The sequence below is a fragment of the Sphingomonas sp. genome (assembly GCF_050725575.1).
In the GTDB taxonomy this organism is placed as follows: domain Bacteria; phylum Pseudomonadota; class Alphaproteobacteria; order Sphingomonadales; family Sphingomonadaceae; genus Sphingomonas.
Genome location: NZ_JBOHHW010000034.1, coordinates 1 through 56,398, shown reverse-complemented (window position 1 = coordinate 56,398; position 56,398 = coordinate 1). Strand labels below are relative to the sequence as shown.

55 protein-coding genes, 1 tRNA gene and 1 pseudogene (1 of these 57 cut by a window edge) are annotated in these 56,398 nt (G+C 60.4%); 25 read left to right on the top strand and 32 right to left on the bottom strand.

Translation table 11 applies throughout. From position 1 onward, the window contains the following. The 4 genes and pseudogenes from cas1 to ACRECS_RS19440 all read right to left on the bottom strand — a co-directional run. On the bottom strand, positions 1–524 hold the 5' portion of the coding sequence (gene cas1, locus ACRECS_RS19455) for a type II CRISPR-associated endonuclease Cas1 (RefSeq protein WP_431584599.1). 379 nt of this gene lie to the left of the window's left edge; the window shows 524 of its 903 coding nt (coding positions 1–524); the start codon lies at positions 522–524; its stop codon lies off the left edge, out of view. After that, on the bottom strand, positions 482–3,622 hold the full coding sequence (gene cas9 / locus ACRECS_RS19450) for a type II CRISPR RNA-guided endonuclease Cas9 (RefSeq protein WP_431584598.1): 3,141 nt from the start codon (positions 3,620–3,622) through the stop codon (positions 482–484). The genes cas1 and cas9 overlap by 43 nt, the downstream gene beginning before the upstream one ends. A 45-nt stretch (positions 3,623–3,667) precedes the next feature. Then, positions 3,668–3,976 carry a hypothetical protein gene (locus ACRECS_RS19445; protein WP_431584597.1) on the bottom strand — a complete coding sequence of 103 codons (309 nt, stop codon included), beginning with the start codon at positions 3,974–3,976 and terminating at the stop codon, positions 3,668–3,670. A 17-nt stretch (positions 3,977–3,993) separates the two neighbouring features. Next, a pseudogene (locus ACRECS_RS19440) lies at positions 3,994–4,465 on the bottom strand (transposase). Between the two features lie 865 nt (positions 4,466–5,330). Here ACRECS_RS19440 and ACRECS_RS19435 point away from each other — a divergent pair. Further along, positions 5,331–5,648, top strand: a complete 318-nt coding sequence (locus tag ACRECS_RS19435) for a hypothetical protein (RefSeq protein ID WP_431584596.1) — start codon at positions 5,331–5,333, stop codon at positions 5,646–5,648. A gap of 297 nt (positions 5,649–5,945) precedes the next feature. Here the strand turns inward: ACRECS_RS19435 and ACRECS_RS19430 are convergent, their stop codons facing one another. Continuing rightward, the gene (locus ACRECS_RS19430; protein ID WP_431584595.1) at positions 5,946–6,218 is read right to left on the bottom strand and encodes a hypothetical protein; all 273 of its coding nucleotides are present in this window, start codon (positions 6,216–6,218) and stop codon (positions 5,946–5,948) included. Between the two features lie 130 nt (positions 6,219–6,348). Here ACRECS_RS19430 and ACRECS_RS19425 point away from each other — a divergent pair, with 130 nt between their 5' ends. Beyond that, complete coding sequence (locus tag ACRECS_RS19425) at positions 6,349–6,537, top strand: hypothetical protein (protein WP_431584594.1); 189 nt, start codon at positions 6,349–6,351, stop codon at positions 6,535–6,537. Here the strand turns inward: ACRECS_RS19425 and ACRECS_RS19420 are convergent. Continuing rightward, entirely contained in the window at positions 6,534–8,921 is a 2,388-nt protein-coding gene (locus ACRECS_RS19420) for a CHAT domain-containing protein (protein ID WP_431584602.1), read from the bottom strand. The two genes, ACRECS_RS19425 and ACRECS_RS19420, sit on opposite strands and share 4 nt — an antisense overlap. Positions 8,922–8,975: 54 nt before the next feature. On the opposite strand from ACRECS_RS19420, the gene ACRECS_RS19415 reads away from it, so the two are divergent. From ACRECS_RS19415 to ACRECS_RS19405, 3 genes are all read left to right on the top strand, one after another. Further along, complete coding sequence (locus tag ACRECS_RS19415; protein WP_431584593.1) at positions 8,976–9,689, top strand: HNH endonuclease; 714 nt, start codon at positions 8,976–8,978, stop codon at positions 9,687–9,689. A 135-nt stretch (positions 9,690–9,824) separates the two neighbouring features. Further along, a complete protein-coding gene (locus ACRECS_RS19410) occupies positions 9,825–10,061 on the top strand; it encodes an ECs_2282 family putative zinc-binding protein (protein ID WP_431584592.1) in 237 nt (78 codons plus the stop codon). Then, a complete protein-coding gene (locus ACRECS_RS19405) occupies positions 10,058–10,537 on the top strand; it encodes a hypothetical protein (protein ID WP_431584591.1) in 480 nt (159 codons plus the stop codon). Before ACRECS_RS19410 ends, ACRECS_RS19405 begins: the two co-directional genes overlap by 4 nt. A gap of 39 nt (positions 10,538–10,576) precedes the next feature. Here the strand turns inward: ACRECS_RS19405 and ACRECS_RS19400 are convergent, their stop codons facing one another. Further along, the gene (locus tag ACRECS_RS19400; protein ID WP_431584590.1) at positions 10,577–11,380 is read right to left on the bottom strand and encodes a competence protein CoiA; all 804 of its coding nucleotides are present in this window, start codon (positions 11,378–11,380) and stop codon (positions 10,577–10,579) included. Positions 11,381–11,872: 492 nt separating this feature from the next. On the opposite strand from ACRECS_RS19400, the gene ACRECS_RS19395 reads away from it, so the two are divergent. The 9 genes from ACRECS_RS19395 (at position 11,873) to ACRECS_RS19355 (ending at position 19,798) form a co-directional block, all read left to right on the top strand. Then, on the top strand, positions 11,873–12,088 hold the full coding sequence (locus tag ACRECS_RS19395) for a helix-turn-helix domain-containing protein (RefSeq protein ID WP_431584589.1): 216 nt from the start codon (positions 11,873–11,875) through the stop codon (positions 12,086–12,088). A 497-nt stretch (positions 12,089–12,585) separates the two neighbouring features. After that, complete coding sequence (locus tag ACRECS_RS19390; RefSeq protein ID WP_431584588.1) at positions 12,586–12,726, top strand: hypothetical protein; 141 nt, start codon at positions 12,586–12,588, stop codon at positions 12,724–12,726. Between the two features lie 53 nt (positions 12,727–12,779). Next, a complete protein-coding gene (locus ACRECS_RS19385) occupies positions 12,780–13,610 on the top strand; it encodes a HEAT repeat domain-containing protein (RefSeq protein ID WP_431584587.1) in 831 nt (276 codons plus the stop codon). 12 nt (positions 13,611–13,622) lie between these two features. Next, positions 13,623–14,525, top strand: a complete 903-nt coding sequence (locus ACRECS_RS19380) for a hypothetical protein (protein WP_431584586.1) — start codon at positions 13,623–13,625, stop codon at positions 14,523–14,525. A gap of 317 nt (positions 14,526–14,842) precedes the next feature. Beyond that, the gene (locus ACRECS_RS19375) at positions 14,843–15,574 is read left to right on the top strand and encodes a hypothetical protein (protein WP_431584585.1); all 732 of its coding nucleotides are present in this window, start codon (positions 14,843–14,845) and stop codon (positions 15,572–15,574) included. A gap of 169 nt (positions 15,575–15,743) precedes the next feature. After that, on the top strand, positions 15,744–16,766 hold the full coding sequence (locus ACRECS_RS19370) for an efflux RND transporter periplasmic adaptor subunit (protein WP_431584584.1): 1,023 nt from the start codon (positions 15,744–15,746) through the stop codon (positions 16,764–16,766). A gap of 14 nt (positions 16,767–16,780) precedes the next feature. Continuing rightward, entirely contained in the window at positions 16,781–17,473 is a 693-nt protein-coding gene (locus ACRECS_RS19365; RefSeq protein WP_431584583.1) for an ABC transporter ATP-binding protein, read from the top strand. Next, positions 17,466–18,614, top strand: coding sequence for an ABC transporter permease (locus tag ACRECS_RS19360; RefSeq protein WP_431584582.1), 1,149 nt, complete (start codon positions 17,466–17,468; stop codon positions 18,612–18,614). The genes ACRECS_RS19365 and ACRECS_RS19360 overlap by 8 nt, the downstream gene beginning before the upstream one ends. Before the next feature lie 2 nt (positions 18,615–18,616). Next, positions 18,617–19,798, top strand: coding sequence for an ABC transporter permease (locus ACRECS_RS19355; RefSeq protein WP_431584581.1), 1,182 nt, complete (start codon positions 18,617–18,619; stop codon positions 19,796–19,798). A 147-nt stretch (positions 19,799–19,945) separates the two neighbouring features. Here the strand turns inward: ACRECS_RS19355 and ACRECS_RS19350 are convergent. The 6 genes from ACRECS_RS19350 to ACRECS_RS19325 form a co-directional block, all read right to left on the bottom strand. After that, positions 19,946–20,888 (bottom strand): IS630 family transposase gene (locus ACRECS_RS19350; protein ID WP_431584580.1). Its coding sequence is split into 2 segments (ribosomal slippage): positions 19,946–20,552 and positions 20,551–20,888, totalling 945 coding nucleotides; the frame shifts between segments, so codons are not numbered across the junction. A gap of 392 nt (positions 20,889–21,280) precedes the next feature. Then, positions 21,281–21,357: transfer RNA gene (locus tag ACRECS_RS19345), tRNA-Arg, on the bottom strand. A gap of 85 nt (positions 21,358–21,442) precedes the next feature. Next, on the bottom strand, positions 21,443–22,768 hold the full coding sequence (locus tag ACRECS_RS19340) for an efflux RND transporter periplasmic adaptor subunit (RefSeq protein WP_431584579.1): 1,326 nt from the start codon (positions 22,766–22,768) through the stop codon (positions 21,443–21,445). After that, complete coding sequence (locus ACRECS_RS19335; RefSeq protein WP_431584578.1) at positions 22,744–24,156, bottom strand: TolC family protein; 1,413 nt, start codon at positions 24,154–24,156, stop codon at positions 22,744–22,746. Before ACRECS_RS19335 ends, ACRECS_RS19340 begins: the two co-directional genes overlap by 25 nt. A 220-nt stretch (positions 24,157–24,376) precedes the next feature. Further along, entirely contained in the window at positions 24,377–25,579 is a 1,203-nt protein-coding gene (locus ACRECS_RS19330; RefSeq protein ID WP_431584577.1) for an ABC transporter permease, read from the bottom strand. Continuing rightward, positions 25,579–26,283 carry an ABC transporter ATP-binding protein gene (locus tag ACRECS_RS19325; RefSeq protein ID WP_431584576.1) on the bottom strand — a complete coding sequence of 235 codons (705 nt, stop codon included), beginning with the start codon at positions 26,281–26,283 and terminating at the stop codon, positions 25,579–25,581. Before ACRECS_RS19325 ends, ACRECS_RS19330 begins: the two co-directional genes overlap by 1 nt. A gap of 111 nt (positions 26,284–26,394) precedes the next feature. Here ACRECS_RS19325 and ACRECS_RS19320 point away from each other — a divergent pair, with 111 nt between their 5' ends. After that, a complete protein-coding gene (locus ACRECS_RS19320; protein WP_431584575.1) occupies positions 26,395–26,682 on the top strand; it encodes a hypothetical protein in 288 nt (95 codons plus the stop codon). A 352-nt stretch (positions 26,683–27,034) separates the two neighbouring features. Here ACRECS_RS19320 and ACRECS_RS19315 read toward each other — a convergent pair whose 3' ends face one another. The 8 genes from ACRECS_RS19315 to ACRECS_RS19280 form a co-directional block, all read right to left on the bottom strand. Next, positions 27,035–27,505: a hypothetical protein gene (locus ACRECS_RS19315; protein WP_431584574.1), complete on the bottom strand. Its 471-nt coding sequence runs from the start codon at positions 27,503–27,505 to the stop codon at positions 27,035–27,037. Between the two features lie 38 nt (positions 27,506–27,543). Then, positions 27,544–28,047: a hypothetical protein gene (locus tag ACRECS_RS19310; protein WP_431584573.1), complete on the bottom strand. Its 504-nt coding sequence runs from the start codon at positions 28,045–28,047 to the stop codon at positions 27,544–27,546. A gap of 177 nt (positions 28,048–28,224) precedes the next feature. After that, positions 28,225–28,731 (bottom strand): hypothetical protein, encoded by a 507-nt coding sequence (locus tag ACRECS_RS19305; RefSeq protein ID WP_431584572.1) that lies wholly within the window; start codon positions 28,729–28,731, stop codon positions 28,225–28,227. 133 nt (positions 28,732–28,864) lie between these two features. Then, positions 28,865–29,410: a hypothetical protein gene (locus tag ACRECS_RS19300; protein ID WP_431584571.1), complete on the bottom strand. Its 546-nt coding sequence runs from the start codon at positions 29,408–29,410 to the stop codon at positions 28,865–28,867. 288 nt (positions 29,411–29,698) lie between these two features. Next, entirely contained in the window at positions 29,699–32,968 is a 3,270-nt protein-coding gene (locus tag ACRECS_RS19295) for a TonB-dependent receptor domain-containing protein (protein ID WP_431584570.1), read from the bottom strand. Positions 32,969–33,157: 189 nt separating this feature from the next. Further along, the gene (locus tag ACRECS_RS19290) at positions 33,158–33,673 is read right to left on the bottom strand and encodes a hypothetical protein (protein ID WP_431584569.1); all 516 of its coding nucleotides are present in this window, start codon (positions 33,671–33,673) and stop codon (positions 33,158–33,160) included. A gap of 73 nt (positions 33,674–33,746) precedes the next feature. Beyond that, the gene (locus ACRECS_RS19285; protein WP_431584568.1) at positions 33,747–34,781 is read right to left on the bottom strand and encodes a FecR family protein; all 1,035 of its coding nucleotides are present in this window, start codon (positions 34,779–34,781) and stop codon (positions 33,747–33,749) included. After that, positions 34,778–35,317 carry an RNA polymerase sigma factor gene (locus tag ACRECS_RS19280; RefSeq protein WP_431584567.1) on the bottom strand — a complete coding sequence of 180 codons (540 nt, stop codon included), beginning with the start codon at positions 35,315–35,317 and terminating at the stop codon, positions 34,778–34,780. The genes ACRECS_RS19285 and ACRECS_RS19280 overlap by 4 nt, the downstream gene beginning before the upstream one ends. A gap of 280 nt (positions 35,318–35,597) precedes the next feature. Here ACRECS_RS19280 and ACRECS_RS19275 point away from each other — a divergent pair, with 280 nt between their 5' ends. The 5 genes from ACRECS_RS19275 (at position 35,598) to ACRECS_RS19255 (ending at position 43,907) form a co-directional block, all read left to right on the top strand. Continuing rightward, positions 35,598–37,265 carry an amidohydrolase gene (locus tag ACRECS_RS19275; protein WP_431584566.1) on the top strand — a complete coding sequence of 556 codons (1,668 nt, stop codon included), beginning with the start codon at positions 35,598–35,600 and terminating at the stop codon, positions 37,263–37,265. Between the two features lie 74 nt (positions 37,266–37,339). Next, positions 37,340–39,529, top strand: a complete 2,190-nt coding sequence (locus tag ACRECS_RS19270) for a TonB-dependent receptor (protein WP_431584565.1) — start codon at positions 37,340–37,342, stop codon at positions 39,527–39,529. 57 nt (positions 39,530–39,586) lie between these two features. Beyond that, positions 39,587–41,773 (top strand): prolyl oligopeptidase family serine peptidase, encoded by a 2,187-nt coding sequence (locus ACRECS_RS19265; protein WP_431584564.1) that lies wholly within the window; start codon positions 39,587–39,589, stop codon positions 41,771–41,773. Then, positions 41,749–42,366 (top strand): FMN-binding negative transcriptional regulator, encoded by a 618-nt coding sequence (locus ACRECS_RS19260; RefSeq protein ID WP_431584563.1) that lies wholly within the window; start codon positions 41,749–41,751, stop codon positions 42,364–42,366. The genes ACRECS_RS19265 and ACRECS_RS19260 overlap by 25 nt, the downstream gene beginning before the upstream one ends. A gap of 77 nt (positions 42,367–42,443) precedes the next feature. After that, positions 42,444–43,907 carry a PLP-dependent aminotransferase family protein gene (locus ACRECS_RS19255; protein WP_431584562.1) on the top strand — a complete coding sequence of 488 codons (1,464 nt, stop codon included), beginning with the start codon at positions 42,444–42,446 and terminating at the stop codon, positions 43,905–43,907. On the opposite strand, the gene ACRECS_RS19250 is transcribed toward ACRECS_RS19255, so the two are convergent. The 8 genes from ACRECS_RS19250 to ACRECS_RS19215 form a co-directional block, all read right to left on the bottom strand. Next, positions 43,908–44,288, bottom strand: coding sequence for a hypothetical protein (locus ACRECS_RS19250; protein WP_431584561.1), 381 nt, complete (start codon positions 44,286–44,288; stop codon positions 43,908–43,910). Positions 44,289–44,290: 2 nt separating this feature from the next. After that, positions 44,291–44,953: an endonuclease III gene (gene nth / locus ACRECS_RS19245; RefSeq protein WP_431584560.1), complete on the bottom strand. Its 663-nt coding sequence runs from the start codon at positions 44,951–44,953 to the stop codon at positions 44,291–44,293. Continuing rightward, complete coding sequence (locus tag ACRECS_RS19240) at positions 44,950–45,348, bottom strand: hypothetical protein (RefSeq protein ID WP_431584559.1); 399 nt, start codon at positions 45,346–45,348, stop codon at positions 44,950–44,952. Before ACRECS_RS19240 ends, nth begins: the two co-directional genes overlap by 4 nt. A gap of 1 nt (position 45,349) precedes the next feature. Next, positions 45,350–46,078 carry a 4-hydroxy-tetrahydrodipicolinate reductase gene (gene dapB / locus ACRECS_RS19235; RefSeq protein WP_431584558.1) on the bottom strand — a complete coding sequence of 243 codons (729 nt, stop codon included), beginning with the start codon at positions 46,076–46,078 and terminating at the stop codon, positions 45,350–45,352. 105 nt (positions 46,079–46,183) lie between these two features. Next, complete coding sequence (locus ACRECS_RS19230; RefSeq protein ID WP_431584557.1) at positions 46,184–47,233, bottom strand: potassium channel family protein; 1,050 nt, start codon at positions 47,231–47,233, stop codon at positions 46,184–46,186. A 376-nt stretch (positions 47,234–47,609) separates the two neighbouring features. Continuing rightward, positions 47,610–48,161 carry a hypothetical protein gene (locus ACRECS_RS19225; RefSeq protein ID WP_431584556.1) on the bottom strand — a complete coding sequence of 184 codons (552 nt, stop codon included), beginning with the start codon at positions 48,159–48,161 and terminating at the stop codon, positions 47,610–47,612. 434 nt (positions 48,162–48,595) lie between these two features. Beyond that, complete coding sequence (locus ACRECS_RS19220) at positions 48,596–49,318, bottom strand: LytR/AlgR family response regulator transcription factor (RefSeq protein ID WP_431584601.1); 723 nt, start codon at positions 49,316–49,318, stop codon at positions 48,596–48,598. Between the two features lie 71 nt (positions 49,319–49,389). Continuing rightward, entirely contained in the window at positions 49,390–50,496 is a 1,107-nt protein-coding gene (locus tag ACRECS_RS19215) for a sensor histidine kinase (protein ID WP_431584555.1), read from the bottom strand. A gap of 178 nt (positions 50,497–50,674) precedes the next feature. Here ACRECS_RS19215 and ACRECS_RS19210 point away from each other — a divergent pair, with 178 nt between their 5' ends. From ACRECS_RS19210 to ACRECS_RS19195, 4 genes are all read left to right on the top strand, one after another. Continuing rightward, positions 50,675–51,595: a DUF4189 domain-containing protein gene (locus ACRECS_RS19210; RefSeq protein ID WP_431584554.1), complete on the top strand. Its 921-nt coding sequence runs from the start codon at positions 50,675–50,677 to the stop codon at positions 51,593–51,595. A 182-nt stretch (positions 51,596–51,777) separates the two neighbouring features. Continuing rightward, the gene (locus tag ACRECS_RS19205) at positions 51,778–52,239 is read left to right on the top strand and encodes a hypothetical protein (RefSeq protein WP_431584553.1); all 462 of its coding nucleotides are present in this window, start codon (positions 51,778–51,780) and stop codon (positions 52,237–52,239) included. Between the two features lie 319 nt (positions 52,240–52,558). Continuing rightward, positions 52,559–53,110 carry a DUF3885 domain-containing protein gene (locus ACRECS_RS19200; protein ID WP_431584552.1) on the top strand — a complete coding sequence of 184 codons (552 nt, stop codon included), beginning with the start codon at positions 52,559–52,561 and terminating at the stop codon, positions 53,108–53,110. Positions 53,111–53,281: 171 nt separating this feature from the next. Next, positions 53,282–53,494, top strand: a complete 213-nt coding sequence (locus ACRECS_RS19195; protein WP_431584551.1) for a DUF4287 domain-containing protein — start codon at positions 53,282–53,284, stop codon at positions 53,492–53,494. A 19-nt stretch (positions 53,495–53,513) separates the two neighbouring features. On the opposite strand, the gene ACRECS_RS19190 is transcribed toward ACRECS_RS19195, so the two are convergent. Both ACRECS_RS19190 and ACRECS_RS19185 read right to left on the bottom strand, forming a co-directional pair. Next, positions 53,514–54,095, bottom strand: coding sequence for a hypothetical protein (locus ACRECS_RS19190; RefSeq protein WP_431584550.1), 582 nt, complete (start codon positions 54,093–54,095; stop codon positions 53,514–53,516). Between the two features lie 131 nt (positions 54,096–54,226). Next, complete coding sequence (locus ACRECS_RS19185) at positions 54,227–54,574, bottom strand: ArsR/SmtB family transcription factor (protein WP_431584549.1); 348 nt, start codon at positions 54,572–54,574, stop codon at positions 54,227–54,229. A gap of 120 nt (positions 54,575–54,694) precedes the next feature. Here ACRECS_RS19185 and ACRECS_RS19180 point away from each other — a divergent pair, with 120 nt between their 5' ends. Continuing rightward, positions 54,695–55,441 (top strand): glucose 1-dehydrogenase, encoded by a 747-nt coding sequence (locus tag ACRECS_RS19180; RefSeq protein WP_431584548.1) that lies wholly within the window; start codon positions 54,695–54,697, stop codon positions 55,439–55,441. A gap of 78 nt (positions 55,442–55,519) precedes the next feature. On the opposite strand, the gene plsY is transcribed toward ACRECS_RS19180, so the two are convergent. Next, positions 55,520–56,167 (bottom strand): glycerol-3-phosphate 1-O-acyltransferase PlsY, encoded by a 648-nt coding sequence (gene plsY, locus ACRECS_RS19175; RefSeq protein WP_431584547.1) that lies wholly within the window; start codon positions 56,165–56,167, stop codon positions 55,520–55,522. Positions 56,168–56,398: the final 231 nt, after the last annotated feature.

The following is a 56,398-nucleotide window of genomic DNA, read 5'->3' as shown; positions in this document are numbered from 1 at the left end:
AGGCCATTGCGTCGGTCCTCATCATGGCGCCGAAAGCCTTCAAACAATCGTTGCCAATAGGCGCGGGCCGCTTGGGCTTCCAGATTGTCTGGGTCGCCCGAGCTTACCCGACCCGCCATGGCCGAAAGAGCGGTAGCATAGTCGCTGCCGACGCTGCGAAGAACGGCGGCCTGGTTCTCGATCTTCGCACAAACGAGCTTCTGCCAAAGCCGCTTCTTCAACGGCTGGCTCATGCCGATCTGAGAATGGGCAATGGCCGACTGTGCATGATGCTGGTGAAACGACATGAGCATTCCTGCCGGATGGTGCTTTGCATCCGGCACCACCATCGCGACGCCATTTTCAGCGAGAGCGCTGAGCAGCGATCCGCTGACGGACACTTGCGGCGTGTCGAGAATGATCCAAGCAATATCCTCGACCGGAAAAGTCAGTGCCTCGCCGTCATTTTCAGGATCGACGACAATCTGGCGACTGCGGTGGGTCAGCCGGGCTGGATTAGAGATGTGTAGACCACGCCATGCCATGTGCGGACCTCAGATTTCACCTCGGAACGTGCGCCGAAGCGGTCCACGTTGTACTTCTTCATGGTTAATAAGGTCTTTGCGCCAAGGCCTCTGAATGAATTCTTTGTGTTGTTGTGCGCAAGAAGGGTTACTGCCCCTGTGCTACGATCCATTCCACCGAAATACCCTTCAAACACCTCGCCGGTGGATTTGACCACCTCAACAAAATTTCGAGGGTAGAGGCTAAACCTGAACGCAAAGCTGCCATCAATTAGCGTCCACTCCTCCTCATCTTTATAAGCAACCACGGCGCGCATTGGCGGTCCCGGCCATTCGCGCTTGTTCATGACATGATGGGGATAAATCGGAACAAGAAAGAATTCGTTCTTGCCGCGCTTGTTGGGCTTGGCGAACACATCGACCCGGACGATTTCGCCGCGATCGGCAGAGCCACCGCGCACCTGAACCGCTGGTTTACCTTTTGCGCGCAGCCTAACCTTGCGGATTTCGTCGCCAGCTGGTGAGCGCGGCAATCTGTCAACAGGCCGCCCATCCGCGATCCATTGTCGGATGGCTTGGATCACGCTGTGGTTGCGTTCGGGGTCCTTGATGTCCTCCAGCCGTTTCTCCGAAATGTCACCAATTGCCTTGCGCTCATAGACAACCAGCGCGCCATCGCGCTCTTTTACCTGCCGGATCGTAGCGGCGTGGCCTTCGCCGCGCGCGCGCCTGCGCTCCGGGCGCGCTACGAAAATATTATCGTAAGCCTGCTGAACTTCCCGACGAAAGCTAGCCGGATCGCCCCAAGGCGGATCGACCTGCCGCAATGGCCGGGCAAGGCCTTGCTGTTCCCATTCTTGATAGGAGCGAGTGAGGCGTTGCACCTCCCATTCGCTGATCGCGGCCACGACCAGTGCATCGAGTGCGTGATGGCGGGCATCTTCGACGCGCTTGCCATCGATCTTTTTCAGCGACTCCACACCCCAAGCATGACGTAACGCGGCCGTGAGCCCACCGGGGCGTGTGAACACGCGGCGGCTGCCGCCCTTTTCCTGCCGCTCGCCTTCTGGGTAGAATAGCTTCACAGCCTCAGCGAGAAGCCGCGCTGCATATCGGGTGTCGTTGAGATTACGAGCACGAAAGCGCTCTTCTGCTTCCTTGACATTCTTGAGGACATAGTTTCGCTTCTTGGCACCGCGAAACGCAGAGTTGCCCTCAATCCTGGCTACGAACGTAGCCCAACCATTTTCGCCTTGTGATGCGATGATCCATTCGCAGGGAGTCTGCCCCTTTTTGCGTTGGTTCGCTTCTGCCGTGCAGAAAACCTTGTTCGAATAGCTGTCATCACCAAACCGCGACCACGGCAGGATATGATCGACCTGATGGCTGTTGTCGGTTGCGATGATCGCGGTCGGAGGAATCGCTTTATCGGTATATGGACAACGTCCTGCCTGCTCTTTCCAAAGCCGATAGCGCAACAGGGTGTCCCCGTTGATGTCCTCAATGTTGAGCAGTTCGCGCACTTCGCTGCGCTGACGTTCGCGCTCTGCCGTGTTCTTGTCGATCCCGCGCTTGATCTCGTTGCGCTTCTCAAGGCTGTTTCCGACATCGCGCGCCATCTCAATATGCACAGCGTCGGGCAGGCCCCATCGGTTGCGCATGGCCCATAGCTGTTTCAGCCCTTCGGTGAGTGACTTACGGGCGACGGGGTTGGCGATCTCCTTACCCATGTCTTCCACCAGGCGGTTGAACGCCTGCTTGTCCGCCACCTGCTCGCGCCTTGACCAGCGCGAGGCAGCATGATCATAACCCACCGCCTCGCAGGCCTGATCGTAACGCAAGCCGCCTTCCAAATGCGGTATCAGTAAACGCGCCGCCAACGCCGAGATATGCCCCGCCCCTTTGAAGCGGGAAAACGCGCCCAAATCCGCCAGCAGCGCATCGACCGCTCCATTGGGCAGATCCAGCTTGCGCAACTCGGCACCGATCGTGTCGGCGGTCTCGAAGAAGCTGATGATGTGGGCGATCCGGTCCAATTGTTCGGGCTGTCCTTGCAGTTCAGCCCACAATGTGTCGCCCAAGGCGTCGCGCAGTTTCTTGGAGCCATGCATGGCCTCGCCGGTACGGGCGGCAATGTCCTGCGCTTCATCCTCGGGTTTGATTGACGTGAAGCGCAGGTCCTCGGGCAGGCCGATCCGCTTGCGGACGACCTTGACGGTCAGCTTTGCCGTTGCGCCAAGATCGGCTGTGGCCAGAGCGATTTCCGCAGGCGTTAGAGGACGCTCGCCTTCAGGCGTGGTGATGCGCAGATGCACCAACTTACTTAACAGCCGAAATTTTTCAAAAGAGGGCGCAAATTTAGCGGCGCGCTTCTCCTTCGGCTCGAACTGGCAACTGCCGACCAGTTTCTCGCTGTCTTGCATCTCCAACTGGCGGAAGGCGACGGCTGCGAAAGCATCTTCCAGTTCAGCTGTGGCTGCATCGTTGCCCAGGCGGCGCTGTGCCTTGAAAAGTTCGCTCACTTCATGGGTCAGGTCGCCGCGACTTTGGGTGCGATCGAAAAGTCCGTCTCGATTTCGCTTGCGACCGCCGAAATCTGGATCCCGCCCGAACGTCTCCCCAACGGTGCGATAGCGCCCGAGTCGCTCGCGCGTTGCCTCAAGCGCCTTAAGCATCTTCTGGTCATCACCGGCCGTATTAGCTTCCTTGCCCTTTTTGGCCGACTTGAAGCCGCGCCGTTTGGCGATGTGGCCCAAGGCGACAGCGAATTCGGTAGGTGACAGCAGTTTGTCGAGTCCTCGCGCGCGCAGTTCCCATGGATCAAGACCTGCCCGCTTCAGCGCATCGGGCTCCTGTCCGGCCAACAAGCTGTGGTTATGGAAAAGTCGGCGCACTTCGGCCATGCGCTGAGCGCGGCGGCGGATCACGCGACGCAGCAGGCGGTTGCTGCGTCGAATCTGGTTGGTCGGTGTGCGCTCCTTGTCGGTTTCTGGAACATCGAACATCCAGGAACCCATCGCCAGGATTTCACCGGTTGGATCGTTCGGCGTTGGATGCCGCAGCACAGCCCAACCACAGGACGCGATGCCTTGGTCGATGCCGAAAACGAGACCGCTCATTACTTTCCCCCCTTCTTCCGAAAGAAGCGCCTTGACCGCGCAAGGTCAATCGGCAATCGTAAATTTGGCAAATCGGTAGGGAAGCCACGGTAACAGAGCTTCACTGTGAAGGATCATCCCTCGCGGGAAATTCCTTATTGAAGCATTGTTACAGAGGTTTCTCTGTAACAAGACCCCTGTCGGGAAACCGGCGGGGGTTTTGGTTTTATGTAGTTGTAGCGCCCGGCAGGATGTCGAGGCCCGGGAACCCCAGACGATCTTCATCGTTTCCAAGCTTACCGTGATCATGCGTTGGAACAGGAGAAGCGGATAGGCCGGGTCACGGTACAGCCGCAGCAGCTTCTTGTGGTTCATGACCAGCCCCTCGCGCGCTAGCATGTCCCCAACCGCCGGTAGCCGAACCGGCGACGCTCAAGCGCGATCTCCCGAAGACGCGACCGCAGGTCGTCATCATCACCACGCCGATGCGCATAGCGCATCGACGATCGATCCACGCCAAGGATGGCACAGGCCCGACGCTCGCTGATGCCGAAGGTCTGTCGAACATCCTCGACAGCCCTTCGGCGAGCGGCAGGCCTCACCAGTTTTTTTGAGGCAACCTCCTTCAGCACCGCATTGTCGAGCATCGCATCGGCCAGCAGACGCTTCGGCCGCGCGTTCTCGTCCTCCAGCACCTTCAGCTTGCGCGCCTGTGACACATCCATGCCGCCATAGGTCGCCTTCCACTTGTAGAACGTCGCACTGCTCACCGTGCTTGCGACACACGTCCGCCGTCGATGATTCAGCTTCCTGCTCACGCAGGATCGCTATGACCTGCTCCTCGGTAAACCTGCTGCGCTTCATCGTCGTCCTCCTCAATGAAGGACTCTAGCTCAAACTGGAGGAGTTTCAGGGGAGCACGTCACCGGAAACGATGGAGATCACGACCCGATGACTGCTAGATATCTCATCATTACCGCGTGCATGTTTGTGCAACTCGCGCGTTCCCTCGCATCATCTGGGCGTTTAGGTGCTCGCCGACCAGCAAGCACTTCAACTGTCCCGATTCCCAAGTTCAGGCGGTCCAAGCCGCACTGCAGGTTCTGGGTCGCGAGCGGCGGCTTTTGAATCACTGAAACTGGGCGCATAGCTGCCGTAACGGCGGGCTGAACGAATGGCAGTAAAAGTTAGCTCCACAATCCAAAGCAGCCGTTCCGCTTTCCACCAATGTCGTTCACCCCGTTCTGGACAAACGGCGGCTTTCGGGATCAGCTTTGGAGCGCCCCAATGGCCGGAATTAGGGCGCATAGCCGTCACAAGTCGTGCCGCATCGCTCCAGAAAATCTCACGTGTAGTGTGGGGAAAAATGTGGGGTAGAGGATAGCGGTCTTAGCAATTTATTTGTTAGATCAAATAGTTAGAGTAGAATCTGGCATTCCTCCCGCTTCGCCACTTCTCCTTGAAATCATCGATCGTGTGGACCTGTTGAATTACCGAGGATGCTGCGGAAGTGCGCCGATTCCCGGAAGCTCGGCAAATGCATTGGCAAAGGCCATCTCGTCCACTTCGATCTAAATCGAAATAAACGCTCATTCGCCTGTCGGGTGATTATGTGGCATATTTGTTCTGCCGAAAGACGATGATAAAAGTCACGAATATCTTCAGAAACGTTGAGCGAGACTGGAGTCTGTCGGGGGGGCTTTGAATTGATAGAGAAGGAAGAGGTTCCATGAAGGATTTGACCGAGCATCACCTGTATCTGGAGATTTCGCGTGATGAAGGGGATGGTTATCGCCATGTGGCGCCGATTTTAGTTGGCGTTGGACTAGCAGTTGTCATGGTAATAATACAGGGTCTTGGCCTTCAAGGACCAGACATGTTCAATGGGTTCATAATCGGAGAGCTGCTACTGTGTGCGGCACTGGTTGCCTTGTATCTACGGACTCGAAGGAGGATGAACGAAATCGACCGCAGCTATGCCATCCGCCATTTGTGTGTTGTAGGCCGGAAGCCCGCGAAGCCGCTCAAGAGACGAATCCTCAAATAGGCCTGACTGCGGACAGCGATCAGCCCGGCTGAACTCAAGGCGCTAATAGCTGCCGCATGACCCGGCAATTCTTCGCTGTCATTGCCGTGAAGCAATTCCGCGACCGGCGACTTTTGAACACGCGGGAATCCATCGCCGCAGATCTGAACGTATCTGGACGCTGCTGCATGTGAGCAATGCAGGATCGAGTGACGTGATCGACGCGGCAGTATCGCGCTGACAGCACTTATTGTCGCTTTACCGCCAAACACAGGAAGTTGCCCACGTGGTTCGACGGCGTTTGCCCTAAGGCAACTGCTATTCCAGATCGTTTTCACTGATGATGATCATGGCCGGGTCGCTGTTGCGTGCCAGCGCGACCAGACCGGCTTCGGCGATCGCGTCGCTGAAGCGATTGAACATATCGACCGCATCGTCTTCGGGAGCATCGCCGCTCAGCGCTTCAAGCACGGCATATTGGACGCCGAACTCATAGTCGTCGCCATCTACTTCAGCGCTGAACTCGACCAGTTCCTCATGAACATTGTCGAGCACGGTGGACATGTCGACATCCATTTTGTCGGCGGCCATTTGGCAATTCCTCCCCTGGCGCCAATCGCGCGTTGCCTATGCGCATTGAATAACAACCGAGATAGGTCAAGTCGGGTGCGGTCCTCGATAACGGATTGTTGTTCGCTCGCGCAGTCTGTTACGGGGGCTCATGACAGTGATCGAGACCTATCGTGCCAATGCGGCAGCCCAGCGCGACGCGGCGGAAAAGACCAATCTGCCCAATCGTCGTGCGATGCACGAGCGTTCGGCAATGACATGGGAAACGATGGCAATCAGTGCCGAGGCCACAGCCGGCCGGGCATTGGTCAATCAGGCAGCGAAGGTCGAGCGCTGCTAAGCGGGTAGCCTGGCTGACCCGGGCGGGAAGAACTGGCCTGCAATACCACCATCGTCGATGGTGATCGCTTCGGGAGATCCGAGCTGAATGTACCGGATCGCTTCGCTTCGGGCCATGATCGCGCGCGCTTTGCGACGAACAACGCCTTCCTCCAACGCCGTCACCTCCTGCACATTGGTTAGCAATTTGGCGTACCAGTCCGGATCGCCGCTATTGATGTCCATATTGGCCCGACGCTTGATCTCGGCAGACGCGGCCGGGTCAGCGACGATCCCATCCGTCGTTTCGGAGGCAAGCACCATCCGCAGCATCCCCGCCACGACCTCGCACCAATCGACCGATCGCAGGCGCGCACTCATGAACGCGGGCAGGAACACCGCTAGACGATAAAGCAGCCGCGCGATGAACACGGCGCCGTCCACGCCTCCGACCGGCAGCATCGTCGCGAGCACCGTCACTGCCCCGGCGGCGATGAAGCCGTTGCCGACCGTCGCATGGTTAGGGGCGTCGAGCCCCTGTGTGTCGCAGGCGCTCAGGATCACGATCGGCGGAATCCTTGCCTCACCGCGCAGTTCCCACACATTGACCTGTTCCTTGCCGACAATGATGCCGCCAATGCCGTCATTGCCGCCGGCGACGCCGTGCCCATCGAAGATCAGGATCGTCGCCTCGGAGGCATTCAGCGCCGCGACCAGCTCGCCTCGGCTGCGCGCACGGATGAAAACATGCTCCACCCGTCCGACCAGATCCGGAGCGATCGTCTCCAGTGCGCGCGCCATCAGGTTGCGTAATCTGTCATTCTCGGCAAACCCGCTGATCACCAGCACTTTGCACAGCTCGGCGGGCGACAGCGTGGCTGACATGCGCCCGACCAGCTCGCCCATCATGAGGTTGCCTGGCGTCGCATTGATACGCGATGTGTCATGGCGCATTGCCAGTGGCAGGTCGCCAATCGGTAGCAGTTCGATCGGTGCGTCGGCAACGATCTTGATTGCGCCGCGATAGCCCATGATCAACTCGATGCGCGCTGCACCGACCGCCGCCGCCAGTTCGCGCTGCAGATCGTCGAACAGGCGCGGCGTCTTGAGCCGCGCGACCTGTCCCCTTGGCTCACCGACGGCCCGGATGTTGCGCGCGTAGCGCGATAGGGTTGGAAAGACGTGATTGACCGCTGGACGCAGCCGCATTACCGCCGAGCAGGTCTGCGCCGCCATCAGGCCAACGCCGTAGGTCTGGATGGCCAGTTCCTCCTGCCGCGCGCCGAGCAGCATCCCTGCCTTGGGATCCTCCATAAGCGCCGTGATCTGCGCACTCTCGATCGTGTTCCAGAGGCCCTTTTGTTGTTGCAGCCGTCGCAGCGTATCAAGCATCGGCTTGGTGGTGATTTCCCTGTCGCCGCGCGTCCGGGCATACGCGGGCCTGTAAAATGCTGGCTCGGTTAGGATGAGCCCCGGCCGCGGGAGATATAGCCGATTGAAATCCCGGAAGCCGATCTCGTCGCGCAGGTCGAGCACCGCCTGGACGCTCTCCACGACGAACTCGTCATATTCTTCTTCAGATGACCCGACAAACCGCTCCTCCGTCTCGATCAGCCGGTCGGCGCGTTCAAAGACCATCTCATTCGGGGTCGACAGATTATGATAACCAAACGATACCGCCAATGGAACACGCTCGCGCCTCATCCATTGTTCGAGGCCCACCATCGCCGCCGCGCGTCGGGGCTCGGAAAGTTCCGCGCCATGCGCTTCGAGGACCGCCGAAATATGTTCGCGCAGCGCGATATCGCAAAAGGCAATCGCCGCATCCTCATCGGCGATCTCGCCATGGCGCACGTGCAACACCGGTCGCGGTTGGGCCGCGCACCAGGCATCGACGCGCTTTGCAATCGCGTCGGACCCGCTGAGCACGACGGTCACGAATCCTAGCTCGTCGAGCGCCAGCTGCTCGAGCGCGCTCACCATCAGCGGTAGCCAAGCGAGGCTGTTCGCCCCTCCCATGCGTTGCGCAATGAGCCCGTCCAGCGGCCATGAACGCTCCAGGATCGATGCCGGCGCGACTGCCAGAAGCCGTAGAGCCCACAGCGTCGAACCCCAGCTTCGGCCAAACCCCTGAAAAGGCGACATGTCGTCGAGCCGATCTTCGCCCTGCGCGATGATATAGGTGATTTTCAGCGGGTCGGGATTGCGCACATTGGGCTCCAGGACGATTGGCCTGCCTCCGTTGTCCGACACTCGGCTCAAAGAGATGATATTGGCCGAGCGTGAGCGCAAGTTTGGCCAGACGCCGTTGAGTATGCGCTCTGATGTCACTTCATCCGATCTTCGCGAGTCTTCCAAGGCACCGGGCGCATAGTGCCTAGAGCGCGGGCCGCAGGCAACGCCCATCTGGCCCAATTTACTTTCGTATCTAATCCGACCTCCTGTTACTCTTCGCCTGATATGAGCAAAAGATTCAAGGGCAAGACGTGCGTCTATTGTGGGATACCGGGCACTGCACAAACCGGCGATCACGTATTTGCGCGGGAATTCTTCTCCAAAGATCGCCGCGCCGACTTGCCCAAGGTTCCCGCCTGTGAACCGTGCAATCGACAAAAATCCGAACTGGAGCACTACCTGACGACCGTGCTGCCATTCGCAAGCCAGCATTCCGAGGCGAGCGAATTGTTTGTCAGCAAAACCCCGGAGCGGTTGGCGCGCAACGTCAAACTCCACCGCGAACTGGCTGCGGGTCAGGGCCGGGTTATGATACGCGAGCGCGGTGCGAGCAGCTCGCGCATGACCATTCCGTTCGAGGGCGAGAGATTGGCTGCACTGTTTCGGATGGTGTTGCGTGGCCTTGTCGCTCACCACTGGAATGTCCTGGTTCCTCAGGATCATTTTGTGGGAGCTGGCTTTCTGGCGAAGACCGGCGATACGTTTATGCGCCATCTATTCCTTATGAACACCAATCAGCAGATTAGGCGCACGCTCGGCGATGGGCTTGTCCTCTATGAGGGCGTCCAGGCAATAGACGATCCCGCTTTCACGATATGGCGATTTCAATTGTATGGCGGCACCTTAGTCGTGGGCGACCCTGACGTGCCAGAGGCTGTTTCCGACATTTGGGCCATGAGCGCAGGCACGCCGGTGCCCGGCCTCTTTGATGCTAAATAATTGAATGCAGTCGTGGCAATGCGGTACCAGTATTTGTCGCAACGTAAGGATTTACGGGCTTCCATGTTCGATGTATGTTCTGCGTAGCAGAGGAAATGATTCATTGACGCCGACAAATATGCGCGATCGATCGCAATGATCTGCCCAACTTGCGGGCATAAAGATTTTGAGCATGGCGATGACGGCGGACCGTTGCGTTGCGTGTCCTGCGACCGCACCTTCACCCGTGACGAGCTAATCCGCGAAAATGGCGAGGTCATCGAGGCGGAGGTTGCTGAGGTGAAAGCCGAGATGCTGAAGGACGTTAAAAGCGAGTTGCAGGGTATGCTTCGCAATGCCTTCAAAGGCTCGAAGCATATCAAATTCAAATGACGGGATTTACGGTAACAGCATCGGATGTGGCAGCGTTCCTCGCGCTGGTGGTCGCCATCTGGTCAGCTTTTCAGACGGGCCGCTTCAACCGGCGGCAAAATGATTTTGCTGAAACGGCTGAGCGCCTGAACCAATTGCTGATCGCCAAAGAGGCGGCAGAGACCGAGCAGCAGCGTCAAGCTGATCTAGGCGCGAATTTCGTAAAGCTCGGAAAGAGCAATTACCGACTCAAGGTATTCAACCGAGGCGCAGGCGCTGCCCGCAATGTGCGGCTCGAAATGCTGGTAGGCTCCGAATTGATCGCGGGGCGCGAGTTGGCCGAGAAATTCCCCGTCCCGCTTTTAGAACGACAGCAAGGCACGGAGTTGATCTGCTTTATTTCGATGTCAGCACCCCGTCGCGCCCATATCAAACTGACATGGGATGATGACATAGCGATAGATCGCAGTAAGGAGCTGTGGGCTGACGTTTTCTAGGCAAGCATGGGGGCACGTCCAGTTACCAAGATTGTCTGATCAGATCGGGTAAAACCTCGCCGCAATATCGCGAGCCTTTGTTTCGATCATCGCATCGTGAAGGAATTTTTTCTTTGCTACGCGGTAGACACATTCAAGCTTGTTGATCCCATATCTTTGGAGTTGCAGAAGCCATTCATCGCCGAAATCAATATAAACTGGACACTCCGCATCAAGCCACGTCTTGCGTGATCTTACCCAGCTATACTGCTGATGCCCGCGATATGTTGCGATGAGATGCTGGACCCTATGCTGGCCGTATACCTGAACCATGCCGCCAATTCCGTGATCCGGATTTTCGGAAAGCCGCCAGAAAACCCCACCGTTCGCTCCATCCGTCCCACGAGCAGTCTTGTACCAGACAAGATCCTTGGCTTCCTCATTGTCTGGGTCGGGCAAAAGATGGTGCAGATCAAATTGATTCTTAAAGCTCCTGCCATCCACGATCCAAACAAGATTCTGATAGAATGCTTCACGCGATTGGCGTTCCGCGTCGGTCATAGCCGAGTGCTGGACCTCGATAACGATGCCAGTCGGAGTGATAATGTCAGCGCGGTGAATTTCGCCATCAGATGCAATTCGCGTTTGCTCTCGGCACTCTTCGGGAAATAGGTTTTTCCAATCCCGATGCCATTGAGTTTCGTTTTCCCACCAGGGATCGCAGTCGCGGCGGGACGCGTGAGCCCAATGGTGCATGATGCGTGGACCGCATTTTGCAACCATCGCCGATCCGCAGGTGGAGCATGTGCCTGCTACACCGGCTAGCGCCACGCACCGCTGATTATCAACCAGCGCGTATTGCATGGTTTATCCGTGTCATATCATTAGCAGGGGTGTGGCATTTGAGATCGGTCCAGCATTTTACCTCCGCTGCAATTTCTGCTGCGATTCTTACTTTTGAAGATTTCTCGATCTGCCGAAAATGTGACGCATTGGTTGACTCCAGCTCTTACGGTATCGTTTTTCGATAAAATTGTTGACTCTGGTTGGATTGCTGCTGATTGAATATCGATAAGTGAGGAAACATGCTGCAGCAAAGGACATCTGTCACAGAATGCAGCAAAGATAGCCCGCGTCGGTCGCGTAGCGAGCGAGCTATTCTTTGGCATCGCCATGTCGGGCTTGCCAGCACATGGGCGTTTCCAGGCATTTATCCCGATCCGCCAGTCAGGGTCGACCTGGCGGCAGACCGGGATACGCGGGCGGATAGCCCGCTAGCCTGATGGTGTTTGTGCTCCCCCGCGCCACCGCTGTCGGATCGGTCGTGAGTGACTATCTGTCGGTCGCCGTCTGACGATGCCGATCACGGTTCATCTGGATGACATGCTGGCGCTGCGACGCATGTCCCTCACCGACCTTTCGCACGCGGTCGACATCACGTTGGCCAACCTGTCGAACCTGAAGACAGGTAAGGCGAAGGCTGTCCGTTTCTCCACCCTCGAAGCAATCTGCGCGGTGCTGGACTGTCAACCCGGCGACATACTCTCCTTCAAGCCTAAAAATACGACCTGACTCGCGCCTTCTTACCCCGCTGATAGCTGGCCTCGGTCTGATCGCTTGGATAAGTCGCATGATGATCGCTGCATTGGCGGTGGCACACGAGAGAGGCGGGGCAGCCGATCTCCTTGATCGCTGACTAGCGCGAGATGACGTCTCGTTGGCCCAGCTGGTGATCCACTTCCGCGTTCGAGGCACGCTCGGTCAGCGCCTGCTCAAAGTGCTGCGCTGGCGGCTGCCCTTGCCAGCAATTGGCCCAAGCTGGTTCGGTATCGCAGTTTCTTTGGGTCGGGACGTACTGGATTTCCTCTCTACCCATCATGCCCACCCGCGAACAGTTCCGAAGACCCCAACAAGTAGTGACCAATAGAGCCATAGCCGCATCTCTTAAAACATCCGAATTGGTTCAATCAATCTTCGCCGCCGATAGGGAAGTCGCTTTGACTCACGCTATACCTATGCCATCTTTCTCGCCGTCGGCACATTTGTCGACAACAGTGAGGAGACAAGAGATGAATTGGACGAAGTCGACCACGGCGAGCAACGGCCTCACTGCCTTTGCTGAACTCGAAACACCCGTCGGCAAATCTGGTGCGAACGAATCCGCTCTCCTGATCGCCATTTTGTGGGCTATTGCGATCGCGGCCAGCTAATGGCGGGGCGGTAGATTTCGGTCTACCGCCCTTTTTTGGGAGTCAACTGTGCAATGCATAGCAGTTTCGATGCAGCAGCAGCGGAGTTCGATGATCGCATCAAAAAGAAGGATATCGATCCCGATTCGTTCTTTTCCGCAGAACCCATCTTTCAACAAATTATAGATCAACGCCTCTACGTTGATCGGATGAACGCGGTTCTGCGATCTGTGTTTGATCGAGCAACGCGAACAAACGCGCTTCTGACCGCCGGTACTTTCATGACTCTTCATAGTTCTGAATATAGCACCTGGGTGATAATGGAGCACAAGCGCAAGTCTCAATTCCTCTACATGACTCCCGTTCATTCATTCCAATCACCAATATCTGGATCTGGTTATGCAATTGATCGCTACTCCTTGATCGGTGAAACCCTCACCAATCAAATAAGCAGTAATACGAAGGTTGAGCTCGCCCAGCGGGAGCAAGTTAAAACAAACTCGGTTTTTAAAAAATCAGCTGTTGGAGAGATCGTCGATACAATAGTCGAAGATTTAGAGGTTAGGTCACTTTCATTGAGGGTCAGTTCCAAACCTTTAAGTGATTTCCAAATAAATTTTGATAGGGAAAATTTGAGTGTATTTGGAATAACGCCCGTCAACCCAATGTTAAGTAATTTAACGACTATTTTTGACTTGCTGGCTGATGTAGCGGATGCGCCGTCTGCTGATTACCTTGAGCCATTTATTAATCATGAACAACATTTCATCAGATGGCATGCCATGAAGTCGATTTACGCGATCGATAAGGAGGCAGGACTCAAGTTGATAGATCGAGCCCGCGACGACCCTCACGATCACGTGCGCGCAGCAGCCCTCGAAACGCTGTCTCGCGTTTCTGCCTAGTGGAGCTTTTCTATGCTGTTAATCTCTGATTTGGACGAAACACGCTCCATCGATCCCGAGGAATGCCTTGCGTTGGCCAACGAGTATATCCGTGAGAATAGCGTTGATGCGATATGGGAAAATTCTTGGATACTTCGGGCGCTGGCTAATAATCGAACGTTCCTTTTAGAACGATACCATGAACGGCTCAAATCATATTGGTCCGGTGATGAGAAGGATAAGTTTCAACCGCAATCATTGGAACTGGCGCGTGGTAATCAATTTTACATTAGATCGAATATCTGGATGCCGCTTGACGCAGCGTCAAGAACCCTGGAGTTCGAGCAAAAGCTTTTTGCTTATAATATTCCTCACGATCACAATTTCCAACTTCTGACCGTTGGCTATTACGGGCCTGGCTATCCAACCGAAATCTACGAGTATGATTCAGATTGCGTCACTGGGGAAATTGGCGAAAAGGTAGATTTGTCTGATAAGGTTGATACCATACTTACGCCTGGCCGTATGATTTTCTACAGGCAAAATAAGGATATTCATATCCAACACACACCCCCGGAAATGTCTGTCTCATTAAACCTGAGTGTTGCTGACACCAATACCGATCTCCTGCCGCAGTATATATTCGACGTGGACGAACACGCAATCGTGGGCGGAGCCGGGGATTTGCATTCAAATCGCCTCTTTTTGCTGGATCTTTTTCGTACAATTAATGATGCCAACACGGTCGAAATTTTGTCGGACTTCGTGCGGCACTTTGACTGCACGCGCACGCGCGTTACAGCGTTCCAAGTCCTCCAAGACATTGAACCTGACGCTTGCATTCCATTGCTTGCGAAAACCGACATTGGAAGCATACCGTATTTGAGTAAGCAATTGGCGCGCGGCAATACGGCGAGGGAGTATTCAAGATTTTAGGAGATAGTAAGATTTTGCAGAAAACCATGGATCATGGCCTGCCCTTTAAATTTAGGACCTGGCATTTTCTAATAGCGGTCTTTGGAACGTTGTGGGCCTTTCGTACCTATGGCCTACGGCTTCCGCGAAACTGCGTAGACGTGGCCTTGTTGGGCACTTGGATTTTGATATCATCTGTGCTGTTTGCTAGAGCAACTTTGAGGATTTCCGCCTTTCCAAGGACTCACTTATTTACGAGATCGTCGACTGGATCGGCATTACTCATTGTCATTTCTAGCGGAATGTTAACGTCAGCAGGAACTGCCGCCAGATACTCGATGATATTCACTGTCGGACTTAGCTTTATCTCTTTAATGATTTCTGGCCTGCATTTTATTTTAAAAAACCAGTCTGCAGCTATTAAGCCTAGAATATCTTGGTCTCTATATCAATATTTAGACGTTTTTTTGCCTATTGGCTTCGGTGCAATTGTCTTGCGGGAATTGCGCATAATCATGTATGCATTTCGGCCAGGGCGCGATAATGCGCAGCAGCTTAAAATGGCCACTTCGGTTTTTTCTAACCATTTTGTGGCGCGTCCGGTTCTTATATCTCTATTTTGCTTAGCACTCGTTGAACTAGTGATAGGGAATTTGCTGGTTCGTCTGCTTCCGCCTTGGGTGGCTGTGCTGCATGCTGGTATTGGATTATTTTTTCTCATTTACGTTATGGGCCTCATTCGCTCATTCACCAGCCTTCCGACGATGATCGTGGGAGGGGCGCTCCACATGCGAATGACCGTATTATTCGATGCTGTTACTCCCGTTGGCAATGTACGAGCCGTCTCGTTGATTCATTCAATGCCAGTTGCTCCGAATATTGCAAACGGAGCTATTATCGTAGCTCCGAATGTCTTGGTGGAGTTTCACTACCCAATATCGGTAAATCGCATGTTTAAGCCTCAGAGTTTCGCTGAGGCGATTGCGATATATGTCGATAAGCCTGCTACTTTTATGGCAACGCTAAAACCGCTTGTGTCGAGTGAGGTTGAATCGCCTCTGTCAATTTAGCTGTTTGGCATTGGCTTCCCGAGACAATCTCAGTCGCTCATTGCTGCGGTCATCCAAGCAGCCGAATGAACAGCGGATACCAAATTCAATCTGCGTGAGAAGCCGTGGAAATTCAGAGTGTGAGATGCAAGAACTGACTTTCGCACATCGCTGCAATCCGGGAGTGCTAATGGGCGACGAGTCGAACACGCGGATAGAGTTGCTGCGGTCGCTTGCGATCAAGCGCGATAACGGGCCGCAGGTACGACGGAACTGGCGTAGTGTCGCCTTCGTGGCGCTCGCTGGCGGCCTGTTGGCCGCCGCTGTCGTGACAGTCGGCCGGGGCGGCCGGATACCTGCCGCGCCCACACCTGTCAGCAGCAAAGTAGCTGCGCCCGCGTCGGATAGCGCTGTGCAAGGTTCACAGAACCCTGGCTTAGTTGCGTCGGGCTACGTCGTCGCTCGCCGTCAGGCCACGGTCGCCGCCGAAATCACCGGTCGGATCATTGATCTGCCGATTGAAGAGGGACAGCACGTCGCAAAGGGTCAGGTACTTGCCGTACTAGACAGAACGGTTGTCGCCGCCGATCAGGCCGCAGCCGTGGCGCAGATCCGGGCGGCGGAGGCGGCGGCAGATGCGTTGCGCGCTGAATTGAAGGACGCGCGGCTCATCGCTAACCGCAGCGCAGAACTCGGCGGTCGGGGGTTTGCCACCAATGCCGATCTGACGCGTAATCGCGCCCGCGTCGAAACGTTAGAAGCGCAACTGGAACGCGCCCGAGCCGACATTATGGTCGCCCGCGCAGCGCGCGAGCGGGTTAATCAACAGGCCGAGCGTTTTTGGATTCGCGCGCCATTTGCCGGTATTGTGATCGACAAGAACGCGCAGACGGGCGAAATCATCTCGCCCGTCTCGGCCGGCGGTGGCTTCACTCGCACCGGCATCTGCACGCTGGTTGACATGAGCAGCCTTGAAATCGAGGTGGACGTAAGCGAGCAGTTCATCGCTCGCGTACATGAGGGGCAGGATGTGGTCGCAGTGATGGACGCGTATACAAGCGACAAACTGCCAGCATATGTCATCGCAATAATTCCTGCGGTCGATCGAGGCCGCTCGACCGTAAGAATACGGATCGGCTTACGCAAACTAGACTCACGCTTACTACCGAACATGGCCGTGAAGGTCAGGTTGATCGACTCTGATTTACGCTGAACAGGGAGGAGATGATGGAGCATGATTTCGAGCTGCGCGACATAACAAAGAGCTATACACGAGGCAAAGAGCGTCTACCCATCTTTACCGATTTATGTCTCGATGTCTCAAATGGTGATTTTATCGCATTGATGGGGCCATCGGGCTCTGGCAAGACGACGTTGCTGAACATGCTTGGGGGAATCGACCGACCGAGCGCGGGTACGATCCGCTTTCGCGATCAGCGGCTGGACGGTTGCTCCGAGGCGCAGCTCACCCGCTGGCGTGCGAAGAATGTCGGCTTCGTCTTTCAGTTCTACAATCTGATGCCGATGCTGAATGCAGCGCAGAACGTCGAGTTGCCGTTGCTGCTCACCAGGCTTGATGCTCGCACCCGGCAACGCAACGTCGCAACGACGTTGGAGATCGTCGGCCTGGCGGATCGGAGCCTCCACTATCCTCGCGAACTGTCGGGCGGCCAGCAGCAACGCGTGGCTATTGCTCGGGCGATGGTTGCCGATCCGGCTGTACTACTCTGCGACGAGCCGACCGGCGATCTTGACCGCGAAACCGCCGACGAGATCATGACCATGTTGCAAATGCTGAATAAGGAGTTGGGAAAAACAATTATCATGGTTACCCATGACGCTGCTGCGGCGCGCTATGCCATGCGCACGCTGCATCTTGATAAGGGCCGCTTCTTCGAGCGGACACTGGCTGATGCGTGAGCTGACGCTGGTCATCCGAAACCTCGCGCACCGCAAACTGCGGGCCGGGTTGCTGCTCGGATCAATCGTGATCGCCTTTCTGCTATATGGATTGTTGATTAGCTTCCATCTGAGCGCAACCGGGTCAACCGGAGTCGGTGCCGACCGCCTCATTGTAGCCAACAAGATTAACTTCACCCAATCACTCCCAGTCAGCTATGTTGACCGTATCCGCACCATTCCCGGCGTTCGCGCTACTACCTTCAGCAGCTGGTTCGGCGGTTACTATCGAGAACCCCGCAACTTCGTTGTATCGCTGGCAGTCGACTTCGATACATATTTCGCCGTCTTTCCAGAAATAGCCATGCCGCAGGAGCAGGTTCGCGCCTGCCAGCAAAACCGAAACGGGCTTGCGGTCGGCAAGCCGATTGCCGACATGTATGGATGGAAGCTTGGCCAAACGCTTGGACTCCAGAGCAGCGTTTTTCAGCGCGCCGATGGCGCACGCACCTGGGAATTCGTGGTTTGCGGTATCTTCACCGACGCCGCGCAGCGTGGCGGCGACAACGGCGTTTATCTCGGCTGGAAATATCTCAACGAAACCCGCTCCTTCGATCGCGACACAGTAGGGTTGGTTTCGGTAATGGTCAAAGGATCGCAGGAAAGCGCCGGCGTTAGCGAGGCAATCGATCACCAGTTCACCAACTCTGCTGCCGAGACGGAAACCGTTACCGAGCAACAGTTCGCTGCCGCCCTGGCTCGTCAGTTCGGTGACATTAAGTTGATCGTGACTCTTGTTGTGGGCTCAGCCTTCGTTACTATCCTCCTAATCGTGGGCACGACGATGGCGACGGCGGTACGCGAACGGTCGCGCGACATCGGCGTGCTCAAGGTTCTCGGCTTCTCAAAAGGGCGCGTGCTTCGGCTTGTGATTAGCGAAACAATGCTGCTCGCAACCTTTGGTAGCATCGTCGGCCTCGCGCTTGCGCATCTGCTCCTCCTCCTCGCCGCTCGCTATCCAAGCTTAGGCGGACTCCACATGGGGATGGAAGTTTGGGCGACTGGCCTGCTTTGGGCAGCCCTACTGGGCTTGCTAACCTCGCTTGTACCGGCTTTGCAGGCGCTACACCTCAACATTGTCGCCGCATTGGGGAGGAGATGATCATGACGCCGGTGCTGCGCCAGATATTGGCCGTCTCCAAGATCAACCTGCTCTCACTGCCGCAGCGGCTGTGGACGTCGCTGTCGGCGATGATTTCGGTAGCTCTTGTCGTCTTCGTCCTGCTCGGCGCGCTCGCTCTCAACAACGGCTTTCAGAATACGCTGAATAGCAGCGGGGCGGAAACGGTTGCAATCGTGCTGCGCGACGGCGCAGGCACCGAGATCAACAGCGCACTGACTCAGGATCAACAGAACCTCTTGGAAGAGGCACCTGGCATCGCCCGGCGTGACGGCCAGCCTCTCGTTTCTCGGGAAATGTTGGTGGTCGTCGATGGGCGCAAGAAGTCTACCGGCACGCGAGTAAATCTCCCGCTTCGCGGACTCGACCCCGCAGGCCTCAAAGTACGCGAGGGTTTCCGAATCACCGAGGGGCGAATGTTCGCGCCGGGATCAGGCGAGATCGTTGTCGGACGAGCAGCACTTGGCACCTTCGACGGCTTGGCGCTGGGACGAGAAGCACGCATGGGCGCGAACAGCTGGAAAATTGTTGGCATTTTTGAAAGCGGCGGCAGCGTTTTCGAGTCGGAGTTGTGGGCAGATCGACGAGTGGTACAGAGCCTGTTTTCGCGCGGCAGCACGGTCCAGAGCCTGCGCGTACGTCTCACAGGGCCTGGCGCGCTGGCTTCCCTGCAGCGATACAATGCCGCCGATCCCAGACTGAAGACGGACATCCGAACTGAGCGCTCCTATTTCGCGGCGCAAAGCCGACGGACTAGCGACCTGATCACCCACATCGGCAAGCCGATTACGCTGTTAATGGCGCTTGGTGCGCTCGGCGGCGCTATCAATGCGATGTACGCGTCAGTAGCCAACCGTGCAGGAGAGATCGCAACGTTGCGCACACTCGGCTTTGGCCGACTCGCGACCTTCATTGGCACAATGGTCGAGGCGCTACTGCTCGCGATGAGCGGCGGCGTGATCGGAATGGCCGCCGCCTTCTTGATATTCAACGGCCTCTCTGTTTCCACAATTGGCGCCAATTTCGCGCAAACGGTTTTTGAGTTGCAACTATCGACAGGACAAGTGCTGGAAGGCACGTTCTGGGCGGCAACGCTCGGGCTGCTTGGCGGGTTCTTGCCAGCTTGGCGGGCAGCGCGCCGGCCGATCACGCAATTACTCGATTAAGCCTAGAGATTGTGAGGATTCAAGGTATTCTCTGAATTTCAGGGGGCATCCACCCCATCAGTTCAGACCTTGTCCTGGGGGCTCGGTTGGCCGATCTCGCTGAAGCTGGAATATTGGAATGGCGGGGAGATCTAGAGTCGTTTTCAGTTAGGCTGAAGCGTATCCGGAGTTTCTGAGATAGTTGGCGCACTCATGAGGTGGGAAGGCGTCGAGGAGTGATCCGATGCGGCGCCAAGTGGCATCGACGGATCGCTCGGCGGCTTTTCGGAGCAGCAGCTTGAGCTTTGCGAAGACCTGCTCGATCGGGTTCAGATCTGGCGAGTAGGGCGGCAGGAACAGCAGCTTTGCGCCTGCGGCCCGGATCGCTTTCCTGACGGCGGCACCCTTGTGGCTGCCGAGATTGTCCATGATGACGACATCGCCCGGCGAGAGTGTCGGCACGAGGAACTGCTCGACCCAGGCCGTGAAGCTTTCACCGTTGATCGGTCCATCAAGGACGCAGGGCGCGTCGATCCGGTCATGGCGGAGCGCTGCGAGGAAGGTCAGCGTGCGCCATTTGCCGAACGGCGCACGAGCGACCAGCTTTGCCCCTCGCGGCGCCCAGCCGCGGATCGGCGTCATGTTCGTCTTCGCCCAGGTTTCATCGATGAAGACGAGGCGCCGGGGATCAAGTCGTCCCTGATACTTCTTCCACTGCGCCCGCCGCCTTGCGATCAGCGGCCGTTCCTGCTCGATGGCGAACAGCGTTTTTTTTGAAGCGCAGCCCTTCCGAGCGCACCAGCCGCCACACCGACACCGGGCTGGTCGCGATACCTTGCTCGGCCAACTCCGCGACCAGTACCTTAAGCGTAATGTCAGGCGCCGCTTTCAGACGCCCGATGATCAGCGCACTGTGCGGCTCGAGCAACCGCTTGCGGTGGCCGCCCATCGGCCGCGACGCCGCCGTCCCCGTCGCCCGGCGGCGCTGCGACCATTTGACCACGCTGGCAACGCTCACCTCGAATAACGACGCGACCTCACGACAGCTGCGACCCGACAAAACCGCCGCTGCCACGCGCTCGCGTAAATCGTTCGAATAGGGTCTCGCCATACCTGCTGGCCTCCATCTCCAGCCCGCAGGTTGAATCAGAAACAACTAACCTTGGGAATCCCCAAAACGATTCAATCAATCTGAAAACCACTCTAGGACATATGGCGGGCTGCGAAATGCGGCTACCTGCATGAGGACGGGCAAGCCTAACAAGAGCTCCAGTTCCAAGGCAGCAGTTCGTCGATCCTAGTGATGGGATGCCCTTTGCCAATCCTGTCGAGTAACGCTTAGCGTCCGAAGTGGGGCGCAAAGCGGGCGAATCAGATTCGTCGAGCTGTTGAATGATCCTGAAAATGGCTATTTGGCTCGCCATTCAACCCACACCGTCCAAGAATGTTTTCCGTACGTTTTCCGTACGGAGCTCGATGATCCTAGGTAAGTCATTGAAAAGCTGGCGCACCCGAGAGGATTCGAACCTCTGGCCTCTGCCTTCGGAGGGCAGCGCTCTATCCAGCTGAGCTACGGGTGCCTGGAATGTCGAGCGACTAGCAAAGCCTGTGGCGGTGCGCCAGCCGTTTCGACAGACTCCATCCGAAAGGCGCCGAGTGCCGGGATCAGGGCGTTACCGGGGCAGGAGGCGCTGCCACCGACCACACGACCTCCTCGCCGGGTTTCAGGCCTGAGAGAATTTCAGCGCCAGTGGGCGAGACAAGGCCGAGCCCCACCGTTCTCGGGGTCGTCTTTCCTGTCTTGGAATCTCGCACCATGATCGTCGCCGTGGGTGCCGCACCCTGCACGGCTTCGGGGGGAACGACGATCGCATTCGGATTGCTGTAAGCGATCACGATCACCATCGCGGTCATCCCGATCTTCACACGCCGGGCCTGTTCAGGGGTAAGTGCATTGAGGCGGGCTGTCGCGGTGAAGCTGGCTTTCCCGGTGCCCGTCGCCGAATCCTTTCCGGCCTCACCGGCAACGCTGGAAATTTGTCCGGCAAGCGAAAGGTCGTTGAAGCCGGGCCCGGTGACCGTCACCGCCATGCCGGTCTTGATCCGGTTGATATCGGCCTCGTCCAGCCGGAAAGACACGCCGAGCCCACCGGCCCGTGCGATCGTGCCGATCAGCTGGCCCTTGGATACCCTGGACCCGACATGCAGGGGATCGTTGCTTGCGCTCTCGCCCTGGCCGGCGGGCGGGCGCACGACAATCCCGTCATCGGGCGCGCGCAGGATCGCGCCCCCGAACTGTCCCGCCAGTTTGCCCAGGCGTATTTGACTATTCTTCAGGTCGAGTTCGGCCATGCGGCGGTTCGGCCCCTGGCCGCGGCGCGCGGCCGTGTCCATATCTTCCTGGGCGGCCTCAAGCGAGGCCTTCCGCGATCGCTCCTGCTGAACCATGGTTTCATATTCGGACCGTGGAACAAGGCCGCGATCGAGCAGCGCCTTGGTCTCGCGCAGCTTGTTTTCGGCATCTTTCAAATCGTATATCGCCGCGGTCACGGCACGCCGGGCGCGAGACATTTCGGGGCCGCTGCTCCAGGACATCATATCTTCGGATGCCTGCGCCGCTTTCAGATAAGCACTTTCCGCCTCATTGCGGCTCTGCTCCAGTTCGGAAAGGTCGAGTTCGGCCAGCGCCTGGCCCTGGGTGACCAGATCGCCATAGGCGAAGCGGATCGACTTGATAGTGCCGTCGAACGGCGCAGTGATGTCGATACCGTTGCCAGGTCCGATCGTTCCCATCACGTTGATGGTCGAGCTGAAGGGCTCGCGTTTCACTACCTGGCTTTTCTCGATCAGCGCGCCGGCAGCAGGCGTGCCGGGGCTCGACCGGAACCACCAGATTGCCAGAACGCCGCACAGCAGCACCAGCGCCACGGCAATCCTGCCGCGGCGCGTTTTCGGAATGAACCGCGTCAGTCGTTGAGGTCGATCTTCCATGTATCGAGCGTACTTCCGATTTGCTGGTCGAGTGTGGTCAATTGATTGAGATAGTTGATCCGGGCCGACAATTCCTGTGCGTCGGCGGCGCGCAGGTCGGCCTCGAACGACAATACCTCAAAGTTGGAGGCGCGTCCGAATTTGAGTTTCTCGCGCTGCAGGTCCAGCGCGCGCGCTGCCAATGCCCGGGCGCGGCGCGCAGCCTCGAGCTGGAGCCAACTCGCCTCGACACTTTGCACCGCGTCGCGGATCTGCGATTCAGCCGCCTGGCTGGTGTCCTGATAATTGAGCTCAGCCTGTCGCAGCCCGATTGTCGCGCCGATCTCGGCCTGCTTTGCGCCGTAATCTCCCCAGATCGGAATACTGAGCGACAGCCCGACCTGGCTGTTGATCTTGCCGTCCAAAGGCGATTGCAGTGCGCTGTTGCCCTGGAAGCGCGACACGTTGCCCTTTACCGACAGGTCCCACAGGCGATTATTTTTTGCTTCGCTCAGCGAAATCCGGCTCTGCTCCACCGCCAGTTCGGACGACAGCACATCCATTCGCGCCGCCCGGCCGAGTTCGAGCGCCTTGTCGAGGTCGATCGCAACATGATCGGTATCGATGCCATCGCCGGCGACGATGTTCGTACGAGGATCGAGCGCCAGCAACTGGAGCAGTGCCAGCTGGGCCGAGGCTTTTGCCTGAATCGCCTGCAGGACAGTCACTTCCTGATTCGCGACCCCGGATTCGGTCTGCACGATGTCGGCGGCCGCCATGCGCCCGGCCTCGATCATGGCGCGGTTGGTCGCGAGCAGATCCTTGGTGCGTTGCAGCGCCAGTTCGGCCAAGCGAATCTGCTCCTGTGCCTGGATCAGTGCGCGATAAGCAAAGACAATGCTGCTCACGACATTGGAGACGGTATTCTGCAGACCAAGCTGGTTGATCCGCTCCTGCAGGCGCGCGCGCCTGATCGGGGCGAGGTTGATCGCACCCGCGCCCCGCAACAGGGGTTGGGTAAGGGTGAGTGTGCCGGTCTCCCCGATATAGCGCTTGCCACCCTGAAAACGGTCGTTCCGTGTCCAGGAAAAGCTCCCGAACGCGCCAGTCGGCGCGAGTATTGACACTTCCGGGCTGACGTTCGAGTTCGTGCTGAACGCGCCGCCGGCGCGCCCTGTGGTGACATCGGCGGCAATGCTGATGCGTGGCCGGAAGCGGGTACCGGCGACGAACAGATCGAATTTCTGGGTGATACGCGAGAGATAGGCCGATTTGATCGTGCGATTGTCGCGCAAGCCGAGTGCCACCGCTTCGGTCAGGCCGATGGTGATGGGCGTGCCGCCCGGCACCGGTTGCGATGGCGGCGGCGGGATTGGCGAGGAATAGGGGGAAGGCAGAGGCTGCACCATTTGCGCCCCGACCGGCACGGCGTTACCCAAGGCCAGAACACAGCTCGCCGTAATGGTGCGCTTCAGGAGCCGATGGACATGATCAAAACCGGTGTGGTCGCCGCCGCGTTTCTGGTGTTGCTTGCCGGATGCGCCACGCCGAAAATACTCGAGCGCCCGGCAGCCCAGCCCACCCTGGCCGAGCCGGTCCCGGTGCCCGATATAAAGCCCTATCAGGCGCCTACTCCGCACGCAGCGCCTCGATCGGATCGACCCGCGACGCCGTGATCGCCGGATACAGGCCGAATATCATGCCGACGATGCCGGCGACGCCAGGGCCCAGCGGCAGCACATAAAGGGCAACCGCGAAGCTCCAGCTCATCGCCCGCGCCATGAAATAGGAAGCGCCGATGCCCAGCGCCACGCCGACAATGCCCCCCACCAGGGCGAGCAAGGCGGCTTCGATCAGGAACATGAGCTGCAGGTCGCGCGGTGTCGCGCCAATTGCCGCGCGCAGGCCGATTTCGCGCCGGCGCTCCATCACGCTCATCAGCATGACGTTCATGACGCCGATTCCGCCGACGAGCAGCGAAATGCCACCGATCGCCGCCAGCAGGCGAGTATAGACCCCCATCTGTGCCTTCATCATCGTCACCAGCGCGCGCGCATCGACGATGGTCAGCATGGTGCCAGCAGTGGTGAGGCGTGCCTTCACCCGTTCGCCGACCGCCACTGAATCGGTGTCGGGCTTGAGCTGGATCAGCGCCGTATTGGGGTCACCGCCGGGCATGACGCGGCGGCTGCACCCGAACGGAATGAACACCGCATCATTATAGTCGGCGGGATTCATCGCTTCAGCTGGCGTCGGTGCCAATATGCCGATCACCGTATAGGCGTAACTGCCGACTGCGATCTTCGCGCCGGGCAGAAGCGCAGCGCCGGGCCCGGATAATTTCGTTGTCGCGCCGTCGCCTACCACAGCCACCAGCCCGCATTCGTCGGCTCCGCTGATCAGGCGTCCGGTGCGCAGCGGCAATTTCGCGAGCGTCGCAAAGCCCGGCGACATGGTGATCGTCGCCAAGTCTGCGGTCTTTCCGCCGGCTGCGACAGTTTGGCGACCAATCGACAAGGGCATCGCCGACACGATGTCCGGATCGCTGCCCGGCAACGTATCGACCAGGCGCCGATCGAAGCCGGCCGCGCTGCTGCTGCCGTTCGGCGCGGCGCGGATCTGCAGCATATCGACCCCCATATTCTTGAAGCTCTTGAGCGCTTCGATCTGTCCCATATTGCCGATGCTGAGCATGGCAATGATCGATGCCGTGCCGATCGTGATGCCCAGCAATGCCAGCACCGAGCGAATGCCCTGGCTGTATAGATTAGCAAAAGCTTCGGCGAATATCTCCCCGGCCGGTGCGCCTGATGCGATGACGGCGACGGCCATCACGCGTCTACCGGGCGCGGTGTTGCGGGCGATACGCGGTCGGCAATGATCCGGCCGTCGAGGAACTCGATCTGACGATCGCATTGCGCCGCCAGGTCGCGGTCGTGCGTCACCATCAGGATGGTGACATCCAGGCTTCGGTTCAGGTGCCGCAATAAAGCCATGACCTCGACCGCGGTGACGCTGTCGAGGCTGCCGGTCGGCTCGTCGGCGAGAATCAGGCTCGGCTCCCCAATCAGCGCCCGGGCCAGCGCCACGCGCTGCCGCTGCCCGCCGGAAAGCTCGGTCGGACGGTGGTGGCTGCGATCGGCAAGCCCGACGCGCTCCAGCATGCTCAGCGCTGCCGTCTTGCGCTGTTCGCGCGGAACGCCGCGATAGAGCAGCGGCAGCGCGACATTCTGCCAGGCGGGTAGCCGCGGCAGCAACTGGAAGGACTGAAACACGAAGCCGAGCATGGCATTGCGAAGTCGCGCTGCCTCATAAGCGGACCCATAGTCCACCGCGATGCCGTCAAGCACGACCTGGCCGCTATCGGGCTTGTCGAGCAGGCCGACGATATTAAGCAACGTGCTCTTGCCCGAACCCGAAGGACCAAGGACCGCGCAGAATGCGCCGCGCGGAATCGAAAACGAGACATCCTTCAGCACCGGGATGGGTTGTGTCGGCGGCCCATAGGCTTTTCCGACATTGGTCACTTCCAGCATCTATTTTTCCCACGTGCCGGAAGAGAAGAGCCCCGAATATGCATGACTGTCAATATCGGGTTCGTACTGCCTGATCATGTCGAAACCCGCGCCCCTAAGGGCCGACAATGAATGAGCCGCACGCTTCGATCCAGAACTATCTGCGCCAACGAGGCGCTATCCGGCAATTCCGAGATTCCAGATGGATCAGGTGGATGGCTGGAACCCGTCGACGATTGGGTTCAGAAAATTTCCAGCGAACTGGGCGCCGTCAACTGCCCGTTGATTGTGCAGCCCCCCGGCAGAGTCGCATTGAGAGTCAGTATTTTGGAGGAATTGTTCCATGCTCCGGTGACCGTACCGCTGCATGATCCGATGACGACGCCGCTCATGGATATTGTTGCATTTGCGACGTTATAAGTGACGGCGTAGGGGGTGCTGGTAAAGGTAAAGTTAGGACAGAATATAGCGCCCGGCTGGAGCTGCGGGACCGCGGACCCCGTGCTTGAGGGAGTCGCTGCCACGGTGAGCGTGACGTTCAATGTGCAGGGCATGTTAATACCGCCCTTGGACACTGTAACCGGACCGGTGATCAAATAGGTTCCTGCTGGCGTGAAGGTTTGTGCGATGGCGGAATGAGTGCCGAATAATATTGTGATTAGGCTCAGTGAAATAAACTTATTCATCATCACACTCCCATAAATTTCTGATTTTTCTTCATAATGCGACGGAGATTATTATCATATCTCGGGAAGATACAAGTCGTGATCAATCAGGGAATGATGCTGATGGCGCCCGAGATCAGATTGAGCGTCGCGCGGACGTTGCAGACGATTGCCCCGCCGCCAAGTGACTGAGTCACGGTGAGCGTCTTGGCGATATCGTCCCAGATACCGCCGATATCACCGGAGCAGTTTCCTGCGACCGTGTTGAGCGTGACGCCAGTGATCGAAAGATTGCCGCCGTTATAGCTCACTGCATAAGGGGCGCCGACGAAGGTGGCCGAAGCGCAAAGGGAGCTGCTCGGCGGGCCCAGGACCGGAACCGCAGTCGCGCTATGGCCGTGCGAGGCGCTGCCATGAACATCGGGCGCCGCATCGGGCACGGTAATGGTGACGGTCAGCGTGCACAGCCCCGTCCCTTGCAGCACGAAGGTTCCGGCGGGCGTGTAGGTCGTCGCGTCAGCAGGCCGCATGCCGACAAGCGTCAACGCCATGGCGGAAATGGCGGTGATGATCTTCATCTCACTCTCCTGGATGCGATTGGCGAGACGCCCACCAATCAGGGATTGGCAATGCTGAGCGGCGCGCCTGAAATCTGGGTGAGGGTGCCCACGATCGTGCAGGAGGGTGGTGTTGAGCCGGCCAGCGACGCGTTTACCGAGATTGTCCGAGGGGTAGCCGTGTTGCCGCCCCAGGCGCCGGTGATCGACCCGCTGCAGCTGCCCGGGCTGAAGAAGGTCATGAGAACATTCTGGAGCGATATGTTTGTTCCGTCGAACGTCACGGGATATGGTGTGCCGTTGAAAACCGTTGCGAGGCATACGCCGCCCAATACCGGGGTCGCGGTGGCAACATGGCCATGTGATGCCGTGCCATGGGCGTCCGGTGCTGCGTTGGGAACGACAATCGTGATTTTGAGCGGGCACGTAATGGGCGGGCCTTTGGTCAAGACCGTTGTCCCCTGGAACACGAAGGTGCCCGCCGGGGTATAAGTGGTTGCCTGCGCGGTGCTTGTCGTCGCCAATGCCAGTGTGGAGGCGCAGAGTGCCGAAATCAGTTTCATCTCAATTCTCCTGTTTCGGACTGCGATTTGTTCCCGTTGACCTTTAGCGGCTGAGAACAATGAGTAATTCACTTCGGAGGAGCTCGGGCGGGCCATGTCTCGCCTCCCGGGGATTTGCTAAGGGCCCGGGCGCGTCATCGCACCCGGGTAGAGGCGTGTTAATATTCCACCGTCCGATCAGGGATTGGTGATGCTGATCGTGCCCGAGACCAGGCTGAGAACCCCGACAATCGTGCAGGGCGGGGGGCCGCTGCTGGGTATAGACGCGTTGAGGGTCAGCTTTTTGGTCATGTTGTTCCAGACACCGCTGAGGGGGCCGGCGCAGCCGGTGCCCGAGAATGTGGTGTTCACTATAACGCCGGAAAGAGTCAGGTTGGTTCCGTCATAGCTGACTGGATAGGGGGTGGAAGAGAAGGTCACCGTGGGGCAAAAGGGACTTGCGGGGGTGAGCATCTGAGGGACCGCGGACGCGCTATGACCATGGGACGCGGCACCATGAGCATCGGGCGCGGCTTCTGGCACGGTGAAGGTGATCTTGAACGTGCAATTCAGGGTGATGCCCTTGCTGAAGACCACCGGTCCTTGCAGAACGAACGTCCCCGCGGGAGTATAAGTTGTCGCGTTGGCGGTGCCTGTGCCGGCCAGTGCCAGCGTTGATGCGCAGATTGCCGAAATCAGTTTCATCTCAACTCTCCTGTTGTCGCATTCGCGATTCAAAACTGGTGATCTGAGTGCCGTATCGGAAAAAAATGCCTGGGCGCGGAGGAGCGCGCCCAGGCAAGTCGGGAGAAATCTCCGTCAGCCGTTCTCCGGCTAATCAGGGATAATAGGTGATGTTCAGCGGTGCCGGGCCGGAAACCTGGCTGAGGGTACCGTTGATCTCGCAAGGAGCCGAGGTCCCGCCACCGGGCAAGGTGGTGTTCACGGCGATGGTCCGTGGCGTGGTGCCGCCGCCCCACACCGCGCTGATCGAGCCTGAGCAGCCGCCGGGGGTGATGGTGTTCACGACAACGCCGGTGAGCGTCAGGTTCGTGCCATTGTAGGTTGCCGGATACGGCGTGCTGGAGAAGGTCACCGTGGGGCACAGGATGTTGGACGGAGCCGACAACTGCGGGGTCACCGTTGCGGTGTGGCCATGCGAAGCGGGGCCTGCTGGAACCGGCGGGGTATGAGTGTCCGGCATCGCTTCCGGGATGACGACGGTGAGCTTGAGCGTGCAGTTCAGGGTCAAGCCCTTCTTCACGACCACCGGCCCCTGGAACACATAGGTCCCCGCTGGCGCGTAGATCGTCGTTGCAGCATTGGCAGTACCTGCGCCGGCCAACGCCAGTGCAGATGCGCAAATCGCGGAAAACACTTTCATCTCTACTCTCCTGGTTTTCGACTCGTGTTTCGCACTCATTGAACTGGGTGCCTTTTTATAATCATCAGTTTCGACATTGATGTCAATGTTACTGTGAATTTAATGTTCCAATTTGGATATATAATAATAACAACAAATGATCACCAATCCAGTAATAAAAAATTACTGGTTATCCCGTTATAATTACTATGAATTAAACTATTATGCTATCCAATATTCATCATTAATTGCAAATCTCCGCAAAAAATGTTGCGAGGAACAGTGGTATTTAGTGCCGTTTTGGCTCATCTAGAACTTTTTGCTAACGCTGAAGCCATAGATGCGCGGATCGAGCGTGAAGACATTGGTGGACAGGCCAGTGTCATCGCTGTTGGTGAAGAAGTCGGAGATCGGTGCATTGTTGAAGACGTTCTTCACATAAAGCTGGAAAGTCAGGTCCGATTCAGGCCGGGCGAAAGTAACCGCCAAATTGGTGTTGTCCCAGGGTTTCAGCCGATCATATGCAGTGTTGTAGACCCGGCCCCAGCTCGCCGACTGGCGATAATAATCGCCACGGAAGGTCAGGTCCCAATCGTCGATGAAGAAGGTGTATTGCGCACCGACGTTGAAGGTCAGGCGCGGCGCGTTGGGCAGCTCGTTGCCCTCCAGATCGGCATAGAAGCCACGGCCGCCATTGGGGGCTTCGGTCAGTGGATTGTAGGTGAAGCCAAGGAACTGGTCGAAATGCAAATTCGTCGCAACGTCGGGGTTGAAGCTCCCGAACGCGCTTGAGCCGTTGCACAGTGCCGCCAGCATGAAAAGGTCTAGGCCAGTGCCGACAAAGCCCGATTGAAGAATGGTTTCGACGTGCTTCCGCGGTGCGATGCAATTCGACGGTACCTGAATCCAGGGACGAAGCACGACCCAGTCCAAATTACCCTGGGTACGATTCATCACGTCGATCGATTGCGCGCCCTTTTTGAGCCGCGTCCTGAGATAGCCGAGATTGGCATCGACCCGAAACGCGCGCGAGGGGCGCCATGCGGCTTCAAGCTCCAGACCCCAGCTTTGCGCGTCGAAATTCTCGTTGAGCGAGATGCGATCGACGATCTGTGAAACCTGATAATCCTTATAGTCATAGAAAAAAGCCGTTGCGTTCAGACTCAGCTTGCCGCCGGCGAAGCTGTTTTTGGTGCCGATTTCGAGCGCGTTGACATATTCGGGTTTGAAGGTCGTTGCGAGCGGCTGATACTGGACCACGCGCGTGTTGAGATCTGCGCGCGGCGGGTTGGCGCCACCGCCCTTGTAGCCGTGCGAGACTGAGGCGTAGATCAGCGTGTCGTCAGTGAAAGCCAGGTCGGGTTTCCAGTCAACCACCAGCCGTCCGGTGAACTTGCCCCATTTCTGGTTGATGTCGGGAAGCGGCGGATAGCCACTGTTGACGAAGCCGCCGCTGTTGCCCAGATCGCCGCCGCCGCCGAGCAGCAACTGGCTGGGAACCGGCGTCGCTGTCTTGCGATCATTGGTGTAGCGAAGGCCGGCGGTGATCTTCAAATTGTCGGTGGCATTCCAATAGCTTTCCCCGAAAATCGCCCAGGACTTGGTCTTGACGATGTTGCGGCTGAGAAAATAATTGTGCCCGAGATCGTTCAGTGAGCCAATTGGATTGGGGTCGATGTAGATACATTCCCTGTTCGTCGTTCCGGGCGGGCAGGGGACATGAGCGCCCTGGCCTGGGTCGTTGGCGTTATTATAAAAATTCTCGGCCGCATAAGTGAACAGGTTGTTGAAGACGTAATAATCGTCCTGAGATTTGAAATGAAGGTAATTGGCGCCGAAGCTGAAATTGAACGGCCCGGTGAAGGATGATTGCAGGCGAAGTTCCTGCGTCCACTGGTCGTTGCGCGAACGGCTCAAATCCGCTGACAGGATGCGATTGGACGCGCCCAATTGCGGATCGACATAGATACCGCCCGGGGTAGCTCCCGGGCCGGGAAGCGGATTGCCGAAATAATCGAGCAATCCCGACGTGTCGGGAAAGATCGGTTTGGAAACGAAGCGATTATAATCCTGCGAGGAATAATAGCGATCACGGGCATAGGCGGTCTGCGAAACCAGCTTGAGTGAATCGCTGAACTTGAATTCCAGGTTGAGCTGAAAAACATCGTTCCTGGCGCGAAAGATCGGGTCATAGCTGGTTGCGACCTCGCGCAGATTGCGCGATTGCACCACGCCCGCATAGGGATCGCCGGGCAGGATGCCAGGGACCACGCCAAAAGTCTGCGGATCCACACCTGCAGCAATGACATAGGTGGGAAGAACGACATAGCCGAGGCTGCTGCCGTTGGGCGCGCCGAACGAACTGTCGTCATAGAGTGATACGGCTTTACAGCCCTGGCTCAGGCGCGCGCGCAGCGCTTCCGGCACCACAACCCATTGACTTTCCGGTATGGTGGGGTCCGGGTTCTTGAGCTTTTCCGGCCCGGGATCGCGTGCGCAAAGCTGTTTGCCGGTACGCGAGCGATTATCCTTTTCTTCGAAATGCTGCCAGATGGCATTCACCTTGAACCAGTCGCTCGGTTCCCATTGCGCTGAGGCGCGGGTCGACCAGAGGTCGCGGTCGTTGACGCGCTTTTGCGTGAAGGTGTTGTAGTCGAACCCGTCGCGCTGAGTCATCGACCCGGCGACGCGAACACCGAGCGTGTCGGTGAGCGGCACGTTGAGCATGCCGCTCAGTCGCCGCGTGGAATAGTTGCCGACTTCTGCTTTTGCATCGCCTTCGAATTTATCGCTCGGCAGTGCGGGAATGATGTTGACCACACCGCCGGTAGCGTTGCGGCCATAGAGCGTACCCTGCGGCCCGCGCAGCACCTCGACGCGCTGTAGATCGAAGAATTCTGATTCGAACAGGCGATTGCGGATCAGCGGCGTGTTGTTAAAACTGACTGCCACCGCCGGATCGCTCGATGCCGAAATCGCCTTGGTCCCGATCCCGCGGATCGAGAAGTTATACATGCTGAAATTGCCCTTGGAGAAGTTCACATTGGGCACGGCGCGCAGCAATTCAGATCCGCTTTCGATCTTGTGATCGTCGAGCGATTGTTTGGAAAAGGCGGTGATGGCGATCGGCACATCCTTTAGCGATTCTTCCTTCTTCTGTGCCGTCACGATGATATCGCTGGTGTCTTCCTGCACGGCTGCGGCGGCGCCGACTGCGTTATCGCCCGATGCGGGACGCGTTTGAATCGGTTCGACCGCTGATACCGCGGGCCGGACGATCAGGACGCCGGAGCGCCCGGTCTGAACCGTCAGGCCTGAATTGGCGAGCAGGCGCGACAGCGCCTCATCCTTGCTGAAGCTGCCGACCAGTGCCGGGCTGGTCTTGCCGTTCACTGCGGCGGCATCGAAGATGATCTGCTGCCGCGAGGTTTCGCCGAATGCCTTTAACGCGTTACCCAAAGCCTGCGCCGGAATATTGAACCGGTATGTCTGAGTGCGCGCGGCGGCCACCGAGGGCTGCGCCATGATCGCGATCACTGCGGTTGCAGAGTAAAGATAACCGCGCAAGGAATCCCGCATTTCGTAACACCTCCCCTATGTCGCCGCCGCTCGTTTATGAACGGTCGATCAGGGGGTAATACGCACATCGATGTCCATCACTCACTTGCCTCGAGGCTTTTTTTACGCCGTGGCAGCGGCAAAAAAATGCCCGGAACGCAAACCGATGCGCTCCGGGCAGGCGGGGACCTCGTCGGATCGCTCGGCGGATCAGGGGTTGGTGATGCTGAGTGCCGTACCTGAAACCTGATTGAGGTTACCTATGAATCGACATGGTGCCGTACCGCCGTCGCCCGGCAGGCTGGTGTTGAATGTGATGGTCCTGGGTGTGGCGATGTTGCCGTTCCATTGGCCGCTGAGTGTCCCGGTGCAGTCGCCTGGACCGAAGGCTCGGTAGCCGACGCCATTGAGCGATATGGTGGCTCCGTCGAACGACACGGGATACGGCGCGCCACTGAACATCTGCACGGGACATAGGGCATTGCCCGCGCTCAGGATCGGGGTCGCGGTGGCGTTGTGGCCGTGGGATGCCGTGCCATCGGCATCCGGTGCGCTCTCGGGAACAGTGATGGTGACGGTGAGGATACAGGTGAGTGTGAAACCCTTGACCGTATTCACCAAGCCCTGGAACACGTAGGTGCCCGCGGGCGTATAGGTGGTGGCGCTTGCCGCCTGTATATTGGCCATTGCCAACGCTGTGGCGCAAATGGCGGGCAATAGTTTCATCTCTTCTCTCTCCCAGTTCTGACCTGCGCACCATCGATTTCGGCGCTTGAAGCGATGAATCGTTTGTCGTTCTTCAGACCGCCCGATAGGATAGGATGATCCGCCCGTCCTCACGCCTGGCCTGCACCGGGTGCAGTGCGCACACACCCTCGACAAAGGCATCGGCGTCGGCACCCAGAAAGACGCCGTTGACGACATAAGTCCCGATGCGCGGATCGGCGATGACCAGCTTTTCGCGGGCGTCGCGGTTCATCCGGTCGACCGCGACGGCGAGTGGTTCGCCGTCAAAGGTGAGCTGGCCGCTTTCCCAGGACAGTGACCGCGAGACGTCGGTCGGCGCAATGCTGGTCGTGGCGGCGCTGGTCGAGGCGATCAGTTCGGTGCCCGGCACGAGCGTCGGTCCCGGCTGGCCCGCCACGGGCAGAATGGTGTGCCGCGTGCCGTCCTTCGCCTGAGCCATCACTTCGACCCGGCCTTCATACAGCACGACACGCATCTGTTCGGCGAGCAACTCAACGCTGAACGACGTGCCCGTCGCCAGGGTCAGCCGGTTGCGCGCCAGCACGCTGAGCGGCCGCATCGCGTCATGCGCGACATCAAATTTGGCGCGGCCCGAGACCAGTTCGAGACGCCGGCTGTTGCGGTCCATCCGGACATTGACCCGCGTCGCTGCGTCAAGCGTCACGCGCGTGCCGTCGTCCAGCATGACGACCCGGCGCTCACCTGTCCCGGTCGAGTAGGATGTCATCGGATCGTGCAGCAGATAGACCATCGCAACCAGCAGCACCGCGGCGAAGGCTGCAGCGGTTCTGCCCCATCCGCCCATCGCCCAATGCGTCCGCGCCCAGCGGCGTGCATTGGCACGACGCAGCGATTCTACAGCCTCAGCGCGGTAGCGGATCATCTCGGGCGTGTCGGCGACGTCCTCCACCCCGTGCCAGATCGCGACCGCTTCCTCGAACGCCATGGCATGCGCGTCGTCGGTGGCGATCCATGCGTCGAACTCGTAACGCTCATCGGCGTTGAGGCGCCCTTCGCTGAGGCGCAGGCACCACAAGGCCGCCTGTTCGTCGATCTGGCTATGATCCTGATGTACGGGAGCGGTCATGTTGAAATTTCCCGGGCTCGCGCCATCAGATGCATGGTGGCGCGCGCCACATGTTTTTCGACCGCGCTCGGCGAAATGCCGAAGCTTTCCGCAATGACGCGCTTGTCGATGGTTTCGATGCGATAAAGGATGAAGATCGTCCGAGTCCGTTCGGGCAGGTCGCGGAGCGAGCGCATGATCTGCGCGACGAGGCTGCGACCGGCGGCGATCTTCTCCGGATCGATCCAGTCGACGCCCTGGCCGTAGAGCAGGCACACCGTATCATATTGCTCGGTCCGCACGCGCGAGCGGCGCGAGCGGTCGCGCAGCAGATTGGCCGCGACCTTGAAGATATAGCCGGCATGGAGGCCGGTTTCAGCGCCCGACCCACCGAATACCCGGGCGAAGGTTTCCTGAGTCAGATCCTCTGCCTCGGCGTGATTGTGCACGCGCTTGAGGAAGAACGACATCAGCGCCGGCCGCCAGTGGCGGATATGGGCGGCCATGTCGGATTGCTGATCAGTTAACAGCGCATTTTCCTCGGAATCCGGGGTCATCGACAGCTAATACGCACCACATCGCAAACACCACAGTATTTTACTGTCATACCTTAAGATGCCGATGCGATGATTTCGGGGGGATTTTTGGCAGGCGATGGCCGCAGGTCTCTCTTCTGACGCGTCTTGGAACATGGATTTCCGTACCTTGCCTGGTTGCCGGCAATGCGTGAGGTCGGCATTGGACCCGTCCACTATACGAAAATTGGATGTTTCGTGATCCGCGATGTCTGCTCTCTATAACAAATATGATGCAAACCCTCATTCCTGGATGCCAGCCATGATCGATCGCCGCCAGTTCATCGGCGCCAGCGCCGCGATGATACTTGCGTCGCCGTTGCTGGCGGCGGCGCCCGGTCTGGACATTGCGCTGGTCAATGCCCGGGTGTGGACGGGGCGGCGCGAGCGCGCAGCGGTCACCGCGGTCGGGATTATCGGCGAACGCATCGCGGCGGTCGGTGCCGGCCCGGTTCGCGCTGCAACGACCAAAGCGACGCGGGTGATCGATCTGGACGGCGCGTTTCTGTCGCCCGCCTTTATCGACAACCATACGCATTTCCTGCGCGGCGCGGCGATGCTGCGCCAGCCGAGCCTGCGCGATGCGAAGACGCCGGCGGCATTTGCCGAACGTGTCGGCGCCGCCGCACGGCTGCTCAAGCCCGGCCAATGGGTCGAGGGCGGCTATTGGGACGAACAGCTCTGGGGCGGCGAATTGCCGACCCGGGCCTGGATCGATGCGGTTACGCCGGATCATCCGGTGGCGGTGTCGCGGCTCGATCTGCACATGATTCTGCTCAATTCGGCTGCGCTGAAGATCGCGGGGATCGATCGCAACACGGTTGCGCCGGAAGGCGGGGTGATCGTGCGCGATGCGGCGGGCGAGCCGACCGGGATCCTCAAGGACAATGCCGCCTGGCTTGCCGAACGCGCGATCCCTAAGCTCGATGATACGGGGATCGAGGACATATTGCGCGGCGGCATTGCCGAGGGTCTGTCCAAGGGTATCGCCCAGGCTCATTCGCCCGAAATCGACTGGTCGATGTACGAGGCGCTGCGGCGGCTCGGCGCCAAGGGGCGGCCCGATATGCGCTTCTATTCCTTCGTGCCGATCGCCGATTGGGAGAAGATGGCGGCGATCGTCGTGGCCGAAGGCAGGGGCGACGACTGGATCCGCTGGGGCGGGGTCAAGGGCCTGATGGACGGATCGCTCGGATCGCGCACGGCGCTGTTCCGCGATCCTTACAGCGATGCGCCGGACACGCGCGGCGTGCGGGTGACGCCGCGCGCCGATATCGCCAAATGGGTTGCCGCGGCCGATGCGCACCGCATGCCGGTCACCGTCCATGCGATCGGCGATGAAGCGAATGACGAACTGCTCGACATCTATGCCGATGTCGCACGCGTCAACGGCAAGCGCGACCGGCGTTTCCGCATCGAACATGCCCAGCATCTCAGCCCGGCGGCGATCCCGCGCTTTGCCAAGCAGGAGGTGATCGCTTCGGTTCAGCCCTATCACGCAATCGACGATGGCCGCTGGGCAGTGAAGCGGATCGGCGAGGCGCGGCTGCACGGCACCTATGCGTTCAAGTCGCTGCTCGACGCCGGCGCTCGCGTGACCTTCGGCTCGGACTGGCCCGTCGCTCCGTTTGATCCGATCACCGGCATTCATGCCGCAGTGACTCGCGCAACGATCGACGGGCTCAATCCGAATGGCTGGCTGCCCGACCAGAAGATCACGGTCGAACAGGCGCTGACCGCCTATACCAGCGCCAATGCCTTTGCCGGGTTCCAGGACGACCGGCTCGGGCTGATCGCGCCCGGCTATCTCGCCGATCTCACCATCCTCGATGCCGATCCGCGCAGCGTGGCCGCGGCGGACATCGCCCGCATCAAGGTGCTGCGCACCTTTGTCGGCGGGACGCAGCGTTTCGGGCCGCACAGCGGCTGACCGGAAAAGGCTCAACGAAGCCAGCACGGGCAAGCGGCAATGGTCGCTGCCCGCATCATCAAAGGGGACCGACCATGACTCGAACCATATCGCGCTATCTGCCCGCCGTGTCGGCGATCGCCCTGCTGGTTGCCGGCGCCGCGCCCGCCTGGGCCCAGGCCAATGATCAGGCCGAGCCGGTTACCCAGGATGCTGCGGCAAGCGGCGGCGACATCATCGTCACCGCCAGTAAGCGTGCCGAGCGATTGAGCGATGTGGCCGGCGGTGTCTCCGCCGTGACCGGCGCGCAACTCGAAGCAATCGGCGCGCAGGACTTCAAGGACTATCTCACCCGCACCTCTGGCGTTGCGTTCAATGAGGGGCCGTCGAACAATTCCGCCGCGGTGATCCGTGGTATCGGCACCACGGCGGGACTCGATCAGGGTCAGGGCAGCACCGGCTATTTCATCAACGACATCCCGATGAATGAGCCCGGCTACACCATCGTCATTCCCGATATCGATGCGTTCGACGTATCGCGGGTCGAGGTGCTGCGCGGGCCGCAGGGGACATTGTTCGGCTCGGCGTCGCTCGGCGGGGCGATCAACTTCATCTCCAACCTCGCCGATCCGAGCGGCTTCCATGCTGCGGCCGAAGGATCGATCGGCACCACGCGCTTTTCGGCCGGCGAAGTGAATTACCGCGCCAAGGGCATGATCAACGTGCCGATCGTTGCCGACAAGCTGGCGGTGCGGCTGGTCGCGACGCAGCGGGTGGATGCGGGCTATATCGACAATATCGGCACTGGCGTCGACGGATCGAACGACGTCCACACCTTGGGTGTACGCGGATCGATTGTCTTCATGCCCGATGTCGATACCAAGATCAGCTATCTCGGCCTGTATCAGAAGACCAGGACCGACGACCCCAGTGTCAGCAATCTCGGGCTTGGTCTGCTCCAGCGTTCGAGCAATTTCGAAGTGCCGATGATCTTCAAGACGCAGCTGCACAGCTTGCGGCTCGATCATGATTTCGGCTTTGCCACCGCAACGGTGATCGGCACCTACAATCGCAAGACGGGCGATATTTTCGACGATTTCACGCCATTTTACGGCGCGCTCAACCCGGGCAATCATTATTTCCTGCAGGCCGGACAGAGCGACACCTTCTCCTACGAAGTCCGCTTCGCCTCGCCCAAGGGCGAGCGGTTCGACTGGCTGATCGGCGCGACGCATATCGACACGACCAAGGGTTTTCAGGAACATCTGTCGTCGCCCGGCTATGCCTCGGCGCATCCGGCCGAGGTCGCGGCGGGGCTGACGCGCGGCGACGAATATTATTACGGCGCATCCCACACCAAGGGTGACGAGAATGCCCTGTTCGGTGAGGCCAACTTTCATTTCGGCGCGGTCACCATCACTGGCGGCGGTCGCCTGTTCCGCACGCAGACCGACACCTATACTGATCAGTTCGGCATTTTCGCTGGCGGCACGGTGATCAACCCGCCCTACCGGGTCGAGGATTCGGGCTTCGCACCCAAGGCATCGATCAAGGTCCAGCCGAGCCCCGACCTGATGTTCTACGCACTGGCATCGAAGGGTTATCGCTTTGGATCGCCCAACACCTTGCCGCCGCTCGCCGGATCGCCGATCCCTGCCGGTACGACGTCGGACAGTTTGTGGAATTACGAAGTCGGCACGCGCTTCAGCCTGATCGACCGCAAGCTCTTCGTCAGCGTCACCGGTTTTTATATCGACTGGACCAATTTGCAGGTCCGGCTGCGTCGGATGGGCGATGGCCTGACCTATGGCGCGAATGCCGGGGCGGCCGAAATCTATGGTGCCGAGGCATCCACCACGCTCAATCTGGGCGGCCTGTCGCTGGTGTCCAACCTGACCTATCTCGATGCCAAACTGACCGAGGATATTCCGACCGCGGTGCCGCCTTTGGCATCGGGCAAGCGGCTGCCCTCGGCGGCGAAGTGGCGCATTTCCAATACCGCCTCCTATAATTTCGGCGGTGCAGGGGAGCCCACGGTGACCCTGCTGCACCGCTATGTGTCGCGCTCGCCGGGGTTCCTCAATGAAAACACGACCTTCGCGCCCTATCATATCTTCGATGCGCGAGTGTCGGCGAAGGTCGGCGATTTCACCATCGCCGCGTTTGCCGAGAATATCGGCGACAAGCGCGCCATCACCTTCGGCTATCAGGACTTCGGATCGGGCGCGAGCCGGTTCATCGTCAAGCCGCGCACCTTTGGCGTGCAGGCCAACTGGGCGATGTGATCCGCCGGCGGGGCGGCCGGCGAACCGGCTGCCCCGCGCCATCTGGATGGGAATGACATGATCGACCGGCGACATCTTTGCGTATCGATGCTGGCCCTGGCTGCCGGTGCCGCCGCCCGTCCGGGCCTGGCGCTGGCGGCCAGGCCGCGCTGGCCGGTGCCGCCGCAACCCGCGCGCGTGCCGACGATCGTGGGCAAGTTCGGCCATCAACGTAACGACGATTATGCCTGGATGCGGCCCAAGGATTGGCATGCGGTATTGCGCGATCCCGCCACGCTCGATGCGCCGATCGCCGCCGCGGTGAAGGCGGAGAACGATTATACCGATGCAATGCTCGCGCCCTCGAAACCGCTGCAAGCAGCGTTGCTCGCGCGCACTCATGCGGTCGAGGCGGGCGCGGCCGCACCGATCGAGGTCGAGGATGGCGGCTTTCTCTATTATCAGCGTCAGCCGGCCGGCAGCCAGTATCCGGTCTTCGCACGCCGCCCGGTCGGCGGCGGGGTGGAGCAGGTGCTGCTTGATGTCGGGGCGGAAGCGGCGGGCAAGCCGTTCTTCGCGCTGCACTGGGGCGGCACCTTCCACAGCCCCGACCAGAAGCTGTTCGGCTGGTCGCAGGACCTGACCGGCTCGGGCATTTTCGGCATCCGCGTGCGCGACATTGCGACCGGCAGGATGGTCGTGACCGACATCAATGAAAGCCATGGCAGCTTCGCATTCGACGCCGGCGGCCGCTATCTCTTCTGGGTCGGCCGCGACAGCAATGGCCATCCCAACTCGGTATGGCGGCGCGATATGCAAAGCGGCAAGGATGTGCAGATCCATGCCGAAAGCGACCCGGCCTTCTTCATCGAGCTGAAGACCACCGCCTCGGGCGGCTTCGTCGTGATCCGCATGGCCAACAGCGCCCAGACCGAAGCGTGGCTGGTTCCGGCGAGCGACCCGACGGCGAAACCTGTCCTGGTCGAGAAGCGCGCGCCCGGCCTGCGCTATGACGTCGATCACTGGAACGACCGGCTGGTGATCCTGACCGATGTCGACGGTGCGATCGACATGAAGATCATGACCGCGCCGGTCGCCACGCCGGACCGCGCGCACTGGCAGGAGTGGGTGCCGCACGAGGCGGGGCGCTTCATTGCCGCTATCCACCCGTTCAGGGATGTGATGGTGCGCGAGGAATGGCGCGACGCGCTGCCCCGGCTGGTGCTGATGGGCAAGGACGGCACCGAGCGTCAGGTCGCGTTCGACGAGCCGGCCTATGCCCTGTCGGTGCCGCACGGCCAGGGCTGGGCGGCCTCGGCATTGTCCTTTACGTATCAGTCGCCGCGCCTGGCGCCGCGCCCCTATCGCCTGACCCTGAAGGACGGCACATCGGCCCCGGCAGCACCGGCGGCTGTCAACCCGGCCTATGATCCGGCCAATTATGATCTCGAGCGGATCGAGGCGCAGACCGATGACGGCGTGCGCGTGCCGATCACCATCCTGCGTCGCAAGGGTATGCCCAAGGACGGCAAGGCGCCCTTGTTCCTCTACGGCTATGGCTCGTACGGCGCGACGGTCGATGCCGCGTTCGAGGCGGGCAAGATCGCCTTGGTCGACCAGGGCTGGACCTATGCCATCGCGCATGTTCGCGGCGGGGCGGAGCGCGGCAATGACTGGTGGCGGTCGGTGCTCAAGACCGGCAAGAAGAAGAGCTTCACTGACTTCATTGCCTGTGCCGAGCATCTGATTGCCGGGGGCTATGCCGCAAAGGGCCGGATCGTGGCGCATGGCTATTCGGCCGGCGGATTGCTGATGGGTGCGGTCTATACCATGCGGGCAGATCTCTGGGCTGGCGTGATCGCGCAGGTGCCGTTCGTCGATCCGCTCAACACGATGGACTATTTCGAGAGCCATCCGCTTGGCCTGACCGCGCTGCCGATCTGGGGCGATCCGCGCGTGCCGGTGGAATATGCCTATATCGCCAGCTACTCGCCCTATGACCAATTGAAGCCGGCGGCCTACCCCGCCTTGCTCGCGACCGGCAGCGTGGCCGATGAACGCGTCGCCTTCTACGAGCCGCTCAAATTCGCGGTGCGGGCACGGGCGCTGACCATCGCGGGCAATCCGGTGATGGCGCGCATCGCCACCACGGGCGGGCATATGGGCGCATCGGGCGCATCGGCGGCGCTGGCGCAGGAGGCGCTGTTCCACGCCTTTGCGATCTGGGCAGCGGACCGCAAATGGGGCGTCGTGCCGCAGCGATGACGGGCACATTCTCACCCGGTTCGCCGGCCGATGTGGCTGCGTTCGTGCGCGCGCAGATGCTGGCGCTGGTCGTGTCGCATGGCCCGGGCGGCTATGCGACGACGCCGTTGCCGCTGCTGCCCGAAACCGATGACGCGGGCGAAGTGATCGAGTTCTTCGGCCATTTCGCCCGCGCCAATCCGCAAGTGGCGATGGTGCGCGATCGGCCGCGTGCGCTGATCCTGTTCCAGGGACCGCAGGCCTATATCCCGCCCGCCTGGGTTTCGACGCCGGGTTGGGCGCCGACCTGGAACTATGCAGTCGCGCAGTTCGAGGTCGATATCCAGTTGCGGCCGCAGGAGAATGATCGCGCGATCGCCGAGCTGGTGAACGTGCTGGAAGGCCGGGAGCCGGATGGCTGGACGATAGAGGCGATGGGAGATCGTTATGCCAGGATGCTCCCGCATATCGTCGCGTTCCGCGCGACGGTGGTTCGTGCCCAGGCCAAGTTCAAGCTGGGCCAGGACGAGTCAGACACAGCGTTCGATGAGATCGTCACCGCGCTCGGCGATACCCCGCTGTCGCAGATGATGCGCGCGGCGCGGCAGCCGTGAAGCGTTGAGCCGACACTTGCCGCCCGGGGTGTGCCGGCCCATGAAGTGGCCTGAATTGGAGAGGTGATCGGGGTCCAATGCTGCGACCATGGAAGGTGATGCTGTCCGAGCGGATCAGCGCCGCGCGGTCGATGCCGCTCTACCTCCAGATCGTCCATGCGCTGATCCACGAGATCCAGCGCGGCCGCCTCACGCCGGGCACCTATCTGCCGAGCAGCCGCGAGCTTGCCGCGACGCTTGAGGTCAACCGCAAGACGATCGTGCTCGCCTATGACGATCTGACCGCGCAGGGCTGGCTCGAATCCAGGGGAACGCGCGGCACGATGGTTGCCGCCAATTTGCCCGAACAGCCGCTCGAGCCACACGGCGTGAGCGCACCGTCCGATACCGCCGAATTCCCCTTCGCGATGACCGAGAGCGCGCCGTTCGTGCTGTCGGGCAGCGACTGGCTGACCTTTGACGAAGGTACGCCCGATTGCCGGCTGTTCCCGACCGAGTTGCTCGCTCGCGCCTATCGCGACGCGATCGGCCGGGCGCGGCGCGGCAACCGGTTGCGCTATGGCGATCCGCGCGGCTCGGCGGTGCTGCGCCGGTGCATTGCCGACATGCTCAATGCGCAGCGCGGGCTGGTGGCGGGGATCGACAATATCTGCATCACGCGCGGCAGCCAGATGGGCGTGTCGCTGGCGGCGCGGATCCTGCTTGCGCCGGGCGACACGGTGCTGATGGAATCGCTGAGCTATGCACCCGCCGCGACGGCGTTCCAGGCAATGGGCGCTACCGTGGTCGGGGTGCCGCTCGACCGCGACGGGATCGATGTCGAGACGGTCGAGCGGATGTGCCGGTTGCACCGCGTCCGCGCGATTTTCCTGACGCCGCATCATCAATTTCCCACCACTGTCGCGCTGCGCCCCGAGCGGCGCTTGCGGTTGCTCGAACTCGCGCGGCAATTCGCCTTTGCGATCATCGAGGATGATTACGACCATGAGTTTCATTTTGAATCGCAGCCGCTGCTGCCGCTTGCCAGCTACGCGCCGGGGCGGATCATCTATATCGGTTCGTTGTCGAAGCTGACGCTGCCGAGCCTGCGCATCGGCTATATCGTCGCGCCGACGCGCGTGATCGACGCGATCGCGCACCAGGTCATGTCGCTTGACCGCCAGGGCAACACGCTGACTGAGGATGCGGTCGCCGAGCTGATCGATGCCGGCGAACTTCGCCGTCATGCGCGGAAAATGAACCTGATCTACGCTGCGCGGCGCGATGCCTTCGCCACGGCGCTCGACCACCATCTTGGCGGGCTGGCCGAATTCGACGTGCCGGATGGCGGACTGGCCTTCTGGCTGCGCTTCAACGACCCCGCGCTGCTCGACCGGATCGACCGCAACGGCGCGGCGGTCGGGTTGCGCTTTGCGCCCTCCACCTCCTATGCGACCGCACCGTCGGTCGAGCGCGGCCTGCGGCTCGGTTTTGCCAGCCTTGACGAGGCGGAAGCGAATGGCGCGTTGCGCCGCCTGCGCGGGGCAGCGGATCTCAGCTGATCACCGCTTCGCCTTTTTCGCCAGGGTCACCGGCTGGAACTGGCCCAGGCCGCAGCTGGCGCCGCGGATCGTCGGCGGCGATTGCAGCACGGTGATGATGTCGACCGAACAAAGCTGGCTGAGCGAGGTCTTGTAGCTGAAGCTCTCCTCGAACCCCAGGCCAGGGCAGCTTTGCGGCAGCGTGTTGCGATAGACCTTGCCGCCCTGCATCTCGAAGTCGATCACCTGGTCGCTGCGCACATGGCTCTGGCGGATGCGGTTGAGTTGGATGCAGCTTTCGGGCTTGCCGGCGGGTGTCGCCTCCGGAATCTGGTTGCGGTCGCGGGCTGCGCCCGGTGCGGCCATCGCCGCGACGGCAAGTGCGATGAGCAAGGTGCGCATACCTAAATCTCCTGCTGCGCCGCGCCTTTGGGGGCGGGCGTCTTGGGCTTGAACGCACACAGGTCGCGAACGATGCAGCGCCAGCATTCGGGCGTGCGCGCCTTGCAGGTGTATCGGCCGTGCAGGATTAACCAGTGATGAGCATGGAGCCGGAAGGGCTGCGGTGTCACCTTGTCGAGCACCAGTTCGACCGCCAGCGGGGTCTTGCCGCGCGCCAGACCCGTGCGGTTGCCGACGCGGAAGATGTGCGTGTCGACCGCGAAGGTCTCATGCCCGAACGCGGTGTTGAGCACGACATTGGCGGTCTTGCGCCCGACCCCGGGCAGCTTTTCCAGCGCATCGCGGTCGTCCGGCACTTCGCCGCCATGGTCGCGGATCAATGCCTCGGACAAGGCGATGACGTTCTTCGCCTTGGTGTTGAACAGGCCGATCGTCTTGATGTGCTGCTTGAGCGCGGCCTCGCCCAGCGCGACCATCTTCGCCGGCGTGTCGACCTCGGCGAACAGCAGCCGGGTCGCCTTGTTGACCCCGACATCGGTCGACTGGGCGGAAAGGGCGACGGCGACGAGCAGCTGATAGGCATTGCCGTACGCCAGCTCGGTTTCGGGGTGCGGATTGCCGGCGGCGAGGCGGGCGTAGAATTCGATGACATCGGTGCGCTTCATGCCGCACCGGCCACGGCTTTGTCCCGGCGCCGCAGCGCCACACCCTGGACGACCAAAGTGGCCAGTGCGACGACCTGCCACAACGCCCAGAGCGAGAGCCACAATATCGCGATGCCGCCGACACGGTGCATATATCCCACGCCTTCGCGTGTCGTGGCGTTCAGCAGTATCAGATCGAGCACCACGGCAAGAATGATGATGGCGACGCTCATGTCGAACCGGCCGCGATCGGCGCGAGCCAGACGGACGGCGACGAGCGGGAACAGGACCGGGCACGCCAGGGAGAAGAAGAACGGCGTGATCCAGCCATGACCTGCGCCCGTCATCACCAGCGCGACGTACAGGCTGAACAGGCCGATCAGCAAGCCGATGGCGCCGGCGAAGATCGCCTTCACCTCACAGCCCCAACACGTCGCTCATGCCGTAGCGACCCGCCGGCTGGCCCGCGAGCCATAGCGCGGCGGTGATCGCGCCGCGCGCGAAGATCTCGCGGTTCTCGGCGCGGTGACCGATCTCGATCCGCTCGCCTTCGCCGGCGAAGACCACGAGATGGTCGCCGGCGGCCGATCCGCCGCGCAAGCTGGCAAAGCCGATCGTGCCTTCGCTCCGCGCGCCGGTCAGGCCGGCGCGGTCAGCGACCTTGGCTTCGGCCAACGTAATGCCGCGCCCCTCGGCGGCGGCCTCACCGAGCAACAGCGCGGTACCGGATGGCGCGTCGACCTTGTGGCGGTGATGCATCTCGACGATCTCCACATCCCAGTCGGGGCCGAGCCGCGCGGCGGCGTCGCGCACCAGCGTTGCCAGCAAAGTGACGCCGAGCGAGACATTGCCGGTCTGCAGCACGGCGATCTCGGCTGCCGCCGCGTCGATCAGCGCATGGTGGTGGGGGCCAAGGCCAGTGGTGCCGATCAGGATTGGGGTGCCCGATGCGCGCGCTGCGTCGAGTGTCGTCTCCAGCGCGCCGGGGACGGAGAAGTCGATCAGCACATCGGCATCGCGCGTCAGCACCGCCGGGTCGCCGCCCGCGTCGATCCCGCCGACCAGAGTTGCGCCGAGATCGGGGATCGCGGCGGCAAGCGCCTGGCCCATGCGTCCGGCGCTGCCGATGATGCCGATAGAAGTCATGATGTGGTCGTCCAGGGTCTGAGAGTATGGCGCGATACGGAGCCATGTGCTGCCATAACAGGGGGTGCGGGGAACAGGCTTATCTTCACGGGCTCGGTGTTTGAATCAGGCGGGCGCGGCCGGCTGCGCCTCGCTCTTCGGGACGATCTCGACCAGCAGGTCGCCGGACTGGAGCTTGCCGACCTCGGGCTGCCAGAAGCCGTAGCATTCGGTGCCGCGATAGATGCGCAGGCCAAGCCCGGTCAGGATCGCGGCGAGCGGCTTGCCGACCTCCTCCGGGGTGACGCGGCGCTCGTGCAGGGCGACCCGGCCATCGGCGGCGGCGAGATCGGCCATGTAATCGGCGATGTGCGGCCCATGCGTCGATCCGGCGAGCAGCAGCCCGGCAAAGCTGGCCGGATTGATCACGGTGGTGGCACCCGCTTGCCGCGCGAGCGCCTCATTGTCCTCTGACCGGATGATCACGCTGATCGGCACATCGGGGGCGAGACGGCGCGCGGTCAGCACGATCAGGATCGAGGTGTCGTCGCGCCCCGCCGCGACGATCAGCGCGCGGGCATGGCCGACCTGTACCGCGTCGAGCGTCGCGTTGCGTGTGGCGTCGGCGTTGATGATCGTCGCGCCGATATCCTCGGCCGCCTCGATCGCGGCGGGCCGCTCGTCGATCACCACGATGGTCGATGCGTCGGTGCCGCGGCGGATCAGCTCACTGACCGCCTCCGACCCGCTGGTGCCATAGCCGACCACCACGACATGGTCCTGCAGCTTGCGCTGGATCACTTTCATCCGCCATCTCTCCCACACGCCCTTGAGCAGGAAATCATATGCCGTGCCAAGGAAGATCAGCCATACGAACAGCCGGATCGGCGTGACCAGGAAGCTGTCGAACATGCGCGCCTGGTCCGACACCGGCACGATATCGCCATAACCGACCGACGTGATGGTGATGATGGTGAAATAGACCACGTCGGTGAAGCTGATCGCGCCGTCGGCATTATCGCGCAGCCCATCGCGGTCGAACCAGAAGATCGCCAGCGCGACCCCGATCAGCGCAAAGGCCAGCGCCACGCGGAACAACAGGGACAGCCAGGGCGGCGTCGCACCCTTGCGGCGCAGCGCCAGGCGGCGGTCACGGATCGGCAGCAGGCGGCGCATCATGCCGCTTTGTAGCGCGGTTGGCGGCGGTGTCGAAGCGTTTGGCGCGGAGGTGGCATGGGCCTGCTGCAAGCGCGGCGATCCGGTCGGTGTCGCTGCTCCGCTCGGTGTCTTGCCCGGGCCGCCCTCTCAACCGTTCGTGCTGAGCCTGTCGAAGCACCGCTCTTCCTTTCGACAGCCGTTAAGAAGAGCGACCTTTCGACAAGCTCAAGGCGAACGGAAGGGAGTGGACCAACTCAACTCGGAATCGCTGCAATGTCCGTCGCTACGGGAATTTGCGGGAAAATCTGCGGGAATTTCTCGGCGCTTGCGGAACCATCGGGACAGGGCCGGGGCGAATGTCAGGCTTTCGGCTGTCCGTGCGGGGAACTGTCGTTCAACTCGTCGCGGGCGGCCCCTGCGTCTCGCGCGCCGCCTTGCGCGTTGCGGCATCCGCCTTCCGCGCCTGGCCGGCGGCGGTACCGGTGCCGCCATCGACGCCCTCGCCGGGCCAGCGATAGGCAGTGATATCCGCTCTGGCCGCATCGAACGGCCGCCCGCTGAGTGCGGCGTCGACATGTTCGATGACGGCGTTGCGATGCCTCTTGGTCAGGGCCGCGGCCGCGCCGTCACCGGCGCCGCTCCCGCCGCAGGTAACGAAGACATGAGTCTGTCCGGCATCCCCGGGCAGGGCCGCGAGCTTCAGGTCGCAGCGATAGGTGGCCAGGTCGCCCTTCTCGGTCCAGATGACCTTGTCGACGCCGTTGCCGCTGATCTCATTCGTCACATGGGGTGCCGTTGCGCCGTCGCCCGGCGGTTCGAACTTGATGGTGCTGAGCGTTTCATACGCCGTCGCCACCGGGACGGGATAGACGTCCGCCGGATGCTGCCGGAGGAAAAGATACGCCGCCCCGGCCGCCAGGATCACGCCACCCGCCAACAAACGCATGACAAGCTCCTTTGGGAAAATTGCCGGGGGCTGTTGTAGCGGGTGGGGCTTACCAATTCTTTACAGGGGACGGGGTGCAGCCCCGGCGCTGCTTTTACTGTTTTGAGGCGGCAATTTTCCCGATGCGGTTAAGTTGGATTTTGGGCCAGAATTATCAGTGGGTTTTCAGTGGCTTGCAGACGAAAATGCTGTTATTGAATAACAGCATGGGAAAAGCAGCATAACAGCACGGGACAGCAGCGGATTGGATGCTGTTCCGCGCCGGCGCGGCAGATGGAAATCGTCCAGAGTTTATCGGTCATGTCAAAGAGCGGGGATGGCTTTGAGCGAGCCGGTCCAGGCGCGGTGGTGGCATGGGCATGGCGGGGTTTGAATCAAATTGGAGTTTTCAACGAGTCTCGATGGCAGCGTTGGCTGATCCCTGCCAGTCAGATTCAGGCCGGACCCGGGGAAAGCGGACCGCGCACCAGTTCGGCGCGCATTTTGGCCGCATAAGTTCGCCCGATGCGTACTTCGCTACCGCCGACAAGTTCTGCGATCAGCGCCGAAAACGGCGCACTCTTCAAGCGGACGATGGCGTCTCTGCGGATGATCGCGCTGCGATGAACGCGAATAAAGACATTGCGCGGCAGACGCTGTTCCAGCGATGCCAGGCTTTCCTGATGCAGATGGCTTTCCCCATCGCTGAAGATGCGGACATAGTCACGTTCGGCGACGATATGGGTGACGTTCCGCAACGAAAGGCGTCTGTAATCTCCGCGCGACCTCACCCAGAAATCCGGCCCGGCGCTATCGCTCTGTTGCAGTGCGCGCCGAAGCGAGCCGACCATTTCCTGAAGCTCGCGGACGCGTTCCTCGTTCGAACTCGCCCGCAGCCGGGCGCAGGCGCGCGCCACCGCCACCTGTAAACGGGCCGGTTCGAGCGGCTTGGTGACATAGTCGATGGCATGAGCATCGAAGGCGCGCTGGGCCTGATGATCGAAGGCGGTGACGAATATCGTTGCCGGCGCCACCGGGCCGAGCCGTTCGAGCAGGTCGAAGCCGGTTCCGCCCGGCAACTGGATGTCGAGCGTCAGGATATCCGGACGCAATCGGTCGATCAGGATTTCCGCTTCATCGACATTCGCCGCCTCTCCCACGATATGGATGCCCTCCATCGCCCCGAGGGCGCGCCGGATGCGGCCACGGGCCAGCGGCTCGTCATCGACGATCAGGACCGAAAAGCCGATCATTCGTAGCGCAGCGGCATTTCGATCACCGCCTCCCACGCTCCTTTACCATCATAGCCGGCCGTGCATCGTCCGCGATCGCCGAACCGCGCAGAGAGCCTTTCACTGACATTGGCGAGCCCGATTCCGGTGGAGGGAGAGTCCGTCATGTCGCGATCCGGTGTAACATCATTGGTTACCGTCAGGATGAGCCTTTGTGCCGCCGCCCGGGCATGGACCCGAACCACGATGGGCGTGCGGGCCTGCCCCACGCCGTGCTTGATCGCATTTTCAACGAGCGGCTGCAGGATCAGACTGGGCACGAGCGCGCGGTTCAATTCGGCGGGAATTTCGAATGCGACGTTCAGCCGGTCGGAAAACCGTTCGCGTTCAATCGCCAGATAATCCTGCTGCAGCGCGATTTCCCGGTCGAGGCGAACATCGCTGAACGGATCCAGGGTCAACGTGGTGCGCAGGAATTCCGACAGGACGACGACCATGCGCTTGGCGTCGTTCGGCATGCCTTCCTCGATCAGCGCTGCGACCGAGTTGAAGGTGTTGAACAGGAAATGCGGATTGATCTGATAGCGAAGCGCCCGCATCTGAGCGGCCAGCGCCTCTTCCCGGATCGCGGCAAGCCGTTGCTCCTGCTGACGCACCTCATGACTGTAGAGCATCGCGACATAGAGGCAGGCCCAGCCGAAGAAGAACGAGCTGTTCTCGATCAGGCTGTAGGCAAAATCGCGCGGCGCGAACGCAGGCTTTTGCGGCCACATGAACCAGGACGCGAGAAGGAAATCGATGCTCGCGGAAAAAGGCGAGCAGAGCAATGTGAGGGCGAAGCAAAGCAGCGCCTTGTGCAGGAAGGATATATTGCGCCAGCGCAGCAGCAGCGCCGAAATGGCGAAGGTGATGGCAACGCTCGCTGCGATCCAGATGAGCTTTGCCGGCGCCGACGTCCAGGCGTCGACGCCGACGAAATGCCACAAAAGGCTGGTGATCAGGAAGACGGAAAACCAGTAGACTGCCCCCAGCTGCCGGGTCATCCGGCGCAGTTCGATCCGCGAATCCGCATCGTCGCGCAACGCGCTGGGGCCGTCGGCATGCATTGCATGGGTTATTTGCATCTTGCCCTGCCAAGTCGAGTGCCGTTCAGGGCGATTTCAAGCCGTTCGCAGATTTTCCGCGCCGCCCGGGGGCCGAATGCAGCGGATCGCCGAAATCCGCTTCGCCCTGCTTCGTGCCGCTGCGAAGCGCGGAAGAATGGATAATGGCGAACCATGTCAACCATATGCGAGGGCTTGTATGACGCGTTTCCTCGATCTGCACCGACTGGCGCGAGTGCTCCTGATCGGACTCGCCTGGTGCCTGTGGCCGGTACAGGCGCAAGGGCAGGCCTATCCCTGCAATGGTGCCGGGCCGGGCGAGCGGGTGGTCGGCATGTCTCCGGCAGCGCCCGGCGTGGCGTCCTTTCCGCTGTGCGTGCGCGACGAGAGCAGCAACGCCCCCGCCGAGCCGGCCGCGCCGCATAACAGCTATGCGGCGATCGCCTGGCATCCCGATGCCGCCGACATCTGGGTCGACGGCAATTACAGCGGCGGCGACAATATCGCCCAGCGCGAGGTGCTGGCGGCGTGCAACAGGGCGATGGGCGGCGGCTGTTCGCTGGCCGGCGACTGGGGGAATTCGTCGATGGCCATCATCCGCGATCGCAACGGATCCTTCTACCGGGGCTGGGCCGGCGAAGGCGGGGCTGAGCGTCGGCAGGTGCTTGCCGACTGTTCGGCCAAGCAACTGCTGCCATGCGAGATCTTTGCCACCATTCGTTCAAGCACCAACCGCCGTTCGCCCGGCGCATCCGCGCGCAAATTCTATGCGGCGTCGGCCTGGGTCGTTGGCCTCGACGGATATGATCACAAGCTTTACATCGCGAGTGGCCAGCGCAGCGCCGATGCCGCGACCGGGGCGGCCATCAAGGCATGCCGCGATGCGACATCGCGTCCCTGCGAAAGCACCGCACTGACCGGCAACGGGTTTATCCAGGCCTATCGCATGAATGGCAATAGCGACAGCGCGACCGTCGAAACCTCGGCCAAGCGCGCGCAGCAAGCGGCCCGGGTGAACTGCAAGAAACAGAGGGGCACGTCGTGCGAACTACAGGCGCTGTTCGATAGCCGCAAACCGGGACTGTTTGTGCACGAATTCGCTAAAACAAAAACGCCGTAGCACCGGCGAAGGGCTCCCCGTCCGTGATCGGGATGCATTGCAACATCGTCAAGCATCGGCCCGGCACATTTCCCGGGATATGGTTTCCCGGTATGTGCCGGCATCGTCTACTATGGTCGATCGTATGAACGCCCAAGGCATGACGAAGACATGAATGACGAAAACTGGGGGGAATTCTCTCGATGATCCGGAATCTCTTGTCCCTGACCGCAATCATGTTGACCGGCTTTGCCGACCCGCAAGAGCCGCCCTCGGAATCCCGGTCTGCCGCAACGCCTGACCGAATTTCCTATACCGCCACCGGCAATGGCTGGACCGGCGGGCGTACCGAGTGGTGGATCGATCATTCGGGGCGCGGCATGTATCGCACGACGGTTCGGCACCAGGCCGGCGGCGAGTTCAACGCCGGGCCAGCCGGCTTCGCACGCATTCGCGCGATATTGCAGCCGCTCGAGGAGGTGCGCGAATTGCCGTGTGACGGGGCCGTCACAGACCAGGGCATGGGCACGCTCAGCTGGCGTCGCAGCCATGGTGAAACCTCGCTGCGCTTCGATTTTGGCTGCAACTTTCGCCAGCCGGATGCTGCCCGGGCGCAACTGGGTCAAGCAAGCGAACTCGTGCAGAAATGGGCATTGGCGCGCTAGCCGACGCGTTCCGTATTGGCTCGACCGGCGCCGACGGCCTGTCGTGTGGTCGCCCACACATTGACCGAGGATAACGGTTAGGCCCTCACCGGACCCGCGGGTTATTCCGACCAGGCTTCCGCATAGATCGTGCCGGCGGGAAATTCGGTGACAGTGCACCAATTCCGATTGCATGGGTCTTGCCGGCGAAAGCATTATGTTAATTAGCGCACCGTCACGGAATTATTGCACTGTCACCGAATTAGGTCCTTGGAGCATTTTAAACGGCCGGTCTCGCCGAATGGTGGTTGTGAGATGCCATTCGGTATAGACAGGAATCATGATGCCCCCCGCGCCACTCGCTATGCAGTTTCGGACGGAGTGGTCACGTCAATATCCGGCCCTCCTGCCCATTGGCTGGCTGCTGCGCAAAGACCCAGTCCGGCCGTGGGTACGCTTCCATGCTCTTCCGGAATCCAAGCGATATGCGGACGACGACACGGAACGGCAGATCATCCTTTACCGCGCGAACGCGCTTGGTGACCGACTACTCGGTTCCGGAACTCCGTGTTGGATCGTTGAGGCACGAACAGATGAATGCGAGGGCTCGGGTGAACTCGCGATGGTGTCGGCTGAGGACGACGATCCGGACAGCATGGTGTGGCGCTTCTACGTCCGTCTCGAAGAGTGGCAATCGGGGAGGTATGACGACAGGTTTCTCAGCATCGCTGACGATCAGCCCAACCGCGCCATCTGGCTGAGCCGAGATAGCGGATCGGTGTTCGCCCCGTATGATGGCGGATTCGATCTATTCCCGCCCACTTGGCGGGAGGTGAACGCGCTGAAGAAAGAAAGGCACGATTGGCTCTCCGATCATCCGGCAGGGCTTTAAGCGCGTGCGATCGAGCGTCCGCTCCCCGGTCGTGAGTGGTCCGGCTGCGTTGGGATCGTGAATTGGGGATAGCCGACGCGTTCGACATTGGCTCTGTCGTCACCTGCAGGTTCGCCTACACTTCTCGACAACGGACTTGACCGGGCAGCCCTTGGCGATTGAATGGCGTGCATGACCGAAGAGAAAATCAAGGGCCCTGCCTCCTACTTCCCATCCATCGAGAAGAAGTACGGTCGCTCCATCGACGAATGGAAAGCGTTCCTGCGCGCGCGGTACCCCGCCAAGCACATGGAACTCGTCGCGATGCTCAAGGACGAGCACGGCATGGGTCATGGGTACGCAAATGCTCTGGTCGCCCACACATTGGCCGAGGATAACGGTTAGGCGCTCACCGGACCCCGAACTATTCCGACCAGGCTTCCGCATAGATGGTGCGGGCGGGATCGTCCGGATCCGGGTGTAGCCAGATCCCGCCCAGCTCGCCGGTCCCGACATAGATGCCGTGATGCTCCGCATCCGCGCTGACCACGCACCAGCCGCCGGGGACTGTTTCGGTCAACTTCCAATCGGCCAGGCATTGCCGGCGGATATGGGCGGACAGTGTATCGACGACCGCGTCATAGCGGGTTTTCAGGACATATTCGGTTTCGCCATGCGCCCATGATTCGGAGCTGTGCAGCTCGATCACGGTTATTCCCTGCAACACTGCGGTGCCCGGCTTCAGCACCGCGACCGCCGAGACGCTCGCGTCGGGTTCGCCGTCGATTCCCGGCATCGGATCGCATTTGACCGAAATGCGCGCCACCCGGCTGCGCCATGGTGGCTTCAACTCGTCGAGCCGCAGGGCGCGCACCGGCGCACAGCCCTTTCCCGAGGTCTGGTCCCCGCCATGCGCCAGGACCGGGCCCTTGACGTCGAGCACATCGACCGGCGCAGCGGAGGCGCTGGCCAGGGCAAGCACAGCGGGCCAGATCAGCCAGGTCATGCGGGATGCGCTCCGGGCCTGCGACTCTTCATGAACCGGTTATACATGACGGCACTGAAAATGGAGGCATTTCCGTCGCGGTGCCGATCGCGCATGGGCCTGGTTCGGGCAGCAGGAACGACAGGCCCGGTTCAGCCGGTTTGGGCGACGCTCACATCCTGTCCGCTGGTCTGCGCATACGCCGTCAAAATAGCCAGAACCAGCCCCGGAAAGCGCGCATCCACCTCCCCACAACGCGACGTGTTGCGCATTTCCACCCCGTGCCGTTCGGACCGGATCAGCCCGGCTTCGCGCAGGATCTTGAAATGCTGCGACAGCGAGGATTTGGGAATGACCCGGTCGCCAAAGCTGGCAAAGGCCGAGCATTTCTCGACACAGCCGGCGCCGGCGATCCCGGCGAAGATCGCCGCGCGCTCCGGATCCGACAAGGCGTGAAGCACCGCTTCCGGCCGGATGTCGTCGATCGAAGGATGCAGCAACGGTCTCATATTTTTTTAGATAGCGGGGCTTGACCGTAAGTTCAATAGTTCCAACATTCCGAACAACGGGACTAAGGCCTGCCATGTCGGCGACCGGTCTATCGTCAAAAGGAATGAATCATGTCGAAACTGGCAGGCAAGGTCGCAGTGGTTACCGGCGCATCAAAGGGTATCGGCGCGGGCATCGCCAAGGCGCTGGCGGCGGAGGGCGCCGCGGTGGTGGTCAATTATGCCTCGAGCAAGGCGGGCGCGGATGCGGTGGTCCAGGCGATCACCGCTGCCGGCGGCAAGGCGGTCGCGGTGCAGGGCGACGTGACCAAGGCTGGCGACGCGCAAAGCGTGATCGACGCGGCGGTGAGCAATTTCGGGCGGCTCGACGTGCTGGTCAACAATTCGGGCGTCTATGAATTCGCGCCGATCGAGGCGGTGACGGAAGAGCTGTACCGCCGCATGTTCGACGTCAATGTGCTTGGCGTACTGCTGACCACGCAGGCGGCGTCGAAGCATCTCGGCGAAGGCGGCAGCGTGATCAACATCTCGTCGGCGGTGACCAGCCTGTTCCCGCCGGACTCGACCGTCTATACCGGCACCAAGGGCGCGGTCGACGCGATCACTGGCGTGCTGGCGGTCGAATTCGGTCCGCGCAAGATCCGCGTCAATGCGATCAACCCGGGCGCGGTCGAGACTGAGGGCGTGCATAGCGCGGGCTTTATCGGGTCGGATTTCATCAACGCTATCGTGGCGCAGACGCCGCTTGGCCGGATCGGCCAGCCGGACGACATCGCGACCATCGCGGTGTTCCTGGCCTCCGACGATTCACGCTGGCTGACGGGTGAGAAGCTTATCGCCAGTGGCGGGCTGCGCTGATCCGCTAATTGGGCAAAAGAGGCATGCGTGCTCCCCATAGGCGGGGAGCATGCATGCCAGTGGCCTGGACCGATATGGCTAGGCCTGTCCGATGTGGGATTCTGTGCCCGCCAGGAGCCGCCGGATATTGGCCTTGTGGCGCACAATGACGAACAGCGCACCGGCGATCGCCATGAGCAGGAAAGCCAGGGGCTGATGAAACATTACCATCAGGACGACGGCCGTCACTGCCGCCAGTATCGAACTGAGCGACACGATCCGGGACACGGCCAGGACGATAGCGAAGCTGATCGCAACGCCCAGTCCCACTTGCCAGGATAGCGCCAGCAACACGCCCAATCCCGTGGCTGCCGATTTGCCGCCAGTGAACCGGATCCAGATCGATCGGCTGTGTCCGACAATCGCTATCAGTGCGATGGTCGCGATTTCCCAGGGCAACCAGGCCTGGAAGCCGGCCGGTGCGACGGCGATCACCGCCGGCAGCGAAAAGAGCCAATAGGCAAAGGCGACGGCGGCGGCGCCCTTGAGCAAATCGATCAGCAGTACCGCCAAAGCGGGCACTTTGCCCAATGTGCGCAAGACATTCGTGGCGCCGGTAGATCCGGAACCATGCTCACGAATATCTATGTCTTTCAATAACTTGCCTAGCCAATATCCAGTCGGGATTGCGCCGCACAAATAGGCGACTGCCCCCGCCAGCACGCTATAGCCAATCCAGGCCATCATTCAGAAATCCTCTCTCTCTCGCGGCCTTCATGACATGCGTCGCGTGCCGCAGATATGCGACTATGGGTGTCCCATATCTATGCGAACCCGCCATGGCACCACGTGGGTCGATTCATCGCTGGTCGGGCGCATACCGGGCTGCGCATCCGTTTCCGATCGCCCGTTTCCATTTGCGGTGGCGTGAGTCATACTCGCGGTCGATACGATCCTCAAAAGGAGGAAGGCGGATGC

Bases quoted from the DNA above. Each gene is read 5' to 3' on its own strand.
- cas9 (WP_431584598.1), bottom strand. From the start codon at position 3,622: ATGAGCGGTCTCGTTTTCGGCATCGACCAAGGCATCGCGTCCTGTGGT.
- ACRECS_RS19445 (WP_431584597.1), bottom strand. From the start codon at position 3,976: ATGAACCACAAGAAGCTGCTGCGGCTGTACCGTGACCCGGCCTATCCG.
- ACRECS_RS19435 (WP_431584596.1), top strand. From the start codon at position 5,331: ATGAAGGATTTGACCGAGCATCACCTGTATCTGGAGATTTCGCGTGAT.
- ACRECS_RS19430 (WP_431584595.1), bottom strand. From the start codon at position 6,218: ATGGCCGCCGACAAAATGGATGTCGACATGTCCACCGTGCTCGACAAT.
- ACRECS_RS19425 (WP_431584594.1), top strand. From the start codon at position 6,349: ATGACAGTGATCGAGACCTATCGTGCCAATGCGGCAGCCCAGCGCGAC.
- ACRECS_RS19420 (WP_431584602.1), bottom strand. From the start codon at position 8,921: ATGGGCGTTGCCTGCGGCCCGCGCTCTAGGCACTATGCGCCCGGTGCC.
- ACRECS_RS19415 (WP_431584593.1), top strand. From the start codon at position 8,976: ATGAGCAAAAGATTCAAGGGCAAGACGTGCGTCTATTGTGGGATACCG.
- ACRECS_RS19410 (WP_431584592.1), top strand. From the start codon at position 9,825: ATGATCTGCCCAACTTGCGGGCATAAAGATTTTGAGCATGGCGATGAC.
- ACRECS_RS19405 (WP_431584591.1), top strand. From the start codon at position 10,058: ATGACGGGATTTACGGTAACAGCATCGGATGTGGCAGCGTTCCTCGCG.
- ACRECS_RS19400 (WP_431584590.1), bottom strand. From the start codon at position 11,380: ATGCAATACGCGCTGGTTGATAATCAGCGGTGCGTGGCGCTAGCCGGT.
- ACRECS_RS19395 (WP_431584589.1), top strand. From the start codon at position 11,873: ATGCCGATCACGGTTCATCTGGATGACATGCTGGCGCTGCGACGCATG.
- ACRECS_RS19390 (WP_431584588.1), top strand. From the start codon at position 12,586: ATGAATTGGACGAAGTCGACCACGGCGAGCAACGGCCTCACTGCCTTT.
- ACRECS_RS19385 (WP_431584587.1), top strand. From the start codon at position 12,780: ATGCATAGCAGTTTCGATGCAGCAGCAGCGGAGTTCGATGATCGCATC.
- ACRECS_RS19380 (WP_431584586.1), top strand. From the start codon at position 13,623: ATGCTGTTAATCTCTGATTTGGACGAAACACGCTCCATCGATCCCGAG.
- ACRECS_RS19375 (WP_431584585.1), top strand. From the start codon at position 14,843: ATGATATTCACTGTCGGACTTAGCTTTATCTCTTTAATGATTTCTGGC.
- ACRECS_RS19370 (WP_431584584.1), top strand. From the start codon at position 15,744: ATGGGCGACGAGTCGAACACGCGGATAGAGTTGCTGCGGTCGCTTGCG.
- ACRECS_RS19365 (WP_431584583.1), top strand. From the start codon at position 16,781: ATGGAGCATGATTTCGAGCTGCGCGACATAACAAAGAGCTATACACGA.
- ACRECS_RS19360 (WP_431584582.1), top strand. From the start codon at position 17,466: ATGCGTGAGCTGACGCTGGTCATCCGAAACCTCGCGCACCGCAAACTG.
- ACRECS_RS19355 (WP_431584581.1), top strand. From the start codon at position 18,617: ATGACGCCGGTGCTGCGCCAGATATTGGCCGTCTCCAAGATCAACCTG.
- ACRECS_RS19340 (WP_431584579.1), bottom strand. From the start codon at position 22,768: ATGGAAGATCGACCTCAACGACTGACGCGGTTCATTCCGAAAACGCGC.
- ACRECS_RS19335 (WP_431584578.1), bottom strand. From the start codon at position 24,156: ATGGTGCAGCCTCTGCCTTCCCCCTATTCCTCGCCAATCCCGCCGCCG.
- ACRECS_RS19330 (WP_431584577.1), bottom strand. From the start codon at position 25,579: ATGGCCGTCGCCGTCATCGCATCAGGCGCACCGGCCGGGGAGATATTC.
- ACRECS_RS19325 (WP_431584576.1), bottom strand. From the start codon at position 26,283: ATGCTGGAAGTGACCAATGTCGGAAAAGCCTATGGGCCGCCGACACAA.
- ACRECS_RS19320 (WP_431584575.1), top strand. From the start codon at position 26,395: ATGAGCCGCACGCTTCGATCCAGAACTATCTGCGCCAACGAGGCGCTA.
- ACRECS_RS19315 (WP_431584574.1), bottom strand. From the start codon at position 27,505: ATGAAGATCATCACCGCCATTTCCGCCATGGCGTTGACGCTTGTCGGC.
- ACRECS_RS19310 (WP_431584573.1), bottom strand. From the start codon at position 28,047: ATGAAACTGATTTCGGCACTCTGCGCCTCCACACTGGCATTGGCGACG.
- ACRECS_RS19305 (WP_431584572.1), bottom strand. From the start codon at position 28,731: ATGAAACTGATTTCGGCAATCTGCGCATCAACGCTGGCACTGGCCGGC.
- ACRECS_RS19300 (WP_431584571.1), bottom strand. From the start codon at position 29,410: ATGAAAGTGTTTTCCGCGATTTGCGCATCTGCACTGGCGTTGGCCGGC.
- ACRECS_RS19295 (WP_431584570.1), bottom strand. From the start codon at position 32,968: ATGCGGGATTCCTTGCGCGGTTATCTTTACTCTGCAACCGCAGTGATC.
- ACRECS_RS19290 (WP_431584569.1), bottom strand. From the start codon at position 33,673: ATGAAACTATTGCCCGCCATTTGCGCCACAGCGTTGGCAATGGCCAAT.
- ACRECS_RS19285 (WP_431584568.1), bottom strand. From the start codon at position 34,781: ATGACCGCTCCCGTACATCAGGATCATAGCCAGATCGACGAACAGGCG.
- ACRECS_RS19280 (WP_431584567.1), bottom strand. From the start codon at position 35,317: ATGACCCCGGATTCCGAGGAAAATGCGCTGTTAACTGATCAGCAATCC.
- ACRECS_RS19275 (WP_431584566.1), top strand. From the start codon at position 35,598: ATGATCGATCGCCGCCAGTTCATCGGCGCCAGCGCCGCGATGATACTT.
- ACRECS_RS19270 (WP_431584565.1), top strand. From the start codon at position 37,340: ATGACTCGAACCATATCGCGCTATCTGCCCGCCGTGTCGGCGATCGCC.
- ACRECS_RS19265 (WP_431584564.1), top strand. From the start codon at position 39,587: ATGATCGACCGGCGACATCTTTGCGTATCGATGCTGGCCCTGGCTGCC.
- ACRECS_RS19260 (WP_431584563.1), top strand. From the start codon at position 41,749: ATGGGGCGTCGTGCCGCAGCGATGACGGGCACATTCTCACCCGGTTCG.
- ACRECS_RS19255 (WP_431584562.1), top strand. From the start codon at position 42,444: ATGCTGCGACCATGGAAGGTGATGCTGTCCGAGCGGATCAGCGCCGCG.
- ACRECS_RS19250 (WP_431584561.1), bottom strand. From the start codon at position 44,288: ATGCGCACCTTGCTCATCGCACTTGCCGTCGCGGCGATGGCCGCACCG.
- nth (WP_431584560.1), bottom strand. From the start codon at position 44,953: ATGAAGCGCACCGATGTCATCGAATTCTACGCCCGCCTCGCCGCCGGC.
- dapB (WP_431584558.1), bottom strand. From the start codon at position 46,078: ATGACTTCTATCGGCATCATCGGCAGCGCCGGACGCATGGGCCAGGCG.
- ACRECS_RS19230 (WP_431584557.1), bottom strand. From the start codon at position 47,233: ATGCGCCGCCTGCTGCCGATCCGTGACCGCCGCCTGGCGCTGCGCCGC.
- ACRECS_RS19225 (WP_431584556.1), bottom strand. From the start codon at position 48,161: ATGCGTTTGTTGGCGGGTGGCGTGATCCTGGCGGCCGGGGCGGCGTAT.
- ACRECS_RS19220 (WP_431584601.1), bottom strand. From the start codon at position 49,318: ATGGAGGGCATCCATATCGTGGGAGAGGCGGCGAATGTCGATGAAGCG.
- ACRECS_RS19215 (WP_431584555.1), bottom strand. From the start codon at position 50,496: ATGCAAATAACCCATGCAATGCATGCCGACGGCCCCAGCGCGTTGCGC.
- ACRECS_RS19210 (WP_431584554.1), top strand. From the start codon at position 50,675: ATGACGCGTTTCCTCGATCTGCACCGACTGGCGCGAGTGCTCCTGATC.
- ACRECS_RS19205 (WP_431584553.1), top strand. From the start codon at position 51,778: ATGATCCGGAATCTCTTGTCCCTGACCGCAATCATGTTGACCGGCTTT.
- ACRECS_RS19200 (WP_431584552.1), top strand. From the start codon at position 52,559: ATGATGCCCCCCGCGCCACTCGCTATGCAGTTTCGGACGGAGTGGTCA.
- ACRECS_RS19195 (WP_431584551.1), top strand. From the start codon at position 53,282: ATGACCGAAGAGAAAATCAAGGGCCCTGCCTCCTACTTCCCATCCATC.
- ACRECS_RS19190 (WP_431584550.1), bottom strand. From the start codon at position 54,095: ATGACCTGGCTGATCTGGCCCGCTGTGCTTGCCCTGGCCAGCGCCTCC.
- ACRECS_RS19180 (WP_431584548.1), top strand. From the start codon at position 54,695: ATGTCGAAACTGGCAGGCAAGGTCGCAGTGGTTACCGGCGCATCAAAG.
- plsY (WP_431584547.1), bottom strand. From the start codon at position 56,167: ATGATGGCCTGGATTGGCTATAGCGTGCTGGCGGGGGCAGTCGCCTAT.